The organism is Luteimonas panaciterrae (assembly GCF_020511115.1).
GTDB lineage: Bacteria > Pseudomonadota > Gammaproteobacteria > Xanthomonadales > Xanthomonadaceae > Luteimonas > Luteimonas panaciterrae.
In genome coordinates this window covers 1-57,671 of record NZ_JAJAVH010000012.1, presented here as the reverse complement: position 1 = coordinate 57,671, position 57,671 = coordinate 1, and the positions used below count along the sequence as shown (strand labels likewise).

General features: G+C 63.7%; 47 protein-coding genes, 1 tRNA gene and 3 pseudogenes. 36 read left to right on the top strand and 15 right to left on the bottom strand.

Annotation, left to right across the window (positions count from 1 at the left end; all coding sequences use genetic code 11):
- The first annotated feature begins 20 nt into the window (after positions 1-20).
- On the top strand, positions 21-653 hold the full coding sequence (locus LG367_RS14490; RefSeq protein ID WP_226469974.1) for a LysE family translocator: 633 nt from the start codon (positions 21-23) through the stop codon (positions 651-653).
- A 66-nt stretch (positions 654-719) separates the two neighbouring features.
- On the opposite strand, the gene pstS is transcribed toward LG367_RS14490, so the two are convergent.
- Entirely contained in the window at positions 720-1,739 is a 1,020-nt protein-coding gene (gene pstS / locus LG367_RS14485; protein ID WP_226469973.1) for a phosphate ABC transporter substrate-binding protein PstS, read from the bottom strand.
- Positions 1,740-1,987: 248 nt separating this feature from the next.
- Here pstS and LG367_RS14480 point away from each other — a divergent pair, with 248 nt between their 5' ends.
- Positions 1,988-3,295, top strand: a complete 1,308-nt coding sequence (locus LG367_RS14480) for a LysM peptidoglycan-binding domain-containing protein (RefSeq protein WP_226469972.1) — start codon at positions 1,988-1,990, stop codon at positions 3,293-3,295.
- 91 nt (positions 3,296-3,386) lie between these two features.
- Here the strand turns inward: LG367_RS14480 and LG367_RS14475 are convergent, their stop codons facing one another.
- The 4 genes from LG367_RS14475 to LG367_RS14460 all read right to left on the bottom strand — a co-directional run bounded on the left by LG367_RS14475 (position 3,387) and on the right by LG367_RS14460 (position 6,693).
- Positions 3,387-4,646: an OprO/OprP family phosphate-selective porin gene (locus LG367_RS14475; RefSeq protein ID WP_226469971.1), complete on the bottom strand. Its 1,260-nt coding sequence runs from the start codon at positions 4,644-4,646 to the stop codon at positions 3,387-3,389.
- 169 nt (positions 4,647-4,815) lie between these two features.
- Complete coding sequence (gene nth, locus LG367_RS14470) at positions 4,816-5,517, bottom strand: endonuclease III (RefSeq protein ID WP_226469970.1); 702 nt, start codon at positions 5,515-5,517, stop codon at positions 4,816-4,818.
- Positions 5,514-5,903, bottom strand: coding sequence for a hypothetical protein (locus LG367_RS14465; protein WP_226469969.1), 390 nt, complete (start codon positions 5,901-5,903; stop codon positions 5,514-5,516). The genes nth and LG367_RS14465 overlap by 4 nt, the downstream gene beginning before the upstream one ends.
- Positions 5,904-5,910: 7 nt before the next feature.
- Complete coding sequence (locus LG367_RS14460; protein WP_226469968.1) at positions 5,911-6,693, bottom strand: enoyl-CoA hydratase/isomerase family protein; 783 nt, start codon at positions 6,691-6,693, stop codon at positions 5,911-5,913.
- 221 nt (positions 6,694-6,914) lie between these two features.
- Between LG367_RS14460 and LG367_RS14455 the strand changes: the two genes are divergently transcribed.
- The 3 genes and pseudogenes from LG367_RS14455 (at position 6,915) to LG367_RS14445 (ending at position 9,679) form a co-directional block, all read left to right on the top strand.
- Entirely contained in the window at positions 6,915-7,625 is a 711-nt protein-coding gene (locus LG367_RS14455; RefSeq protein ID WP_226469967.1) for an FKBP-type peptidyl-prolyl cis-trans isomerase N-terminal domain-containing protein, read from the top strand.
- A gap of 319 nt (positions 7,626-7,944) precedes the next feature.
- Positions 7,945-8,810: pseudogene (locus tag LG367_RS14450) on the top strand (NUDIX hydrolase).
- A complete protein-coding gene (locus LG367_RS14445; RefSeq protein WP_226469966.1) occupies positions 8,807-9,679 on the top strand; it encodes a sulfurtransferase in 873 nt (290 codons plus the stop codon). Before LG367_RS14450 ends, LG367_RS14445 begins: the two are co-directional and overlap by 4 nt.
- Positions 9,680-9,740: 61 nt before the next feature.
- Here LG367_RS14445 and LG367_RS14440 read toward each other — a convergent pair whose 3' ends face one another.
- Positions 9,741-10,514 carry an enoyl-CoA hydratase/isomerase family protein gene (locus LG367_RS14440; protein WP_226469965.1) on the bottom strand — a complete coding sequence of 258 codons (774 nt, stop codon included), beginning with the start codon at positions 10,512-10,514 and terminating at the stop codon, positions 9,741-9,743.
- A 46-nt stretch (positions 10,515-10,560) separates the two neighbouring features.
- Between LG367_RS14440 and LG367_RS14435 the strand changes: the two genes are divergently transcribed.
- Together LG367_RS14435 and LG367_RS14430 are read left to right on the top strand one after the other, a co-directional pair.
- A complete protein-coding gene (locus LG367_RS14435; RefSeq protein ID WP_226469964.1) occupies positions 10,561-11,010 on the top strand; it encodes a copper chaperone PCu(A)C in 450 nt (149 codons plus the stop codon).
- A gap of 158 nt (positions 11,011-11,168) precedes the next feature.
- Entirely contained in the window at positions 11,169-13,343 is a 2,175-nt protein-coding gene (locus tag LG367_RS14430; protein ID WP_226469963.1) for a TIM-barrel domain-containing protein, read from the top strand.
- A gap of 94 nt (positions 13,344-13,437) precedes the next feature.
- Here LG367_RS14430 and LG367_RS14425 read toward each other — a convergent pair whose 3' ends face one another.
- Together LG367_RS14425 and uvrA are read right to left on the bottom strand one after the other, a co-directional pair.
- Positions 13,438-13,851, bottom strand: a complete 414-nt coding sequence (locus tag LG367_RS14425) for an acyl-CoA thioesterase (protein WP_226469962.1) — start codon at positions 13,849-13,851, stop codon at positions 13,438-13,440.
- A gap of 2 nt (positions 13,852-13,853) precedes the next feature.
- A pseudogene (uvrA, locus tag LG367_RS14420) lies at positions 13,854-16,724 on the bottom strand (excinuclease ABC subunit UvrA); the annotation flags it as partial.
- Between the two features lie 287 nt (positions 16,725-17,011).
- Here uvrA and rplU point away from each other — a divergent pair.
- The 3 genes from rplU to cgtA all read left to right on the top strand — a co-directional run bounded on the left by rplU (position 17,012) and on the right by cgtA (position 18,948).
- On the top strand, positions 17,012-17,332 hold the full coding sequence (rplU, locus tag LG367_RS14415) for a 50S ribosomal protein L21 (protein WP_226469961.1): 321 nt from the start codon (positions 17,012-17,014) through the stop codon (positions 17,330-17,332).
- A 12-nt stretch (positions 17,333-17,344) separates the two neighbouring features.
- Positions 17,345-17,602 (top strand): 50S ribosomal protein L27, encoded by a 258-nt coding sequence (gene rpmA, locus LG367_RS14410; RefSeq protein ID WP_226469960.1) that lies wholly within the window; start codon positions 17,345-17,347, stop codon positions 17,600-17,602.
- Positions 17,603-17,841: 239 nt separating this feature from the next.
- Complete coding sequence (cgtA, locus tag LG367_RS14405) at positions 17,842-18,948, top strand: Obg family GTPase CgtA (RefSeq protein ID WP_226469959.1); 1,107 nt, start codon at positions 17,842-17,844, stop codon at positions 18,946-18,948.
- A gap of 88 nt (positions 18,949-19,036) precedes the next feature.
- Here cgtA and rpsT read toward each other — a convergent pair whose 3' ends face one another.
- Positions 19,037-19,303, bottom strand: a complete 267-nt coding sequence (rpsT, locus tag LG367_RS14400; RefSeq protein WP_226469958.1) for a 30S ribosomal protein S20 — start codon at positions 19,301-19,303, stop codon at positions 19,037-19,039.
- Positions 19,304-19,449: 146 nt separating this feature from the next.
- Here rpsT and murJ point away from each other — a divergent pair, with 146 nt between their 5' ends.
- From murJ to LG367_RS14365, 7 genes and pseudogenes are all read left to right on the top strand, one after another.
- Positions 19,450-21,108 (top strand): murein biosynthesis integral membrane protein MurJ, encoded by a 1,659-nt coding sequence (gene murJ, locus LG367_RS14395; protein WP_226469957.1) that lies wholly within the window; start codon positions 19,450-19,452, stop codon positions 21,106-21,108.
- A gap of 131 nt (positions 21,109-21,239) precedes the next feature.
- Positions 21,240-22,172 (top strand): annotated as a pseudogene (locus tag LG367_RS14390) (bifunctional riboflavin kinase/FAD synthetase); the annotation flags it as partial.
- A gap of 86 nt (positions 22,173-22,258) precedes the next feature.
- Entirely contained in the window at positions 22,259-25,054 is a 2,796-nt protein-coding gene (ileS, locus tag LG367_RS14385) for an isoleucine--tRNA ligase (RefSeq protein WP_226470046.1), read from the top strand.
- Between the two features lie 38 nt (positions 25,055-25,092).
- A complete protein-coding gene (gene lspA, locus LG367_RS14380; protein WP_226469955.1) occupies positions 25,093-25,611 on the top strand; it encodes a signal peptidase II in 519 nt (172 codons plus the stop codon).
- Positions 25,612-25,621: 10 nt separating this feature from the next.
- The gene (ispH, locus tag LG367_RS14375) at positions 25,622-26,572 is read left to right on the top strand and encodes a 4-hydroxy-3-methylbut-2-enyl diphosphate reductase (protein WP_226469954.1); all 951 of its coding nucleotides are present in this window, start codon (positions 25,622-25,624) and stop codon (positions 26,570-26,572) included.
- A gap of 82 nt (positions 26,573-26,654) precedes the next feature.
- Positions 26,655-26,730 (top strand) — tRNA-Thr (locus tag LG367_RS14370).
- 586 nt (positions 26,731-27,316) lie between these two features.
- Positions 27,317-30,949, top strand: coding sequence for a bifunctional diguanylate cyclase/phosphodiesterase (locus tag LG367_RS14365; RefSeq protein ID WP_226469953.1), 3,633 nt, complete (start codon positions 27,317-27,319; stop codon positions 30,947-30,949).
- A gap of 35 nt (positions 30,950-30,984) precedes the next feature.
- On the opposite strand, the gene LG367_RS14360 is transcribed toward LG367_RS14365, so the two are convergent.
- Positions 30,985-31,317, bottom strand: a complete 333-nt coding sequence (locus LG367_RS14360) for a hypothetical protein (protein ID WP_226469952.1) — start codon at positions 31,315-31,317, stop codon at positions 30,985-30,987.
- Positions 31,318-31,631: 314 nt separating this feature from the next.
- On the opposite strand from LG367_RS14360, the gene LG367_RS14355 reads away from it, so the two are divergent.
- The 18 genes from LG367_RS14355 (at position 31,632) to LG367_RS14265 (ending at position 54,612) form a co-directional block, all read left to right on the top strand.
- A complete protein-coding gene (locus LG367_RS14355) occupies positions 31,632-32,048 on the top strand; it encodes a low molecular weight protein-tyrosine-phosphatase (protein WP_226470045.1) in 417 nt (138 codons plus the stop codon).
- Between the two features lie 53 nt (positions 32,049-32,101).
- Entirely contained in the window at positions 32,102-34,306 is a 2,205-nt protein-coding gene (locus LG367_RS14350) for a polysaccharide biosynthesis tyrosine autokinase (protein ID WP_226469951.1), read from the top strand.
- Between the two features lie 341 nt (positions 34,307-34,647).
- Positions 34,648-36,903, top strand: coding sequence for a non-hydrolyzing UDP-N-acetylglucosamine 2-epimerase (gene wecB, locus LG367_RS18655; protein WP_319004029.1), 2,256 nt, complete (start codon positions 34,648-34,650; stop codon positions 36,901-36,903).
- 91 nt (positions 36,904-36,994) lie between these two features.
- A complete protein-coding gene (wecC, locus tag LG367_RS14335) occupies positions 36,995-38,254 on the top strand; it encodes a UDP-N-acetyl-D-mannosamine dehydrogenase (RefSeq protein ID WP_226469950.1) in 1,260 nt (419 codons plus the stop codon).
- Positions 38,255-38,333: 79 nt separating this feature from the next.
- Positions 38,334-39,617, top strand: coding sequence for an oligosaccharide flippase family protein (locus LG367_RS14330; RefSeq protein ID WP_264179936.1), 1,284 nt, complete (start codon positions 38,334-38,336; stop codon positions 39,615-39,617).
- 32 nt (positions 39,618-39,649) lie between these two features.
- Positions 39,650-40,126, top strand: coding sequence for an acyltransferase (locus tag LG367_RS14325; protein ID WP_264179935.1), 477 nt, complete (start codon positions 39,650-39,652; stop codon positions 40,124-40,126).
- A 10-nt stretch (positions 40,127-40,136) separates the two neighbouring features.
- Positions 40,137-40,673 (top strand): acyltransferase, encoded by a 537-nt coding sequence (locus LG367_RS14320; protein WP_226469949.1) that lies wholly within the window; start codon positions 40,137-40,139, stop codon positions 40,671-40,673.
- Between the two features lie 21 nt (positions 40,674-40,694).
- Positions 40,695-42,032 (top strand): oligosaccharide repeat unit polymerase, encoded by a 1,338-nt coding sequence (locus tag LG367_RS14315; protein WP_226469948.1) that lies wholly within the window; start codon positions 40,695-40,697, stop codon positions 42,030-42,032.
- Positions 42,029-43,198 carry a glycosyltransferase family protein gene (locus LG367_RS14310; protein WP_226469947.1) on the top strand — a complete coding sequence of 390 codons (1,170 nt, stop codon included), beginning with the start codon at positions 42,029-42,031 and terminating at the stop codon, positions 43,196-43,198. The genes LG367_RS14315 and LG367_RS14310 overlap by 4 nt, the downstream gene beginning before the upstream one ends.
- Before the next feature lie 2 nt (positions 43,199-43,200).
- Positions 43,201-45,342 carry a bi-domain-containing oxidoreductase gene (locus LG367_RS14305; RefSeq protein WP_226469946.1) on the top strand — a complete coding sequence of 714 codons (2,142 nt, stop codon included), beginning with the start codon at positions 43,201-43,203 and terminating at the stop codon, positions 45,340-45,342.
- Between the two features lie 7 nt (positions 45,343-45,349).
- On the top strand, positions 45,350-46,999 hold the full coding sequence (locus LG367_RS14300) for a heparinase II/III family protein (protein WP_226469945.1): 1,650 nt from the start codon (positions 45,350-45,352) through the stop codon (positions 46,997-46,999).
- A 4-nt stretch (positions 47,000-47,003) separates the two neighbouring features.
- Positions 47,004-48,251 (top strand): glycosyltransferase family 4 protein, encoded by a 1,248-nt coding sequence (locus LG367_RS14295; RefSeq protein WP_226469944.1) that lies wholly within the window; start codon positions 47,004-47,006, stop codon positions 48,249-48,251.
- Between the two features lie 16 nt (positions 48,252-48,267).
- Positions 48,268-49,032, top strand: coding sequence for a YdcF family protein (locus LG367_RS14290; protein ID WP_226469943.1), 765 nt, complete (start codon positions 48,268-48,270; stop codon positions 49,030-49,032).
- Between the two features lie 237 nt (positions 49,033-49,269).
- Complete coding sequence (locus LG367_RS14285; protein WP_226469942.1) at positions 49,270-49,596, top strand: hypothetical protein; 327 nt, start codon at positions 49,270-49,272, stop codon at positions 49,594-49,596.
- A 112-nt stretch (positions 49,597-49,708) separates the two neighbouring features.
- Entirely contained in the window at positions 49,709-50,815 is a 1,107-nt protein-coding gene (locus LG367_RS14280; protein WP_226469941.1) for a polysaccharide biosynthesis/export family protein, read from the top strand.
- Between the two features lie 61 nt (positions 50,816-50,876).
- Positions 50,877-51,551, top strand: coding sequence for a YjbF family lipoprotein (locus LG367_RS14275; protein WP_226469940.1), 675 nt, complete (start codon positions 50,877-50,879; stop codon positions 51,549-51,551).
- Positions 51,548-52,357: a capsule biosynthesis GfcC family protein gene (locus tag LG367_RS14270; RefSeq protein WP_226469939.1), complete on the top strand. Its 810-nt coding sequence runs from the start codon at positions 51,548-51,550 to the stop codon at positions 52,355-52,357. Before LG367_RS14275 ends, LG367_RS14270 begins: the two co-directional genes overlap by 4 nt.
- A gap of 11 nt (positions 52,358-52,368) precedes the next feature.
- On the top strand, positions 52,369-54,612 hold the full coding sequence (locus LG367_RS14265) for a YjbH domain-containing protein (RefSeq protein WP_226469938.1): 2,244 nt from the start codon (positions 52,369-52,371) through the stop codon (positions 54,610-54,612).
- A gap of 14 nt (positions 54,613-54,626) precedes the next feature.
- On the opposite strand, the gene LG367_RS14260 is transcribed toward LG367_RS14265, so the two are convergent.
- Positions 54,627-55,235, bottom strand: coding sequence for an FMN-dependent NADH-azoreductase (locus LG367_RS14260; protein WP_226469937.1), 609 nt, complete (start codon positions 55,233-55,235; stop codon positions 54,627-54,629).
- A gap of 83 nt (positions 55,236-55,318) precedes the next feature.
- Here LG367_RS14260 and LG367_RS14255 point away from each other — a divergent pair, with 83 nt between their 5' ends.
- Positions 55,319-55,744 carry a winged helix-turn-helix transcriptional regulator gene (locus LG367_RS14255; RefSeq protein WP_226469936.1) on the top strand — a complete coding sequence of 142 codons (426 nt, stop codon included), beginning with the start codon at positions 55,319-55,321 and terminating at the stop codon, positions 55,742-55,744.
- 16 nt (positions 55,745-55,760) lie between these two features.
- Here LG367_RS14255 and LG367_RS14250 read toward each other — a convergent pair whose 3' ends face one another.
- From LG367_RS14250 to LG367_RS14235, 4 genes are all read right to left on the bottom strand, one after another.
- Complete coding sequence (locus tag LG367_RS14250; protein ID WP_226469935.1) at positions 55,761-56,255, bottom strand: iron chaperone; 495 nt, start codon at positions 56,253-56,255, stop codon at positions 55,761-55,763.
- 25 nt (positions 56,256-56,280) lie between these two features.
- Positions 56,281-56,724, bottom strand: coding sequence for a VOC family protein (locus tag LG367_RS14245; RefSeq protein WP_226469934.1), 444 nt, complete (start codon positions 56,722-56,724; stop codon positions 56,281-56,283).
- Positions 56,721-57,170, bottom strand: coding sequence for a helix-turn-helix transcriptional regulator (locus tag LG367_RS14240; RefSeq protein WP_226469933.1), 450 nt, complete (start codon positions 57,168-57,170; stop codon positions 56,721-56,723). Before LG367_RS14240 ends, LG367_RS14245 begins: the two co-directional genes overlap by 4 nt.
- Positions 57,171-57,235: 65 nt before the next feature.
- A partial coding sequence (locus tag LG367_RS14235) for an SIS domain-containing protein (RefSeq protein ID WP_226469932.1) occupies positions 57,236-57,671 on the bottom strand: 436 nt, incomplete at its 5' end.

Sequence of the window (57,671 nt, the reverse complement as noted above, 5' to 3'; positions counted from 1 at the left end):
CCCCCATCCAGGGACGCCTCATGCCGTTGTTCGATGCCCATACCCTGATCGCCTATCTGGCCGCCGCGGTCGTACTGGTGCTGATGCCGGGGCCTGGCACCGCCTGGATCGCGGCCAACGCCGCCGGCGGCGGCATGCGCCGCGGCGTGCATGCCGGGCTCGGACTGGAGACGGCGACCCTGCTGCATGCCGTTGCCGCCGGCCTCGGCCTGTCGGCGCTACTGGCGACCTCGGCGCTGGCGTTCGAGGTGATCAAGTATTGCGGCGCGGCCTATCTGATCTGGCTCGGCATCAAGGCCTGGCGCAGCGGTGGCGATGTTTCCGGCACGGAAGAAGAGGCGGTACCGGTCTCGGCGCGCAGCGTTTATCTGCGTTCGGTGCTGACTGGTCTGCTCAACCCCAAGGTGGCGCTGTTCTTCCTGGCGTTCCTGCCGCAGTTCGTGCGTCCGGAGCGCGGGATGGTGTGGCTGCAGTTCCTGATTCTCGGCGCGCTGCTGGCGATAGTCGGATTCGCCAACGATCTGTTCCTGAGCTTCGCGGTCGGTCGTTTCGGAAGCCGTTTCCGCGGTGGTGCCGGACGCTGGCGTCAGCGCCTGACCGGCACGGTGTTCATCGCGCTCGGCCTGCGGCTCGCGGCGCAGCAGCGCGGCTGACTCCCCGCAAAAAAAAGCGGGCCCGAAGGCCCGCATGGTCATGGAGAGGACCCACAGGAGAGAGCATCAGTAAGACATGTTCTGCGACCAGTACGCTTCGATCTGCTGCACCAGGCTGTCGGGCAGCGGCACGTAATCGAGCGCCTTGGCCTGGGCGTCGCCGTTGGCGTACACCCACTTGAAGAATTCCTTCGCGTCCTTGGCACTAGCCGCGTTCTTCGGCTGCTTGTACATGAGGATGAAGTTGGTGGCGGTGATCGGCCAGGAGTTCTCGCCAGCGGCGTTGGTCATCACCAGGTAGAAGTCCTTGGCGTTGGCCCAGTCGGCGCCCGCGGCGGCGGCCTGGAAGGTATCGTCGCGTGGCTGCACGAAGTTGCCGGCGGCGTTCTTCATGCGCGTGAAGGTGAGCTTGTTCTGCAGCGCGTAGGAGAACTCGACGTAGCCGATGCCGCCCTTGATCTGCTTCACGTAGGCCGCGACGCCCTCGTTGCCCTTGCCGCCGATGCCGATCGGCCATTTCACCGAAGTGCCTTCGCCGACCTTGCTCTTCCAGTCCGCGTTGACCTTGGACAGGTAGTTGGTGAAGTTGAAGCTGGTGCCCGAGCCGTCGGAGCGATGCACGATCGTGATCTTGCTGTCGGGCAGCGTCACGCCGCCGTTGAGGGCGACGATGGCCGGATCGTTCCACTTGGTGATCTTGCCGAGGAAGATGTTGCCGAGGGTCTCGCCGTCGAGCTTCAGCGCGCCCGAGGCGATGCCCGGCACGTTGATCACCGGCACCACGCCGCCGATCACCGACGGGAACTGGGCGAGGCCGGACTTGGCCAGGTCATCGGGCTTCAGCGGCGCGTCGGAGGAACCGAAATCGACCGTGCCGGCCTTGATCTGGGCGATACCGCCGCCGGAGCCGATCGACTGGTAATTCACCTGCTTGCCGGTCGCCTTGGAGTAATCGGACGACCACTTGCTCATCACCGGATAGATGAACGAGGCGCCCGCGCCGGTGACGTCGGCGGCATGGGCGTTGACGGTAAAGGCCGCCGCCAGCGCGAGCGTGGCGATGCGGACGTTGATCTTGCTGAACATGAACGTGTCCCCCGGATGGGATGCAGGAAAGAGGCGGGCGTCGCCCGGCTGTGCACATTCCATAACGGTTTCGTGACAATTTGATGGCAAGGGTGGCCACGCCGACGGTTTGCCCTCTCGAAAGGGCTGCGATCCGATCCGTGACCCAGTTCGTACTGGATTCGTGCTCGCCTAGGGTCGCCCCCAGATGCCATCCGCACCGCGCGGCGTTAGCGTGTGGGAGCCTTCATTTCCGCGGGTTTCCCAGCATGGCAAACGGTGACATTTCCTATGCGGGTCCGAAGTTCAACGACTCGGCCCTGGTCACGATCGACGAAGTGAAATCGGGCGAGGTCAAGCCGCCGGATGGCACGACGCCGTACACGGTCCAGCCCGGCGACAACCTGAGCCAGATCGCCGCCGAGAACGGCTACGGCAATCCGCCGAACATGCAGGCCTTCTACAAGGACAATCCGCAGTACGCCGAACGCAATCCCGACCTGATCTATCCGGGCGAGACGGTGTTCGTGCGTGGCAAGGAGGGTTCGCCCGAGAAGACCGATGCCGCCGCGCGCGATCTGAGCGATACCAAGTCGCAGCCGGCCAGCACCGATTCCCAGGTCACCGGCAAGGAAAGCGCCACGGCCGATGCCGAGGCCAACCTCGATGCCGCCGTCCGTCAGGAGATCGCCGCTGGCGGCGATCCCAACGACATCAAGTCGCGCCTGAAGTCGCAGGATCTTCCCAATGTCAGCGATGCCGACATCGACCGGATCGTGGACGCCGCCTCCAAGCCGGCGAGCGCTTCCAATCCCCTCGGCGGTTCGCGCGAAGGCGCGCCGCTGACGCCGGCCGCCGACGCCAACGCCGCCGCCAAGGCCTACGACGAGGCGCGTGGTCTGCATGTCAGCACCGACAGCCAGAGCACCAACAAACAGAATCAGCTGACCAAGGCGCAGGACGATTTCAAGGGCGCGGTCACCGAGGAATTGGCGCAGGGCACCAGCGCCGATGAGATCAAGGCGCGCTACGGCAACGATCCCGATCTCAACAAACTGGTTGATCAGGTTCTGTCCACCGGGCGCGCGGCGCATCAGGTGTCGGAGGCGCAATCCAGGAGCGCCAGCACCGACAGCCAGGTCACCGGTAAGGAGAACGCGATCGCCGCGGCGAAGATCGATCTGGAGCAGTCGATCCGGAGCGAGCTGGCCAGCGGTTCCAGCCCGGATGCCATCAAGGCGCGCCTGAAGGCCGACGAGCATGTGAAGCTGGATGACGCCACCATCGACAAGATCGTCGATGCCGCCGGCAAGCCGGCGAGCGCGACTAACCCGATCGGTGGCGAAGCCACGCAGAGCGCGCCGCTGTCGTCGGCGTATGACACCAATGCGGCTGCCAAGAGCGTCGCCGATGCTCATGGCAAGAGCGATACCAATGCCATCAGCACCGCCGACACGGCATTCGTGAATGCCGCGAAGCAGGAGCTTGGCGAAGGCGTGAGTGTGCAGGAACTGAAGGAGCGCTACGGCAACGACGCGACCTTGAACAAGCTCATCGATCAGGCGGCCGCGAAGTAAGCGAAGTCATTCCGGCACGCAAACAAAAAAAGAGCACGGCCAGTGGCCGTGCTCTTTCTTTTTGCGGTGCTATCCGGATTGCCGGCAGCGATTACCAATAGAACTGGATGCGGCCTTCGACGATGTTCGGATCGTCGCTGATGCCCTTGCGCTCGCTGCTCACCTTGACGTAGTTCAGGGCGAACTTGAAGTTCGAGCGCCAGTACCAGTTGACGCCGGCGGTCCAGATCTTCTGCTCGCCGCCCTTCACGACACCGTCGTCCAGGTTGATGGTGTCGTAGCGCAGGCCCAGCTGCCACATACCGGCGCTCGGATCTTCCGGCAGGTTGGTGACCGGCACGCCGGCCTTGTAGCCCCAGGTCTCGCCGGAGATGTTCCACACGCCGCTGATGTAGCCGCCATCGGTCTTGTAGTCGTCGAAGCCGTTCTTGCGCTTCAGATTGGCGTTGTAGTACTCGCCCTGCACCTTGAACGGGCCGCTGACCCACAGACCTTCCACGCTCCAGATGCCGATGTCGTCGGCGAAGAGCAGATTGCCGCTGTCGACCAGGCGCACCGGCGCCAGGTCGGCGTTCGGACGCGCGCGTAGACGGAACGTGCTGATACCGTTGACGTCCTGGGCATCGTAGGTCACGTAGGCCGCGCCGAAGTGCAGGATATTGCCGGTCTCGTTGATCGGTGCCCAGGTGCCGCGCAGGCCATAGCCAGAGCCTTCACCCAGATTGCGCGTCAGTTCGCGTCCGAACACGCTGCCGGTCAGGCTCCAGTTGTTGTCGCCGTAGCTGTAGGCGATACCGGTGCGGCGGGCAACCGCATACGTGTTGGTGACCGCGGCCTTGGAGATGAAGTCGTTGAAGCGGGTGCTGGACAGCTCTTCCATGCTGTTGGGCTGCTTGTACTGGCCCACCTGCAGGTAATGGTTGGCGTTGCCACCAATCTTGTACTTGATGTTGACGTCCAGCCACTTGCCGCTGCTGACGACGTCGGAGCCGACCTTGGTCGTGTCGTCGTTGGACGGATTGGTCACGTTCGCCGTCTTGTTGCTGCTGGCGTCGTAGCCGAGGGTCCACTCGAAATTGCCGGGGCCTTTGCCCTTGAGGATGATCTCGGCACGGCGGATGCCGAACTCGCTGTTCTTGCCGTTGGAGCCGGCGCTGGCGGCGCCGCCGCTGGAACCGCCGCTGTTGAGATCGAGAACATCGTTGTCGTACCAGTTGCCTTCGGCCTGGACCAGGCCTTCGAAGCTGACTTCGGAGCCGCCGATGACGTCGAGAGTGATTTCAGCGTGCGCCGCGGGCGCGGCGACGGCTGCCAGCAAGGCAACCGCGAGGGTGGAGCGGGAGAGTTTCATGGCAGGGCCCTGGGGCGTGGAGAGACGCCGCGCAGGTTATGGCGTGAATATTTCGTTGAGATGACAGCCGGCACGGGACGCAACACACGCCATCCTCAAGACTCTCGTGTCGAGTTTGCGTTTCGATGACCAAGTGATGACGAGGCCGAACCCGGCGGGCCGGCAATCGTCAGAAGGGGCCCGTCTTCACCCGCTCACCGGGAGTCTTGTCGGGGAACCGGCACAGATCCCGGATCACGCACTGCGGGCAATCCGGCTTGCGTGCCTTGCATACGTAACGGCCGTGCAGGATCAGCCAGTGGTGAGCGTCCTGCCGATATTCGGCCGGCACCACTTTCAGGAGTTTGTCCTCGACCGCGCGCACGTCCTTGCCCGGCGCCAGCCCGGTGCGGTTGGAGACGCGGAAGATGTGGGTGTCCACGGCGATAGTCGGCTCACCAAAGGCCGTGTTGAGCACCACGTTCGCGGTCTTGCGGCCGACGCCGGGCAAGGCTTCCAATGCCTCGCGCGTGCGCGGCACTTCGCCGCCGTGCTGCTCCAGCAATTGCCGCGACATCGCGATCACGTTCGCGGCCTTGCCGTTGAACAGGCCGATGGTGGCGATGTAGCGCTTCAGACCTTCCTCGCCGAGCGCGATCATCTTCGCCGGTGTGTTGGCGACCGGGAACAGATGCCGCGTGGCCTTGTTGACGCCAACGTCGGTTGCTTGCGCCGACAGGATTACCGCGACTAGAAGTTCGTACGGCGTGGAGTAAACGAGTTCGGTAGTTGGTTTTGGATTGAGTTCCGCCAGCCGCGAGAACAGTTCGCGGACTTCGTCGGGTTTCAACGTTTTGCTGCGACGATTTGCTGCGGTCTTGGATGCGGTCATGGCTTGCTTGCCGCCTTCGCCTTGGCGCGTGCCAGCGCCGCCGCTGCCGCGGGTGGTAGCGAGGGTGTTCGTGGATCAGCATGAGCGCGCGCGGGCGCGCGCCGCGCCGCGCGTTCGGCTTCGCGGCGTTGCAGACGTGCATTGCGTGCGTGATAGCGGTCGCGCGCTGCCCAGGCGTCGGTCAGTCGCCGTTGCGTCGCACGAATGCGCGCGGAATCCAGCGCGGCTTGCGCATCGTTGGAATCGCAAGCGGGGCAGGGCACGTACTGCATCAAGCCGGCATCGATAGCGGCATCCACGTCGTCGGTATCCAGCAACCGGATCAGCCGCGCGCGCAGTTCGCTATCGCAGCCGTCAACGTGATCCGGTTCGGCGGGAGCGGACATCGAAGTTTCAGCGCCCGTGGAATTCCGGCTTCCGCCGTTCGAGGAACGCGGAAGTGCCTTCGCGCATGTCGTCGGTGGAGAAGATCAGGCCGAACTGCGCGGTCTCGTATTCCAAGCCTTCCTCGAGTCCGGTCTCGCCGCCGTGGATGATGCAGTCGAGGATGCCGCGCAACGCCAGCGGTGCCGCCGTCGCCAATTGCGTGGCGAGCTTCATCGTCTCCGCGTCCAGTTCCGCCGCCGGCACCACGCGATTGACGATGCCGAGCTGATGCGCGCGCGCGGCATCGATCGGTGCGCCGGCAAGACACAGTTCGAGTGCCGCGGCGCGGCCGGCCAGCCGCAGCAGGCGCTGCGTGCCGCCGAATCCCGGGATCAGTCCGAGATTGATCTCCGGCTGCCCGACCTTGGCGCTGTCGGCGGCGATGCGCAGATGGCAGCACATCGCCAGCTCCAGGCCGCCGCCCAGCGCGAAGCCGTTGATCATCGCGATCACCGGTTTGGGCATGCGCTCCACGCGCCGCATCATGCGCTGACCGCGCTGCGAGAAATCGCGCCCCTGTACCGGCGTCAGGCCGGCCATCTCGGCGATGTCTGCGCCGGCCACGAAAGCCTTCGGGCCCGCGCCGGTGAGCACCACGACCCGCACGGCCGCGTCCTCGGCGGCGGCGTCGAAGGCGGTGTGCAGGGCGTCCAAGGTGGCCGCGTTCAACGCATTCAGTTTTTCCGGACGGTGCACGGTGATGACGCGGACGCCGTCACGGTCGGAGATCAGCAGGGGCGAATCGGACATAAGAGCCTGTATTTGGGTGGAAAATCCGCACGGAACGCGCGGGCTCGGAATTTTCGACGAACCCGCCATTCCAAGGAACTTGTCGGGCCGGCGAGGGTCGTAAGGGCAGTCGTCAGTGGCGATTCAGCCCGGCGGCAGGTATCCTACCCCGTCCAAATGGGGCGGTTCGACCGCCCCAAGTCTTGTTGGCCCATCCACGGAATTCCTGGAGACTCATCAGCATGAAGTTGCGTTTGCTTGCCGCTGCCCTCGCGGCTCTGACCCTGACGGCCGGCGTTGCCTCGGCCCAGGACACCACCTCCGAGAAAGGCAAGCTGAGCTATGCGATCGGCTATGACATGGGCAGCAACGTTGCCGATCTGGTCGAGAATGGCGAAGCCGTCGATATCAACACCGTGATCAAGGCATTGCAGGACGCCTACGGCAAGAAGCAGCCGGCGGTTCCGGTCGATCAGCTGCGCACCGTGGTCAAGAGCATGCAGGACCGCCAGCTGGCCAAGGCCAAGGCCGCGTTCGAGAAGGTTTCGGCCGAGAACAAGACCAAGAGCGATGCCTTCCTGGCCCAGAACAAGGCCAAGCCCGGCGTGAAGACGCTGCCGAGCGGCGTGCAGTACCGCGAGATCAAGGCCGGCAGCGGCGCCAAGCCGACCCAGGCCAGCGAAGTGACGCTGCAGTACAAGGGTTCGCTGTCGGACGGACAGACCTTCGTCGACACCGCCAACCCGCCGCAAGGCCAGAAGGGTGGTCCGGTGAGCCTGAAGGTCAGCCAGATTCCGCTGACCGGTCTGCGCGAAGCGCTGACGCAGATGACGCCCGGCGCGAACTGGGAAGTGGTGCTGCCGGCCGCGCAGGCCTACGGCAACACGCCGCAGTCGCCTGTGGGTCCGAACCAGGCCGTCGTGTTCAACGTCACGCTGGTCAGCGTGAAGTGACTTGAACGCATAGCGTTCAAGTCATCCCCGCGCAGGCGGGCATTAAATGACTTGCTGCTGATCTATTGCGCCGGCTAATGCCGGCGCAATTTTTTTGGCACTCGTTTGCCGCTGCGAATGTTGGGAAAATCCTCTGCTGCCATCCTTGGCGAGACTGTTCTGCTTCGGAATGTCCGGCCCGGCCATCCCTGGCCGGGCGCGTAAAGCCCTCGCCACGCCGACAGCGTGGCTCGATGTCGCCGCAGTCGATGCCGATAGGGCATCGACTACACGCGGCTCCTCACCCGGCGTAATTTTTTCCCGTATCCTCACTTCTGCAATGACAGCCCTGCCTCTCAATACCCCAATCCGTGCGATTCCGACGCCATGCATCGGAGTATGCACGCTCGACGAGGGCGGGTTCTGTCACGGGTGCCATCGCAGTTCCGCGGAGATCACGCGCTGGCTGCAGATGAGCGACGACGAGCGCCTGCATCTGATGCGCGTCGTGTTGCCACAGCGCGGAGCCACGCGCACATGATGATGACGGACGATTCGCTCATGGAGATTCCGCTGCAGCGCATCGAACGCGCCCTGCATCCATTGCAGACGGCACCGTCCGGCGACGCCTGGAACCGCAGCGAGATGATCGATCTGCTGCTGCCGCTCGAGAGCGACAAGCCCGCCGATGCCGCGGTGCTGGTTCCGCTGATTCCGCGCGACGGTGTCTTGCAGGTATTGCTGACGCGGCGCACCGATGCGCTGCGCCACCATGCGGGGCAGGTCAGCTTCCCGGGTGGTCGCATCGAATCCGCTGATGCCGGTCCGGCCGCCGCCGCCTTGCGCGAAGCGCAGGAGGAAGTCGGCCTCGCGCTGCAGTTGGCGCGGCCGCTCGGGTATCTCGATCTGTTCGACACCATCACCGGATTCCGCGTGCTGCCGGTGGTGGCGCGTATCGATCCGTCCTTCGTCGCCGTGCCGCATCCGGACGAAGTCTCGGATGTGTTCGAAGTGCCGCTCGACTGGTTGATGACGCCGGAGAATCTCGAACTCGTCGAAGTCGAATATCGCGGGCGGAAGCGTCGCGTTCCCGAGTTCCGTCGTCCGCCCAGCGCGCCGACGCAGCGCATCTGGGGTGTGACGGCGGCGATTCTGTACAACTTCCGGCAACGCCTGGAACAAGTCGGCGAGCAGGCGAGCGCATGACCGCGATCTGGACAACATTGGCGCAGGCCGAAGCCCTTGCGGATGCGCTCGGTCGCGACGATCTGGTCGTCTTCGATACCCGCGCCTCGCTGGCCGCGCCCGGTGCGGGTGAAGCCGCGTACCGGCAGTCGCACGTGCCGGGCGCGCTGTATGCGCATCTTGATCGTGATCTGTCGGATTTCAGTTCCCCGCATGTATCTGGCGCGGGCAGACATCCCTGGCCGGACGTCATCGCGTTCACGGCATGGCTGGGCTCGCGAGGCGTGACGCCGTCGCATCAGGTCGTCGCCTACGACGACGGCGATGGCGCCTATGCGGCACGGCTATGGTTTTTGCTGCAAGCATTGGGCCACGAACGCGTCGTTGTGCTCGACGGCGGTTGGTCGCGCTGGAACGCGCAGGGGTTGCCGGTGGATACCGCGATTCCCGAGCCTGTGCCGCGGACATATCGCGCGGCATCAGAGGCTCGATTCGATCGTGATCGGTTGCTCGATGCCGAGGCCGTGCAAGCGCATCTGTCGCAAGGCGGCCTGTTGGTCGATGCGCGCGCGGCCGAGCGCTTTCGTGGTGAAGTCGAGCCGATCGACCGCAAGGCCGGGCACGTGCCGGGCGCGGTGAATCGGCCTTATGCGCGGAATCTTGTCGAAGGCCGTTTCAAATCCCCGGAACAATTGGCCGAAGAGTTCGCGCAATTGTTTGAAGGGCATGCGCCGCGGGATGTCGTGGCGATGTGCGGCTCCGGCGTCACCGCCTGCCATCACCTGCTGGCGATGGCGCATGCGGGACTGACGGGAGCGAAGCTCTACACGGGTTCATGGAGTGGTTGGATCGAAGAGCCTTCGCGTCCGATTGCCACGGGTGAAAAATAAAGCTCGTCATTCCCGCCTTCACAAGAATGACGGACAAAACCCGCGCTTCCTGTTGACCGGCTTACTTCCCCAGCTTCGCCACCAACGCACGCAACCCTGCTTGCGTATCGGGATCACTCCAGGCATCGATGAACATGTCGAGATGGATGCGCTCCGGCTTCAGCGCCTCGATCAAGTCCGCGCGCGCGAACGCGCGCGTCTGCAGCATCGGCGAACGCGGCAGCTGCAATAGCTGTTCGAGCCATGCGCGGGCGCGCAGCGGCACCTGTTCGATTTCGGCCAGTTCGTCCACCAGCCCCAATGCCAATGCCCGCTCGGCGCTGACCATCTCGCCCGCGACCAGCAGGCGTTCGGCGCGATAGGTGCCGACCACACGGCGCATCAGCTGCTGAATGCCTTCGGGAGCCGCCAGACCGACGCGGGTTTCGTTGAGGCCGATCTGAAACGGGCGATCCGGCGAAGGGCTGTTCGCCATCACCCGATAATCGCAGCACAACGCCAGCACACAGCCACCGGCCGGCGCATGACCGGCGATCGCAGCCACGACCGGGATCGGGCTTTCGGTCAGCGAGCGGGCCGCGGTGAAGAAACTTTCCCAGGCCGCTTTCAGCGCCACCTTGTCCTGCAGGCTCAGCAGGTAGGGCACGTCGAGTCCGGCCGAGAACACCTTGGGACCACCGGCGAGCACGAGGCCGCCGACGCCGTCGCTCACCGCGCGCGCGACCGCGTCCGCCAGCGCGGTGCACAACTCGGGATTCAAGGCATTCACCGGCGCGCGCGCCAGACGCAATTCGCGGATCTGGCCGTGGTCAGTGCTCTCGATCAGTGCGGTCATGCGCGGTATCCAGCGTTCGTTGCGGGGAGGGCGTTATCATAGGGGTATGAAGCGCATCCGCCACCTCCTGTTGTCCGCATCCGTCCTCTTCATGTTCGTCTCGGCCCCGGCATTCGCTCGCGACTGTCAGCCGCAGGTGCGTGAGGGCTGGGTGAGGCTCGGTCCCGCCGGCATGCCGATGATGGCCGGCTTCGGGCGCATCGAGAATCGCTGTTCGGTGCCGGTCACGATCACCGGCGCCAGCAGCCCTGCCTTCGGCAGTGTCGAGCTTCACGAGACGCGCCTGGTCGACGGCGTCAACCGCATGCGTCCCGTGCCCGAGCTGCGTATCGCCCCGGACAACTCGGCGGTGCTCAAGCCGGGCGGCATGCATCTGATGCTGATGAAGCCGCATGCGACGCTGCAGGCCGGCAGCAAGGTGGTGGTCGAATTCGAACTGTCCGGCGGCGGCAAGCTGCTCGGTGAATTCGAAGTGCGCAAGCCCAACACGCCTTGACGTTTCCGGGAACGAAAGCAGTTCTCTTTCCGTGCTTGTGATGCGCGGAATATTTCGCGTCATCGGGATGAGCGGCGCGTCCCAAACCGCATGAAACATCTCGCACGTGCGGGATGCTGACGGCATACTCGCCTCCGGCTCGGCCGTCGGGAGGTGTCATGAACGCACTGAAACGAAGTCTGTGGTGCCTGTGCTTTCTGGTCGGCGTGATGTCCACAAACGTTTCCGTAAGTGATCGGGATACGGAGAAGCTCGTGATCGGCAAGCAGGGGTTGCTGGAACCGGGAGTCGCGCTATTCCTCCCGAAAGATGTCACCGATTATCCGGCGACGCTGGCGCTGACGAAGAAGCCCGAGATCAAGCTCGCTTTTCCCGAGGCATGGGACATCATGCCGGTGTTCGAACGCCGCGACGGCAAGACGCGCGTCCGCGTGGCGGTGCCGCCGGATACCGATTTCTACGGCACAGGTGAGGTCACCGGCCCGCTTCGTCGTAACGGCCGCAGCATCAAGCTATGGAATACCGACAACTTCGGCTACGCCGATGATGATGGCCGTCGTCTGTATCAATCGCATCCCTGGGTGCTGGGTGTGCGCAAGAACGGCACCGCGTTCGGCGTGTTGTTCGATACCACGTGGCGTGCCGAGCTGACGACCGGCGATGCGATCGAATTCGTCAGCGACGGTCCACCGTTCCCGGTGATCGTGATCGACGACACCGGACCGCAGGCGGTGATGAAGAAGCTGGCGCACCTGATCGGCACGATGCCGATGCCGCCGCGCTGGGCATTGGGATACCAGCAATCGCGCTGGTCGTATTTCCCGGACAGCGAAGCGCTGCGCATCGCCGACGAATTCCGCAAGCGCAGGATTCCGGCCGATGTGCTGTGGATGGACATCGACTACATGGACGGTTTCCGCGTCTTCACCTTCAGCCCGAAGCATTTCCCGGACCCGAAGCGGTTCAACGCCGATCTGCGAGCGCGCGGCTTCCATAACGTATGGATGATCGATCCCGGCGTGAAGTCGGATCCGGGCTACACGGTCTACGACAGCGGCACCGCGCAGGACGTGTGGGTGAAGGACGCGAAGGGCGGCAACTATCAGGGGGAAGTCTGGCCGGGCATGACCGTGTTCCCCGATTTCACGCGTCCGCGGACGCGTCAATGGTGGTCGGGTCTGTATCGCGACTTCATGGCGCAGGGCATCGATGGCGTCTGGAACGACATGAACGAGCCGGCCGTCTTCAACGTGCCCGATCACACCATGCCCGTCGACAACCAGCATCGCGGCGGCGGTGAACTGGCGCCGGGGCCACACCTGCAATACCACAACGTCTATGGACTGCTGATGGTGCAGGCCACGCGGGAAGGCATCATGGCGGCCAATCCCGATCGGCGTCCGTTCGTGCTCACACGCTCGAATTTTCTCGGTGGGCAGCGTTATGCGGCCACCTGGACCGGTGACAACACCTCGTCGTGGGAGCATCTGAAGCTGTCGATTCCGATGTCGATCAATCTCGGTTTGTCGGGACAGCCATTCAGCGGTCCGGATGTCGGCGGCTTCGGAGGCGAGGCCGAGGCGGATTTGTGGGCGCACTGGATCGCGGTGGGCGCGTTCTATCCGTTCTCGCGCGGTCACGCGATCAAGGATGGGCCGCGCAAGGAGCCGTGGGCGTTCGGGCCGAAGGTCGAGAAAACCGCGCGGATCGCGATCGAGCGCCGTTATCGTCTGCTGCCGTATCTCTACACGCTGTTCCATGAGGCGTCGCTCACCGGCGTGCCGGTGATGCAGCCCGTCTTCTTCGCCGATCCTCGCGATCTTGCCTTGCGCGGGGAGGAGCAGGCATTCCTGCTGGGAAGCGATCTGCTGATCGTGCCGCGCTGGGCGCGGAAGCCGAAACTGCCTTCCGGCACCTGGAGAAAATTCTCGCTGGTGGATGGCGATGCCAGTGATCCGTATCAGGCGGAGCTGAAGCTGCGTGGCGGCGCGATCCTGCCGCTGGGCAGGATCGTGCAGCACACCGGCGAGGAATCGCTGGATCCGCTCACGCTGCTGGTCAACCTCGACGACAAGGGTGTCGCGGAAGGCCAGCTCTATGAAGACGCGGGCGAGGGATACGGCTACCAGAAAGGCGATTACCGCCTCACCACTTATCGCGCTGAAGTCAGGGATGGCGCGGCGCACGTGACGATCGCGCGTGGCGAAGGCGCACGCGCGCGGCCAAAGCGCGACGTGGTGGTGCAGGTGCTGACCGATGCGGGGATGTTCAGCGCCAAAGGCGAGGAGACGAGCGGCATCGTGGTGCCGCTGTCGGGAGCCGCGAAGAAATAATGCATCGCCCCGGGGAGCGAAAGCAGCTCATGCGCCGATGGCTGCTTTCATCCCTGTCCGCCCGTCATGACGGGCTCCGGCGTTCGCGAGAACCTCAACGCTCCGCGGCCGCGCGCACGATCTCGGGCAACGGCGTCGGCCGTCCGCTGCGACGATCGATCCACACCATCACCACGTGGCCGTCCGCGTACAGCGTGCTGCCGTCCTCGCTGACGATGGTATGGCTGATGGTCAGGCTGCTGTTGCCCACGCGCTCCGCGTAAAGCTCCACCGCGACGCTCGCCGGGTAGGGAATCGGCACGCGGTAGTTCATCTGCACGGCGGCCAGCAGCGGCGCGGTCTCGTCCACCGACCAGTTGTCGTAGAACGAGTCGAACCAGCGGATCCGCGCCTCCTCCAGGTACGTCATGAAGTTGGAGTTGTTGACGTGGTTGAACGCATCTAGATCGCGCCAGCGCAGCTCGATCGGCAGGCGGAACAGCGTCTTGCGGTTGTCGAGGCTCATCATGCGGCGGCGGCTTTCTTGCGCGAAGGTTTCTTGTTGTTGTTCTCCACGCCGAGCATCTTGGCGAGGAACTGTCCGGTGTAGGAGCGCGGCTCGCGTGCGAGATCTTCCGGTGTGCCCTCGGCGAGAATCTGGCCGCCGCGATGGCCGCCCTCCGGGCCGAGATCGACCACCCAGTCGGCGGTCTTGATCACGTCGAGGTTGTGCTCGATCACCACGATCGTATTGCCGTCGTCGCGCAGCTTGTGCAGCACGGTGAGCAGGTGCTCGATGTCGTGGAAGTGCAGGCCGGTGGTCGGCTCGTCGAGGATGTAGAGCGTGCGGCCGGTGTCGCGGCGCGAGAGTTCCTTCGACAGCTTGACGCGCTGCGCCTCGCCGCCGGAAAGCGTGGTGGCAGGCTGGCCGAGCTTGATGTAGCTCAAGCCCACGTCCATCAGCGTCTCGAGCTTGCGGGCGAGCGCGGGCACCGGCTCGAACAGCCTCAGTGCGTCCTCGACCGTCATCTCGAGTACGTCGTGGATGCTGTGGCCCTTGTAGAGGATTTCCAGCGTCTCACGGTTGTAGCGCTTGCCGTGGCAGACATCGCAGGGCACGTACACGTCGGGCAGGAAGTGCATCTCGACCTTGATCAGGCCGTCGCCCTGGCAAGCCTCGCAACGGCCGCCGCGCACGTTGAAGCTGAAACGGCCCGGCGAGTAGCCGCGCGCGCGCGATTCCGGCACTGCCGCGAACAGTTCGCGCAGCGGCGTGAACAGGCCGGTGTAGGTGGCGGGGTTGCTGCGCGGCGTGCGCCCGATCGGCGACTGGTCGATGTCGACGACCTTGTCGAACAGATCGAGACCCTTCACTTCACGATACGGCGCCGGCTTGTGCGAAGCGCCGTTGATCTCGTTGGCGGCCAGCGCGTACAGGGTGTCGTTGATCAGCGTCGACTTGCCGGAGCCCGACACGCCGGTGATGGCGGTGAACAGGCCGGCGGAAATCGTGAGATCGACGTCCTTCAGATTGTTGCCGGAGGCGCCGAGCAGCTTGAGCTGCATTTTCGGCTGCGCCTTGTGGCGCAGAGCCGGCACCTCGATGCGGCGCTTGCCGCTGAGGAATTGTCCGGTGACCGAACGCGGCGCTTTCAATACTTGCGCGTAGCTGCCTTCGGCGACGACTTCGCCACCATGCACGCCGGCACCGGGGCCGATGTCGACGATATGGTCGGCCAGGCGGATCGCGTCCTCGTCGTGCTCGACCACGATCACGGTGTTGCCGAGGTCGCGCAGGCGCGTCAGCGTGCCGAGCAGGCGCTCGTTGTCGCGCTGGTGCAGGCCGATGGACGGCTCATCGAGCACGTACATCACGCCGACCAGTCCGGCGCCGATCTGCGAGGCGAGACGGATGCGCTGCGCCTCGCCGCCGGAGAGCGTGTCGGCCTTGCGTTCCAGCGTGAGGTAGTCGAGGCCGACGTCGACGAGGAAGCTCAGGCGCTCGCGGATTTCCTTGACGATCTTGGTCGCGATCTCGCCGCGCCAGCCCGGCAGCTTGAGTTCACCGAAGAAGTTGAGTGCTTCGTCGATCGGCAGCACCACGATCGAGGGCAATGCACGATCGGCGACGAACACGTTGCGCGCGGAACGGTTGAGGCGCGCGCCGCCGCAGTCGGGGCAGGGGCGTTCGCTGATGTATTTCGCCAACTCCTCGCGCACCGCGGCTGATTCGGTCTCGCGGTAGCGGCGTTCGAGGTTCGGCAGGATGCCTTCGAACTTGTGCTTGCGCTGGTATTTGCTGCCGCTGTCGCTGAGATAGGTGAGGTTGATCTGCTCGTTGCCGCTGCCGTACAGCACGATCTGCTGGATCTTCTCCGGCAGTGCCTGCCACGGCGTATCGACGTCGAACTTGTAGTGCTTGGCCAGCGACTGGATCATCGAGAAGTAGTAGGCGTTGCGGCGGTCCCAGCCGCGCATCGCGCCCGCGGCCAGCGACAGTTCCGGGTGCGCGGCCACGCGGCCCGGATCGAAGAACTGGCTCACGCCGAGGCCATCACAGGTCGGGCAGGCGCCGACCGGCGAGTTGAAGGAGAACAGGCGCGGTTCCAGCTCCGGCAGCGAATAGTCGCAGACCGGGCAGCTGTATTTGGAGGAGAACAGCAGCGGATCCGCTTTCTCGTCGTCGAGCGAATGCACCGCCGCCATGCCGTCGCCGAGCTTGAGCGCGGTCTCGAAGGATTCGGCCAGGCGCTGCTTGATGTCCTCGCGCACCTTGAAGCGGTCGATGACGGCCTCGATGGTGTGCTTCTGGCGCAGGGCCAGCGGCGGCACGGCGTCGATTTCGTGCAGCTGGCCGTCCACGCGCACGCGCACGTAGCCCTGCGCGCGCAGCTGCTCGAGCACCTGCGCGTGCTCGCCCTTGCGCTCGCGGATGACCGGCGCCAGCAGCATGTAGCGTTTTTCAGGATCGAGAGCCAGGACCTGATCGACCATCTGGCTGACCGTCTGCGCCTCCAGCGGATAGCCGTGGTCGGGGCAGCGCGGCAGGCCGACGCGGGCGTAGAGCAGGCGCAGGTAGTCGTAGATCTCGGTGATGGTGCCGACGGTGGAGCGGGGGTTGTGCGAGGTCGACTTCTGCTCGATCGAGATCGCCGGGGACAGGCCCTCGATATGGTCGACGTCCGGCTTCTCCATCACGCTCAGGAACTGGCGCGCGTAGGCCGACAGCGACTCGACGTAGCGGCGCTGGCCCTCGGCATAGATGGTGTCGAAGGCCAGCGACGACTTGCCCGAGCCGGACAGGCCGGTGATCACGATCAGCTTGTCTCGCGGCAGGTCGAGATCGAGGTTCTTCAGATTGTGGGTACGGGCTCCGCGGATGCGGATGGTGTCCATCGCCATCGGGTGGGGGATCCGGTTGGGCTGTGCCCGGGGCGGCCGGGCGGGAAGGGCGGCAGGAAGCAATCGATCAGCCTACCGAGCCGATGATTTGGGGGCAAATCAAAAGATTGCCAGTCTCGGAATGGGGCGTCTCACTGGCTGAGACCCGGCCGTCCGGGCCCCTGCCGGACGGGGCGGGAGAGGGGGCGGGCCGGGTTGACCGTAACTCGCTGAATCCCATACAATTCCGCTTCTGTTCGCCCTCGATGGCGGGCAGCGACCACAATAACTACAGAGGAAGCTTGGTCATGTACGCAGTTCTAGTCACTGGCGGTAAGCAATACCGCGTGATGAAGGGCGAGACGATTCGCGTCGAGAAGCTCGACGCCGAAGCGGGCAAGGAGATCACGTTCGACAACGTGCTCATGCTCGGCGACGGCGAGGGTGTCACCCTCGGCGACGCGCTGAAGGGCGCGACCGTCACCGCCACCATCAAGTCCCACGGCCGCGCCGACAAGGTGCGCATCGTGAAGTTCCGCCGCCGCAAGCACCATCGCAAGCAGATGGGCCACCGGCAGCACTACACCGAAATCGAGATCACCGGTATTGCCGGTTCCGGTAACAAGTAAGGAGTCGCAGTCATGGCACATAAAAAGGGCGTAGGTTCCTCGCGCAACGGCCGCGATTCCAACCCGAAATACCTCGGCGTGAAGATCTATGGCGGCCAGGTGATCGAGGCCGGCAACATCATCGTGCGTCAGCGCGGCACCCAGTTCCATCCGGGCATGGGCGTCGGTCTCGGCCGCGACCACACGCTGTTCGCGCTGGTCGACGGCAAGGTCGAGTTCTCGACCAAGGGTCCGAAGAAGCGCCGCACCGTCAGCATCGTTTCGGCGTAAGGATCGTTGCTGTTGCGCAAAGAACCCCGCTGCGGCGGGGTTCTTTGTTTTTGTTCGCCATTCCCGCGAAGGCGGGAATCCATGTCGATCAGCTCAGATGAGATGTCATGCTCAGGACAGAATCCGAGCATGGATTCCCGCCTTCGCGGGAATGACGAACAAGGGCGAAAGCGATTAGCCTTTCCAGTTCCGATTCCTCACTTCTCCGCCACTTCACCGAACACTGCGACAATCTCCCCATGAAACTCGTCGACGAAGCTGAAATCACCGTGACCGCTGGCAACGGCGGCAACGGCTGCGTCGGTTTCCGTCGCGAGAAGTTCATTCCGCTCGGCGGCCCCGATGGCGGCGACGGCGGTGATGGCGGCAGTGTCTGGCTCGAGGCGTCGGAGAACCTCAATACGCTGGTCGATTTCCGCCACCAGAAGCAGTTCCGCGCCCAGCGCGGCGAGAACGGCATGGGACAGCAGAAATACGGCAAGGGTGGCGAGGACATCACCATCGTCGTGCCGATCGGCACCGTGGTGACGAACGTCGAGACCGACGAGGTGATCGGCGACCTCACCCGTCATGGCGAGCGCCTGCTCGTGGCCAAGGGCGGCAAGGGTGGCCTCGGCAACATGCATTTCAAGAGCTCAGTGAACCGCGCGCCGCGCAAGGCGCTGCCGGGATTGCCGGGCGAGGAGCGCACGCTCAAGCTGGAACTGAAGCTGCTGGCCGACGTTGGTCTGCTCGGCTTCCCCAACGCCGGCAAGAGCACCTTCATTCGCGCGGTGTCGGCGGCGACGCCGAAGGTGGCGGACTATCCGTTCACCACGCTGTACCCGAATCTCGGCGTGGTGAGCGTGGAGCCGCATCGCAGCTTCGTGATCGCCGACATTCCCGGGCTGATCGAGGGCGCCGCCGATGGCGCCGGACTCGGCAGCCTGTTCCTGCGTCACGTGCAGCGCACGCGGCTGCTGCTGCACCTGGTCGACATCGCACCGATGGAAGGCGTGGTCGACGCCGATCCGGTCGAGCAGGTGCGCGCGATCGAGCGCGAGCTGCGCAAGTACGATCCGGCGATGCTGGAGAAGCCGCGCTGGCTGATCCTCAACAAGGCCGATCTGATGTTCGAGGACGAGGCGCGGGCGCTCGCGCAGGAGATCGTGACCGCGCTCGGCTGGGATCAGCCCTGGTACCTGGTCTCGGCGATCGGGCGCGAGGGCACCTGGCCGATCATGCTGGACGTGCAGGCCTTCTTCGATCGTTTGCGCGAGGAAGCGCGCGAAACGGAGCAAGCCGCTGAAGGCGACGTCGGCGAAAGCGGAGCCGACAAAAGCGGAGCCGCCCCTGATGCGGTCTGAGCCGCGGGCAACAAAAAACCCGGCCGAAGCCGGGTTTTTCGCAGCGACCCCAAGGAAGGACTCAAGCGTCCTGCGGGGTGCGGGCTTTTTAAGCGGCGATCGCCTTGATGCGCGCGGTGAGGCGGCTCTTGTGGCGGGCGGCCTTGTTCTTGTGGATCAGGCCACGGGAGCTGAAACGGTCGAGGATCGGCTGAGCGATCTTGAAGGCTTCGTTGGCACCGGCGGCGTCGCCCGCTTCGATGGCCTTGAGCACTTTCTTCACGGCGGTGCGCAGCTGCGAACGTTGGCTGTTGTTGCGCAGGTTGCGCACGACGGCCTGCTTGGCGCGCTTCTTGGCGGACTTGATGTTGGCCACGATGGGATCCTGAAAACTGGTGTAGAGATGGGGTCTGAGAAAAACGAACCGGGCATGCCCGGGAAAAGCAAGCCAACTATTCTGGTGGATTCAGGGACTTGCGTCAAGAACAAGTTTAGGGCAGACGCCCGGGCGGGAGGCTGGCGATGAGCGCCCCCGAACCCTCCGCCGCCGTCCCCGCCCCCCAGCCGCGCAAGTCCGGCCTGTTGCGCTCCACGGCCGTATTCAGCTCCATGACCTTCCTGTCCCGGGTGTCCGGGCTGGTGCGGGACCAGGTCTACGCCGGCAGTTTCGGGGCCAGCCCGGCGATGGACGCCTTCTTCGTCGCTTTCCGCATCCCCAATTTCATGCGCCGGCTGTCGGCCGAGGGCTCGTTCTCGATGGCCTTCGTGCCGGTGCTGGCCGAGTACAAGGCCAAGCACGATCACGCGGCGGTCAAGGAACTGGTCGATCGCGTCACCGGCACCCTGCTGGCGGCCCTGCTGGTGCTGACGGCGGCGGTGGTGCTGGCCGCGCATTGGGTGATGCCGCTGTTCGCGCCGGGATTCGGTGTCGATACGGAGCAGGGGGAGCTCGCGATCCAGATGCTGCGCATCACCTTCCCGTATGCGTTGTTCATTTCGCTGGCCTCGCTGGCCGGCGGCATCCTGAACAGCTATCAGCGTTTCGCGATTCCCGCCCTGTCGCCGGTGCTGCTCAATGTGGCGATGATCGCGGCGGCGCTGGGCGTGGCACCGTTCTTCGATCATTCGGTGCTGGTGCTGGCCTGGGGCGTGTTCGTCGCCGGCATCCTGCAGTTGGTGTTCCAGCTGCCGTCGCTGGCGAAACTGGGCGTGCTGCCGCGTCCGCGCTGGGGCGGGCGGCATCCCGGCGTGCGCAGGGTGATGAAATTGATGGTGCCGACGCTGTTCGGTTCCTCGGTGGCGCAGGTGAATCTGCTGCTCAACACGATGGTGGCTTCGCTGCTGATCGGCGGGAGCGTGACCTGGCTGTACTACACCGACCGGCTGCTGGAATTCCCGCTCGGCATGTTCGGCGTGGCGATCGGCACCGTGATCCTGCCGCATCTGTCCGGGCGCCATGCCGCGACCGATCCGCACGGCTTTTCGAAGGCCCTGGATTGGGGCCTGCGCCTGTGCCTGCTGATCGGCGTGCCGGCCTGCCTCGGGTTGATCCTGTGCGCCGAAGCCCTGACCGCGACGCTGTTCCAGCACGGCAAATTCTCGGTGGAAGACACCGCGATGACCCGCCTCAGCCTGATGGCGCAGTCGACGGCGGTGCCGGCGTTCCTGCTGGTCAAGGTGCTGGCGCCGGCGTTCTATTCGCGGCAGGACACCAAGACGCCGGTGAAGGCGGCGGTGGTGGCGGTGATCGCCAACGTGGTCGCCACACTGCTGTTCCTGGCGGGGGCGCTGTGGTTGACCGACGCGGGTCGTGCGGCGCTGCAGGCGGCGGGCGGGCGGCCGTTCGAGGCGCTGGGCCTGCTGCCGGGCGCGCATGCCTGCCTGGCGCTGGCGATCGCCTTGGCGGGCTGGCTCAACGCGGTGCAACTGTGGTGGTACCTGCGCAGGGCCGCCGTGTACGAGCAGCAGGCCGGCTGGGGACGTTTCCTGCGTCAGCTGACGGTGGCGGCGATCGGCATGACCGCCGTCGTGCTGGGTCTGCTGGCGGTCTGGCAGGACTGGACGGCATGGCCGTGGTGGGAGCGGGTGTGGAAGCTGGCGGTCGTGGTCGGCGGCGGTGCCGTGATCTACGGCGGGCTGCTGTGGCTGCAAGGCATTCGGCCTCGCGACTTGAGGCATTGAGCGGTCGGTAGAGCGTTGACCAAAGCTCCTTCGGGGTTGTTCCCAGAAACTTGGTTGGATCGGCGGCTAGAACTGCCTCCCACGCTATACTTGAAAGTTGCGGTTCGGCCGCAAAATCTTGTCAGGAGTTCATGAGCAGGCTGTTCCGCGACGTCGATGGCGGTCCTTTGTGTCCGCAGGGGAGCGTGGTCTGCATCGGCGCCTTCGACGGCCTTCATTTGGGCCATCGCGCGCTGGTGCGCCACGCCGCTGCGCGCGCGCGCGCGCGTGGCGTGCCGCTGGTGGCGCTGAGTTTCGAGCCGCTGCCGCGCGAATTCTTCGCCACCGCGGGCCATGCGCCACGGCCGCCACGGTTGAGCCTGGCGCGTGCGAAATTCGAGGGACTGAGCGCGCTCGGCGCCGATCTGGTCGGCCTGCTGCGGTTCGATGCGCATCTGGCTTCGATGAGCGCGGAAGCGTTCGTGCGGGAAGTGCTGGCGCGGCGCCTGCAAGCACGTGAGGTGCATGTCGGGCCGGAATTCAGCTTCGGCCATCGCCGCGCGGGTGATCTCGACACCTTGCGGCGCGAAGGCGCGGCGCACGGATTCACCGCCGAGGCGATCGCGCCGGTATCGGTCGACGACGAGCGTGTTTCCAGCACGCGCATCCGGGCGACGCTGCAGGCCGGCGAGTTCGCGACCGCGGCGCGGCTGCTCGGCAAGCCGTACACGATCGGCGGGCGCGTAGTGCGCGGTGAGCGGCTGGGGCGCACGCTCGGGTTTCCCACCGCCAACCTGCGCTTCGGCAACAAGACGCCGGCGCTGTCCGGCATCTACGCCACGCGCGTGCATGGCGTGGGCGAACTGCCGATGACGTCGGTGTCGAGTTTCGGCACGCGGCCGACGGTCGGCGGTGTCGAACCGCTGCTGGAAGCACACTTGTTCGATTTCGACGGCGACCTGTATGGCAAGCACATCGAAGTCGAATTCGTCGCCAAGCTTCGCGACGAAGAAAAATTCCCCGATCTGCCGGCGCTGGTCGCGCAGATGAACCGCGATGCCGCCAGGGCGCGGGAAATACTCTCAGAGGTCACATTCGCGTGAGCGCAGATTCCGCCGACGACACCCAACGCTACAAGGCCACGATCCACCTGCCGGCCACCGATTTCCCGATGCGCGGCGATCTGCCCAAGCGCGAGCCGGAAACGCTGGCGCGCTGGGAGGCGGAGGATCTGTACGCGCGCATCCGTGAGGAAGTGGCCGGACGCGAGAAGAAGTTCGTGCTGCACGACGGTCCGCCATACGCCAACGGCGTGATCCACATCGGCCACGCCGTCAACAAGGTGCTGAAGGACGTGATCGTGAAGTCGAAGCTGCTTTCGGGCTTCGATGCACCCTACGTGCCGGGCTGGGATTGCCACGGCCTGCCGATCGAGCATGCGGTGGAAAAGAAGTTTGGACGCGTCGGCGACAAGCTCGATGCCGCCGCGTTCCGCGTCAAATGCCGCGAATACGCCGCCGAACAGATCGACGGCCAGCGTCGCGATTTCAAGCGCCTGGGCGTGATCGGCGATTGGAACAACCCATACCGCACCATGGATTTCCGCTACGAGGCGGACATCGTGCGTTCGCTGGCGAAGATCGTCGAGCGCGGTCACGTCGTGCGCGGCTTCAAGCCCGTGCATTGGTGCTTCGATTGCCAGTCGGCGCTGGCCGAGGCCGAGATCGAATACGCGGACAAGCAATCGCCGGCGGTCGATATCGCTTATGTGGCGAAGCAGCCGCAGGAGTTGGCCGCGACGTTCGGCGCAGTGCTGCCTGAGGATGTCGAAGTCGCGGTTCCGATCTGGACCACGACGCCGTGGACGCTGCCGGCGAGCATCGCGGTGACGCTCGGCGCTGAACTCGACTACGTGCTGGTCGAAGGCCCCGCGCATGCCGGGCGCCGGCGCTGGCTGGTGCTGGCGGAAGCACTCGTGCAGAAGGCACTGTCGCGTTATGGCGTGGACGAAGTCGTCGTGCACGGTCGTAGCAAAGGCGCGGGACTTGAAGGGAAGTTGTTGCGGCATCCGTTCTACGCCGAACGTGATGTGCCGCTGCTGCTGGGCGAGCATGTCTCGGCCGAGGAGGGTACCGGTGCCGTGCATACCGCGCCCGGCCACGGTCAGGAAGATTTTGTCGTGGGTCAGCGCTACGGTCTGATCGACAAATACACGGCGGCGCAATTGAATCCCGTTGATGGACGCGGCCTGTATCTGCCGTCGACACCGCCGGCCGGCGATGTCGTGCTGGCTGGCCTGCACATCTGGAAAGCCAACGATGTGCTGATCGCGGTGCTGAAGGAGAGTGGCGCGCTGTTGGCGCATTCGGTCATCACCCACAGCTATCCGCACTGCTGGCGCCACAAGACGCCGGTGATCTTCCGCGCCACGCCACAGTGGTTCATTTCGATGGAGCAGGCCAACCTGCGCCGCGACGCGCTCACCGCGATCGACAACGTGGACTGGGTGCCGGACTGGGGCCAGGCGCGCATCCGCGGCATGATCGAATCGCGTCCGGACTGGACGATCTCGCGCCAACGCTTCTGGGGCGTGCCGATCGCCTTGTTCTACGACCGCGAGACCGGCGACATGCATCCGCGTTCGGCGGAACTGATGCGCCAGGTGGCCGATCGCGTCGAGCGCGAGGGCGCCGATGCCTGGTATGCGCTCGATGCCGCGGAGCTGCTGGGCGCCGATGCTGAGCGCTACGAAAAAGTCACCGACATCCTCGATGTCTGGTTCGACTCGGGCGTCAGCCACGCCTGCGTGCTCGAACAACGTCCGCAGGACGGGCTGCACAAGCCGGCCGAACTCTATCTCGAAGGTTCCGATCAGCATCGCGGCTGGTTCCACAGCGCGTTGCTGACCGGCGTGGCGATGGACGGTGTCGCGCCGTACCGGCAGGTGCTCACGCACGGGTTCACCGTCGATGCCGACGGCCGCAAGATGTCGAAGTCGCTGGGCAACATCATCGAGCCGCAGAAGGTGATCGGCGCGATGGGCGCCGACGTGCTGCGTTTGTGGATTCTCGCCACCGACTACCGCAACGAGATGTCGGTGTCGGACGAGATCCTCAAGCGCAGCGGCGACGTCTACCGGCGCCTGCGCAACACCGCGCGCTTCCTGCTCGGCAACTTGAATGGATTCGATCCGGCGGCGCATCTGCGTCCGCTCGACGACATGGTCGCGCTGGATCGCTGGATCGTGCATCGCACCTGGGAGGTGCAGCAGAAGATCGTCGACGCCTACGAGCGTTACGACTTCGCCGAGATCGTGCAGGCATTGTCGAATTTCTGCAGCGTCGATCTCGGCTCACTGTACTTGGACGTTACCAAGGACCGCCTCTACACGATGCCGGAAGATTCGCGTGGCCGGCGCAGCGCGCAGAGCGCGATGTTCCGCATCGCCGAGGCGTTCGTGCGCTGGATCGCGCCGATCCTTTCGTTCACCGCGGACGAGATGTGGCGTCACCTGCCCGGCGCGCGCAAGGACAATGTCCTGTTCGAGACCTGGTACGCAGGCGTCGAGCCGCTGCCCGAGACCGCCGCGCTGTCCGCCAAGGATTTCGACGCGCTGCTCGCGCTGCGCGAGCAGATGACGAAGGTGTTGGAGCCGATGCGTGCCTCCGAGGAGATCGGTGCCGCGTTGCAGGCGGAAATCGCGCTACGTTGTGGCGTTTCCGATCAGAACTGGCTGTCGCCGCTGGTCGATGAACTCCGCTTCTTCTTCATCAGCGGCGATGTCTCGATCGATGCCGACAGCGATGCGCACGGCATCGCCATTGCCGCGACGCCGACCACGAAACCGAAATGCGTGCGTTGCTGGCAGCATCGCGCCGACGTCGGCAGCGTGGCCGCGCATCCGGGATTGTGCGGGCGCTGCGTGTCCAATGTCGAAGGGCCGGGCGAAGACAGGAAATGGTTCTGATGCGTTCTCTTGTCCGAGCAGGGAGGGGCTGAAGCGAAATGTCCAACCGCCCTCATCCCAATGCACTCATCTGGCTGCTGGTCTCGGTGGCGATCATCGCGCTCGACCAGTGGAGCAAGGCCTGGGTGCTGTCCAGCCTGCCCGAGTATCAGCCCATTCCGGTGATCGAAGGCTTCTGGAATTGGTACCGCACCTACAACACCGGTGCCGCCTTCAGCTTCCTTTCGGATGCCGGCGGCTGGCAGAAATATCTGTTCACCGCGCTCGCGGTGGTGATCAGTGGCGTGATCGCGTACTGGCTGGCACGCACGCCACGCCGCGACTGGCGGACGGCCTTGCCGTTCTCGCTGGTCGTGGGTGGCGCGCTCGGCAACGTCGTCGACCGACTGATTCACGGCCACGTCATCGATTTCATCCAGTGGTACTGGCGCGATTTCTACTGGCCGGCCTTCAACATCGCCGACTCGGCCATCGTCGGCGGCGCTGCGGCCATCATTCTGTTCGGACTGTTCCAACGCAAGCCTGCGAGTGACGTCCGTACAGGGGCAGGGGAGTAGACTAGGCGCCATGGACATCGTCCTTGCCAATCCCCGCGGTTTCTGCGCCGGCGTCGACCGCGCGATCGAGATCGTCAAGCGCGCCATCGAAACGCTCGGCGCGCCGATCTACGTACGGCACGAGGTCGTGCACAACCGCTACGTGGTCGACGACCTCAAGCGGCGCGGCGCGATCTTCGTGGAAGAACTCGGCGAAGTGCCCGACGGCGCCACGGTGATCTTCAGCGCGCACGGCGTTTCGCAGGCGGTGCGCGGCGAGGCGGCGCGGCGTGAACTCAAGGTGTTCGACGCGACCTGTCCGCTGGTGACCAAGGTGCACTTCGAGGTGGCGCGCCATTGCCGCGCCGGCCGCGACGTGGTGCTGATCGGCCATGCCGGTCATCCCGAGGTCGAAGGCACGATGGGGCAGTGGGATCGCGAAGGCGGTGCAGGCCGCATCTATCTCGTCGAGGACACCGACGATGTGGCCGCGCTCGTGGTCGGTCAGCCGGAGAATCTGGCCTACACGACGCAGACGACGCTGTCGGTGGACGATACCCGCGGCGTCATCCAGGCCCTGCAGAACAAGTTCCCGGCGATCCAGGGGCCGAAGAACGACGACATCTGCTATGCCACCCAGAATCGCCAGGACGCCGTGCGCGAACTCGCCCAGCAGTGCGATCTGGTGCTGGTGGTCGGCTCGCCCAACAGCTCCAACTCCAACCGCCTGCGCGAGCTGGCCGAGCGCGAGGGTGTGGAGGCCTACCTGATCGACGGGGCCGAGCAGATCGACCCGCGCTGGGTGGAAGGCCGGCGCCACATCGGCGTCACCGCCGGCGCTTCGGCCCCGGAAGTGCTGGTACAGGGCGTGATCGATCGCCTGCGCACGCTCGGAGCAGCTGGGGTGCGGGAGCTGTCCGGAGAGCCGGAAAGCATGGTGTTCGCCCTGCCCAAGGAATTGCGCGTCCAGCTGGTCGATTGACCGGCGGGGCCGTGAAACCTAAAATCCCGCTTTCTCGTGGCCCCGTCCGCGACGCCCGGCTCAGTCGCCGTGGCACATTTCCGCCGGAATAGCTCAGTTGGTAGAGCGGCGCATTCGTAATGCGTAGGTCGTAGGTTCGAATCCTATTTCCGGCACCATCCCATGAACGTCCTCGAAGCGCAGCGCTTCGGATGCTTGCAGAAACCCCGCCAGGTGCGGGGTTTTTGCCGTCTGGAATCCCTCATTGCTCCGACACGAGACACTCGCTACTCGCTAGTCGGGACATTCGTTAATTCATTCAATACACGGCATGGCGGTGGTGGTGATGTGAAACATCAAAGCCGTCACTGAACACCAAGGCGCTGCATGAATGAAAGGGGTGTTATCGAAAACACTCCGTTCAAGGCATGTCCGGTTCGTTGGTGCGCATGCCGAAATTTATCGGGAAAAGGCGTTTGCCGGACAAAAATATTGTAGTAGGGTTGATCGTACCAACGAACAGCTGTGGCATGCATGTCGATGATTCCCCGTTCGATTTCATCTCATTCGTTGCAGTTCAGGCATGAGATGTGGAGATGGTTGTCATTCGCAGGCTTCGCGAATGAGGTGTGTCGATCGAGGCTTGCGGCGGCGCCGCGACTGGGGGCCAGGTAGTCCGGATTTGGGATGCGCTGCGGATTCCCGTATGCGGGGCTGTGGTAACTGGCACTTCATGCGGCAACTGCTTGCTCCCAGGGCAAGACCATGAAAACACCCGCCGGAGAAGATGCCCAAGGTGGCTCGGCAGCGCTTCGCGAGCCGGGGGATTTTCTGTGCCGCATCATCGATCAAGCAGCGATCGGCATGGTGCTTCTCGGGCAGGACGGACGTTGGCGCTACGCGAATCCGGCGTTTCAATCCCTGACGCAATACGGCTGGGAAGAATGCGTGGGCTGGGCGGTCGATGATCTGCTTCATCCCGAGGAACGGGAAACGGTTCGCGATCGATTCGCCGCGCTGCAATCCGATGGGGCGAATGCCTATCGCGCCGAGCATCGCTGCATCCGCAAGGACGGCAGCACGCTGCGTGGACTGCTCACGCTTTCCGCTCTGCAAGATGTGGCTGCGGATTCTCCGTTCCGTTATCTCCTGCAGATCATCGACATCGGCGTGCAGCAGCAGGTCGATGCCGATCTGAAAGAAGCGGAATGGCGCTGGAATCAGGCGCTGCAGGGTTCCCAGCAGGTCGTGTGGGATTTCTACGTTCCCTCGAGCATGGTCTGGGTCTCGCCGCAATGGAAGGAGATGCTCGACCTGCCGACCGACGAGCGGGTGCATCACATCGCCGACTGGCTCGGCAAGATGCATCCCGACGATCGCGAACGCCTGGCGGAAGCGACCGAGCGGGTTCGCGTCAGCGGCAATCCCGATTTCGATTCGACCTATCGTCTCCGGCACTCGGACGGACATTGGATCTGGGTGCTGAGCCGTGGCCGCGTGGTCGAATACGCATCCGATGGTTCCATCCGGCGGATGATCGGAACGATCGTCGACATCAGCCGCCAGAAGGAGATGGAATCGCAGATCACCACCGTGAATGAGCGATTGCAGGTCGCGCTGGAAGCCTCCGGCGCCGGCATCTTCGATGTCAACCTGGTGACGGGGCTGTGCGTGTGGGACGAACGGATGCACGCGCTCTACAACGTTCCAGTGGGCAAGTTCGATGGAACGCGCGAGATGTGGCTCGGCTTTATTCATCCGGATGATCTGTCACGGGTGTTGCGCGAGTACGAGACGAAGGAATCCAGCGCCGCCTTGACGGTCGAGATCGATTTCAGGATCCGGCCCGCCGGAACGACTTCGATCCGGCATGTTCGTTCCTTGACCAAAGTCTTCCGGGATGTCCAAGGCACGCCGGTTCGACTCGTGGGAAAACACTGGGACGTAACCGAGCAGGTCGAACAGACCAAGCAATGGCGCGACACGCTGATCCTGCTGGAAGCCGTGATGAGCGGGACGCCCGATCTGATCTTCGCCAAGGATCATGACGGTCGATATCTGCTCGCCAACAGGTCCGTTGAGAAACTCATGGGGCGGTCGGGGGCGGAGATTGTTGGCAGACACGACACCGAGATATTTCCCCCCGAGATATCGAAGCCGCTGATTGAAAACGATCGCCGAGTCATGCAAAGCGGCGAGCCATACACGATCGAGGAAGTCGCGGTCATGGATGGCGTGTTGCGCATTTATTCTTCGACCAAGGCACCGCGCAGGAACGAGCGTGGTGAGATCATCGGTACGATTGGAATTTCGCGCGATGTGACCGACGTGAAGGCGGCACAAGCGGCGCTGCGTCAAAGCGAATTGCGCTGGCAGTTCGCGCTCGACGGCTCCGGTGACGGCATCTGGGACTGGGACACGCGGACCGGATACGTGTTCTATTCCCGTCAATGGAAGGCGATGCTGGGCTACGAAGAGGACGAGATCGGTTCGACCGTGAGCGAATGGTCCGAACGCGTGCATCCGGACGATCTTCCACGCTGCTGGACGATCATCAATGATCACTTCGATCGCGGCACTCCCGATTTCACCCTGGAACATCGCATGCGCGCGAAGGACGGCACATGGCGCTGGATCTACGACCGCGGCAAGGCGATCGAGCGTGCGGAGGATGGCCGGCCGTTGCGCGTCATCGGAACGCATACCGACATCACGGCCCTGAAGGAAGGCGAGAGCGCGATCTTCGAGGAAAAAGAGCGGTTGCGGATCACGCTGCACTCGATCGGCGACAGCGTGATCACCACGGATGCCCAGGCACGGATCACCTTCATGAACCCGGTCGCCGAGCGGATGACGGGCTGGTCGGCGTCCGAAGTCATCGGACGGCCGTTGCCCGAGGTGTTCCGCCTGGTCGACGACGCGGGGAACACCATTCCGGATCCGGTCGAAACCTGCTTGCGGCAAATGCGTCCGTTCCATCTCGACAGCGACGCCATCCTGCTCGGCCGCACCGGAGAGCGGCGTCACGTGCGCGATTCGGCGGCGCCGGTGCGCACGGCCGCAGGCGAGATCGTCGGCGCCGTGCTCGTGTTCCAGGACGTGACCAAGGCGCGGACCTTGCAGCAGGCGCTCGAGCACTCCGCCAGCCATGACAGCCTCACGGGGCTGCCCAATCGCGCCGCGTTCGAACGCGAACTACGCGAGGCGAACCGGCAACCAGGACGTGAACACACGCTTTGCTTCATCGATCTCGACCGCTTCAAGATCGTCAACGACGATGCCGGGCATGCCGCCGGTGACGCATTGCTGCGCGAGGTCGCCAACCTGCTGCGCAGAGGCTGCCGCTCCCAGGATCTGGCCGCCCGCCTCGGTGGCGACGAGTTCGCGCTGCTGTTGCGCGACTGCGCGATCGGCGATGGAGAAAGGATCGCCACGCAGCTATTGCGCGACATCGGTCGTTTGCAATTCGCATGGAACGAGGTGTCCTATCGTATCGGCGCCAGCATCGGACTGACGATCGTCGGCCGTGAGGCGCTGCGACCGGATGAGCTGATGGATCAGGCCGATATCGCCTGCTATCGAGCCAAAGCCGCTGGCCGCAATCAGATCGCGATCTATGGAGACGACGACGCGCTGACGCAGCAGCATCGCGAAACCCGGATCGCGACCAGCATCCGGAATGCCATCGAGGCTGGACGTTTCCAGCTTTTCGCCCAGCAGGCCCTGGACTTGAGGGCAGGGAAGCGAGCCCGTCACTTCGAAATCCTGCTGCGCATGTTGGACGACGAGGGCGGGATCGTGGAGCCGGCCGTCTTCATTCCCGCGTCGGAGCGCTACGATCTGATGGGGACCCTGGACCGCTGGGTGGTTCGCACGACACTCCGGAACTATGGGCCTCGTTTGTGCGCGATCGAGGATCTGTCGATCGCGATCAATCTCTCGGGCAATTCGATCAGCGATCCGTTTTTCTGGCCGTTCCTGCAAGAGGAACTTGCCGCTTCCGGGCTGGCGCCGGAACGACTGCATCTCGAGATCGCCGATGCCACGATCATCAACAATCTTTCGGCGGCGCGGCGCTTCGTGCCCAGCGTGCGCGCGGCCGGATGCCGCGTCATTCTCGATGATTTCGGCACAGGGACCAGCCCCTTCACCTATCTGCGGCAGTTTCGAGTCGACGGCTTGAAGATCGACGGCAGGCTCATCAGCGAAATGACGGGCAGCGAGATCGATCGCGCGATCGTCGAATCGATCAATACGATCGGGCATCGTCTCGGCGCGATCACCATCGCCGAGCAAGTCGAGGATGAAGCGACTCTGGCGCTGGTTCGCGCGATGGGGATCGATCAGGCGCAGGGGTTTGCCATCGCTCGTCCGGAGCGGCTTGACAATTTGCTCTGATATGTGGGCCGATTGTCGCTAGTCGTAAGTGCTCGCTAAGACGAGATATTCATGTAAAAGTTTCGTTGGAAACCTGTCCTGGTGATGCGATCAATCGGACTGGCTTTGTCATGTGGTCGTCCGATAGCGGTCATCGAATGACGTGTCAACAGCTCAAGGTCGATTGCAAAAAAGCGAGCGTGCCGACCTTGAATCACGATCGCGTTTCCCTGAATAACAGTTCTATCACGAATATAAACGATAGTGTCGTTGTGCTCATTGTCAGGCTTCAGGACGAGTGCATGTGTGATGCGCGAGAGTAGAAAAAGCGCAGCAGTTGCAGTGAAATCGAACGCTGCATGTAATTTTTTTCGATCTCTTCCTTTCATTTTTGATCTTCATTCTTGCGCGTGACCGATGCGTGGATACATCGGGATCGTGTACAAACTTCTAGGCAGTTTCACTTCGCGTGTGATGCATATCACGGCACTGAACGAAATTCATATCGTTCAAGAAACTGTCTTGACGCTTTCATATCCTCACTTTTACATTTCGTGCTGCGATCAAGGTGGGTGATCGCAGTCTGATCGCTTCATGCGGTCCAAGCGCGCTCACCAGGATGGGTGTGTCGCATGTCTTCACCCATCGGAGCCTTCCGAAGAAACTGGAAAGCGAAGAGGCTCGCGTGTTCACCAAGATCCTTATGGTTTGTGTCGGCAACATATGCCGCAGTCCCACTGCGGAAGTTCTCTTGCGCCACCGCGTTGGCAGCAAGGTCATTCGCGTCGAATCCGCCGGTCTGGCCGCGTTGAGCGGCAGACCGATCGATCCGGTCGCCCGTGAAATCCTCGAAAGCCAGGGGTTGTCGGCGAACGGGCATGTCGCCCGGCAGCTCGACGCCTCGCTGATCGATGCCTCCGATCTGGTGCTGGCGATGGAAGGCCGCCATGTGCGTGCCATCCATCGCATCGCGCCGCATGCGCGAGGCAAGACCTTCCTGCTCGGCAAATGGCAGGACGATGCGCCGATTCCGGATCCGTATCAGCAGGACCGTGCTGTGTTCGAGCATACCTACCGCATGATCGATACCGCGGTGGAAAGCTGGCGCACCTATCTTTGAAACTCAGGGGATACCGGATGCAATACCGGATGAAACAGGGCTCGTAGATGCCGATGAAACCATCGCTGCCAGGCAGGCAGGACGCCAGCGAAGAGATCGATCTCGCTTCATTGCTGGGCACGTTGATCGACCACAAATGGTTGATCGCGACCGTCACGGGGATCTGCTTCGTCCTCAGCTTGGCCTATGCATTGTTGAGCTCGCCGGTCTATCAGGCGACCGCGATGATCCAGGTCGAGCCGAAGACACCGACGCTTCCGGGCCTGGATGATGTCTCGCAGATGCTCACCGAGTCCGCGCCGCAGGCGGTGACCGAGATCGCGTTGTTGACCTCGCGTTCCGTGATCGGCGAGGCCGTTGACGAATTGAATCTGGACATCGACGTGCATCCGCGCCGGTTTCCGCTGATCGGCGGCTTCATCGCGCGGCATGCCGCCGGCGGAGCAGGGCCGGCACCGGCATGGCTGGGCATGAACAGCTATGGATGGGGGGGCGAGCGGTTGATCATCGACACGCTGGAAGTGCCTGGCGCCCTGGTCGGAACGCCGCTGCGTTTCGAGGCCGGGGAATCCGGTGCGTACCAGCTTTACGACGATGACGACAATCTGCTGGCGAAGGGCCACGTCGGCGAGACCATCCGCAACGGTGCGGTGAAGATCCACGTCACGAAGATGCAGGCGAACCCGGGCACCGAGTTCGACGTCGTGCGGCAACGGCAGCTGGCGACCATCGCCGCCGTGCAGAACAACATCACCGCCAGCGAGAACGCCAAGGACTCGGGCATCATTCTATTGAGCTATGAGCTGCGCGATCCGGACATGGCCACCGCCACGCTCGCCACGATCAGCAAGCAGTACATCCGCCAGAACATCGAACGCAATTCGGCCGAGGCCGCGAACAGCCTGCGCTTCGTCAAGGAGCAGCTGCCCAAGGTGCGCGCCGAGCTGGAGAAGGCCGAGGGTGCGCTCAACGCGTACCAGAGCAAGGCGCACTCCGTCGACATCGGCCTGGAGACCAAGGCGATCCTGGATCAGATCGTGGCCATCGATACGACCCTGTCGCAGCTCAGGATGCAGCAGGCCGAGGTCGAACGCCGCTACACGTCGCAGCATCCGGCCTATCGCGCGCTGATGAAGCAGATCGGCGGGCTCGAAGCCAAGCGGCAAACGCTGACCGACAAGACCAGCGATCTGCCGCAGACCCAGCAGGAACTGCTGCGCCTTACCCGCGACGTCCAGGTCAGCACCCAGACCTATACCGGGCTGCTCAATCAGGAGCAGCAGCTGGACATCGCGCGCGCCGGCACGGTCGGCAATGCCTACATCATCGATCCGGCGGTCGTCGACGTGACGCAGCCCGTGCGGCCGAACAAGCTGAGGATCATCGTGATCGGCACCTTCCTCGGCGCGTTCCTGGTCGTCGCCTGGGTGTTCCTGAAGCAGATGCTCAACCGTGGCGTCGAGGACGTGCAGGCGATCGAGCAGTCCGGTCTGCCGGTTTACGCCTCTATTCCGATGAGCCCCTACCAGCGTGACCATGAAAGCGTCAGCCGGCAGCGCATGGGCAACGGCAAGCCGTATCTGTTGGCCATCGATGCGCCCAACGATCTCGCCATCGAAGCGCTGCGCAGCCTGCGCACCAGCCTGCACTTCGCCATGCTCGAGGCCAAGAACAATGTGCTGATGATCTGCGGCGCGAGCCCGGGCGCCGGCAAGACGTTCGTGTCCACCAACCTCGCGGTGATCATCGCCCAGACCGGCCAGCGCGTGTTGCTGATCGACGGCGATCTGCGCCGCGGCATGCTGCATCGGATCATGGGCCACGACAATGCGCATGGTCTGTCGGAGCTGCTGGTCGGGAAGGTCGAGCTCGACAAGGCCATTCATCGTTGGCCGTCGCTGGAAGGTGTGCATTTCATCTCGCGCGGACCGGCGCCGCCGAACCCTTCCGAGCTGCTGATGCACCAGAACTTCAAGGCACTGATGAAGACCGTCTCGGAGCAGTACGACCTCGTGATCATCGACACACCGCCAATCCTGGCGGTGACCGACGCCGCGATCATCGGGCATCAGGCCGGGACCAGCCTGCTGGTGGCGAGGTTCGGCGTGAACAGGTTGAAGGAGCTCGCGCTCGCCAAGCAGCGTCTCGTACAGAACGGTGTCGAGTTGAAGGGTGCGATCTTCAATGCAGTGGAGCGGCGTTCTGATAGCTATTACGCATATGGATATGAATATGCGTCGAGCAAGGCGGATGCCTAGCAAAATGCGCGCCTTTCATTCGCGCGTGATGTTGATGTGAAAGAGGAGGCTTCGATATGAATCGACTAGAGAACGCTCACAAATTTTTATGCACTTATCTCCAGATTCGAAACGTGTGTATTGCGTAGACATGCACCTGTAATTTGAACTGATCATCGTACGTTCGCGTGGCCTGTTTCGACAGGTTGCGAAGTGCGCTTATCCGGTCGGCCACAGGGGGAGACCGGTCACCACATCGTTTCATTTATCCAAGGCTGTTCCCCCACATGGCCAGGTCCGACATACAACTCGCGATCGCGATGGCGATTGCTCTCGCTGCAACGTCTCTAGCAATCTGGAAGATGCATCCGTTGGCGGCCCGGCTCGGGCTCGTCGACAAGCCGAATGCCAGGAAACGCCATCACGGCCATGTGCCCGTGATCGGCGGGCTGTGCTTCTTCGCCGGCATGATCGCCGGGCTCCTCTATCTCGGCATACCGGATCGCTTCACGGTCTGCCTGCTCGCCAGCACCGGATTGATCGTGCTGGTCGGTGCGATCGACGACGCGCGGGACCTGAGCGCGCGCTCCCGCCTGGTGGTGCAGGTGGCGGCGGCCGCGATCATGATCGTGGGCAGCGGTGTCTACGTGCGCGATCTCGGCGACCTGTTCGGGACCGGCAACATCCATCTGGGTCTCCTCGGCATTCCGTTCACGCTGTTCCTGGCCGTGGGCTTCATCAACGCCTTCAACATGCTCGACGGCATCGATGGTCTGGCCGGCAGTCTTGGGCTCGCCGCCATCCTCGGGTTGCTCATGTTCACGCAGGGGCCGTCGACCGATGTCTCCGCGCTGCTGGTCGTGCTGTCGATGGCGCTGCTGCCGTTCCTCTTCGTGAACCTCGGCGGCTGGCGTTCCCGGAAGATCTTCATGGGCGATGCGGGCAGCATGCTGATCGGGCATGTGCTGGCCTGGAGCCTGGTCTATTTCAGCCAGTCGCCGATCGCGCAGATCCGGCCAGTGGAAGCGCTGTGGTGCGTCGCGCTGCCGGTGCTCGATTTCCTCGCGGTGGTCTATCGGCGCCTGCGCAGGCGGCAATCGATCCTCAAACCGGATCGGCAGCACGTGCATCACATCCTGATCGACGCCGGCCGCACGCCGCGCGAATCGTTGGCGATCATCGTGGCGGCCGCGCTGGTGATCACGGCCTTCGGCTATTCGCTGCGAGGCCTGCCGGTGGTGGTGAATCTGCTGGCGTTCGTCGGATTGCTGCTGCTGTACTCGATGGTGTCCTGGCGCGCCTGGGTGCGCGTCGCGCCGGCTGTCGCCGATGCCGTCGTTCGTCCGGCGGGGCAGGTGCTGTCCGTCGCATCGCCGCTACAGCTGCGTGAGCAGGACGGTCGCGTCACGCCGGTACCGCTGACCGATCGTGCATCGTCTCATGCGCGCAGCAGCGTGCCGAGCGCACGCACGGTCAAGACGCTGTGCGTGTTCGGCACGCGGCCGGAGGCGATCAAGATGGCGCCACTCGCGCTGCAGCTCGCGAACGATCCGCGTTTCGATGCGCGCGTCTGCGTCACGGGCCAACATCGCCAGATGCTGGATCAGGTGCTCGAGCTGTTCGGTGTGCGTCCGGAGTACGACCTGGACATCATGAAGCAGGGGCAGGACCTGACCGACATCACCACGGCGATCCTGAGCGGCATGCGCCGCGTGCTCAAGGAGTTCAAGCCGGACGTGGTGCTGGTGCACGGCGACACGTCCACCACGCTGGCCGCGACGCTGGCGGCCTACTATCAGCAGATCCCGGTGGCGCATGTCGAGGCCGGTTTGCGCACTGGTAATCTCTATTCGCCGTGGCCGGAGGAGGCGAACCGCAAGCTGACGGGCGCGCTCGCGGCATTGCATTTCGCGCCGACGCGGCAGTCGGGTGCGAACCTGATCGCCGAGGGCATTCCGGAGGAACGCATCGCGGTGACCGGCAACACGGTCATCGATGCGCTGCAGCAGGTCGTTGCCCGCATCGACAACGATCCGGCATTGCGGGAATCGCTTGCGGCGCATTTCCCGTACCTGTCGCGGGATAGACGGATTGTCCTGGTGACGGGGCATCGCCGCGAGAGCTTCGGTGGCGGCTTCGAACGCATCTGCCATGCGCTGCGTGAGACCGCGCAACGCCATCCCGATGTCGACATCGTCTATCCGGTGCATCTGAACCCACAAGTGCGCGAGCCGGTGAACCGCATCCTGCACGGCATCTCGAACATCTATCTGGTCGAGCCGCTGGAATACCTCTCGTTCGTCTATCTGATGAACGAGTCCTACCTGATCCTCACCGATTCGGGCGGAATCCAGGAGGAGGCGCCTTCGCTGGGCAAGCCGGTGCTGGTCATGCGCGACACCACCGAGCGCCCGGAGGCGGTGGAGGCCGGCTCCGTGCGGCTCGTGGGCACCGATCAGACGTCGATCAGTTCGGGCATCAGCCTGCTGCTCGACGATCGCAGTGCGTACGACGCGATGAGCTTCGCGCACAACCCTTACGGAGACGGCATGGCCTGCGAACGCATTGTCGATGCCCTGGCAGCGTTGCACTCGCGCGAATCGCTGCTCGCCGCCTGAGCGAATCCCACAAATGCGGGCTCCAAAAAAAGGAGCCCAACAATTCAGAACCACATTTCCTCCGACAAGAGAGGAACCAAGGAGTATTGCAATGAGCTTCAACACCGTCTCCGTGATCGGCCTGGGATACATCGGCCTGCCGACCGCAGCCGCTTTCGCGTCGGCGCGGGTCCAGGTGATCGGCGTGGACATCAACCAGCACGCGGTCGACACCATCAATCGCGGCGAGATCCATATCGTCGAACCCGATCTCGACGTGTCCGTGCGCGCGGCGGTCACCGGCGGCTATCTGAAGGCGTCGACCTCGCCGCAACCGGCGGATGCCTTCCTGATCGCGGTGCCGACGCCGTTCAAGGGCGATCACGTGCCGGATTTGAGTTACATCGAAGCAGCTGCCAAGGCGATCGCGCCGGTCCTGAAGAAGGGCGACCTGGTCGTACTCGAATCGACTTCTCCTGTGGGTGCGACGGAGCAGTTGGCTGGTTGGCTGGCGCAGGCGCGGCCCGATCTGCGCTTTCCGCTGCCGGGTCACGGCGATGAGATCGACGTGAACATGGCCTACTGCCCCGAGCGCGTGTTGCCGGGCCATGTGATGCGCGAGCTGGTGGAGAACGACCGTGTCATCGGTGGCCTGACGCCCGCTTGCTCGGCGCGTGCCTGCGCGCTCTACAAGATTTTCGTGCGCGGCGAGTGCATCGTCACCAATGCCGGCACGGCCGAGATGTGCAAGCTTACCGAGAACGCGTTCCGCGACGTCAACATCGCCTTCGCGAACGAACTGTCGGTGATCTGCGACAAGCTCAAGATCAATGTGTGGGAACTGATCCGGCTGGCGAACCGCCATCCGCGCGTCAACATCCTGCAGCCTGGCCCCGGCGTTGGCGGGCACTGCATCGCGGTCGATCCCTGGTTCATCGTCGACAGCGCGCCGGAAGAGGCGCGACTGATCCGCACGGCGCGCGAGGTCAACAACGACAAGCCGGGCTGGGTGATGAGCAAGGTCGACGAAGCCATCGCGCAGGTACAGGCGGACGGCAAGCCCGGCGAGGATCTGACGATCGCGGTGTTCGGCCTGTCCTTCAAGCCGGACATCGACGATCTGCGCGAGAGTCCCGCGCTCGAGATCGCCACCGAACTCGCCGAGCGGCATCCGGGCCGCGTGCTCGCGGTCGAGCCGCACATCAGCGAACTGCCGGCCCGACTCAATTCGGGCAAGGCAATCCTGGTGGATGCGCCGACCGCCAGCGCTCGCGCGGATGTCGCGGTGCTGCTGGTCGATCACAAGGTATTCCGCGAGCAGCCAATGCCCGCGCGCGCAAAAATCGTAGACACAAAGGGAATCTGGAACTGAGTCCTGCGCCAGTGCTAGCAAGGAGAACGCCGTCGTGATGCGACGGCTGATCACTACTGCCGGGTTCTCGGCGGTAGGCATGGCTGCGTCCAGAGGAGCGGCGTTCCTCGGGATCTTGGCGATCGCCCATTTCCTGGGGCCGGCCGCGTTCGGCCAGTTTTCGCTGATCCAGACCACGGCGCTGCTGTTCACGACGTTCTGCGCGCTCAGCCTCGGGCAGATGGCGACCAAGATCACCGCGGAAGCATTGGTGACGGAAGACCCGACGCGGCTCGGCACCGCGCTGACCGTGTCGTATGGCTCGGCGCTGGTGGCATCGCTCGTGTTCATGGTGCCGCTGCTGGCGTTGTCGCCTTTGCTGGCGTCGAAGGTCGGCGGAGCCGAAGGATTGTCAGGCTCGTATGCCGCATCGTCGTTGCTGGTGCTCACCGGATTCCTGACCTCGGTGCAGAACGGCGTCACGCTGGCGTTGCACCGGGTCAGGCAGCAGGCGCTGGCGAATCTGGTGGTGGCGCCGGTGGTGTTCCTGATGATGCTCGCGGCGGCTTCGCAGCGCGGCGTCGGTTGGGCGCTCGCCGGTTATATCGCCGCGCAGTCGCTCATCTTCCTGAGCCAGGAACGCGTGGTGCGCCGTTATCGCAAGGAACATCAGGTGCCTTGGAAGTGGCGCACGACCGGGCGCGAGGATTGGGCCGTGCTCTGGCGGCTTGGCCTGCCTTCCTCGCTGGCGGGATTGCTCACCTTGCCCAGTGTCTGGCTGTCGATGGTGATGCTCTCGCACAGCATTGGCGGCACCGCCGCGGTCGGCAACTTCTCGCTGGGCAATCAGGCGCGCTCGATGCTGCTGTTCGGGGCCGGCGTGATCGCGAACGCGGCGTTGCCGATGTTGTCGGCGGCGGTCAGCCGCAACGATCACGGTGGCGTCACCACCGCGATGCGTCGCTCCATTCTGCTGGTGACGGGAACGACAGCCGTCATCGTCGTTGTCGTCGCGGTGCTCGCGCCGTTCGTGATCCAGCGTTTCGCGCCGGCCTATGCCGGTTCGGTGGTGCCGCTGCAATGGCTGCTGCTGTCCGCGGTCGTCACCGCGCCCACCGCGATCATGATGCGGAAGGCCACCGCAGACGGGCGGCCTGGCGTTCTGCTCGCCGGCAACGCGGTCTTCGCCGTGGTGTTGCTCGCCGCCGCATCGGTGGCTATGCGGCTGCATGCGGGCGCGACCGGACTCGCCATCGCTTATTTCATCGCTTCGTCCATCCAGTTGTTGGCGTTTACCTTCCTGACACGAAAGAGCCTCCGTCAGCCCGCTCCGAGCGCGCATAGCGCTTCATCAAGGTCGGCCTCATCAAAATCGGCATCATGAACATCATTCGTCTTCTGAAGAAAAGCATCATCTTGACCACCATCCGGGTCGGTTGGCTGATCAAGCCCGGCCTGGTCACGCGCTTGTATGCGTGGTACCTGCGCTCGGAAGGCGCGTGCGTTGAGGGCACGCCGAACTATCTGTCGGCGAAGATCTGGTTCGACGGCACCGACTATTCGCTGATCACCCTGGGCGATGGCTGCACCATCTCGAGCAACGTCCGCGTGCTGACCCACGATGCCGCGGTTAACACGGCGGCCAAGGAACTCGGCATCCGCTTCAACCCGCCGAAGATCCGCACCGGAGCGGTGAAGATCGGGCGCCATGCCTTCGTCGGCACCGGCTCGATCATCATGCCCGGTGCCGATATCGGCGCCGGGTCGATCGTCGGCGCGGGCAGCGTCGTGCGCGGAATGATCCCGCCCCTGAGCATCGTGGTCGGCAATCCAGGCAAGGTGATCGGGTCCGTCAGCGAATACCTCGACAAGCTGTCGGCACGGGGCGAGTAGGGCGAACGCGATGACGCGGCTTTCGAAGATCTGCTACGTCCTGGTCAGAACGCTTTCGGTGTTCGGGTTGCCTGGCCTACGCACGTTCCGGGGGCGTGTCTATCGCTGGCACTTCGCGGCGCCGCGGATGAGCGTTTCGGATCGCGTCATGGTGGTGGCCGCGCACAAGAGTCCAACCGCCTCGATTTCCTTTTCGGAAGGCGTCGAGCTGGGAGCCGACAGTTACATCGACTATTCCGGCGGCGTCCGCGTCGGCGCGCACGTCGCGATTTCCGAAGGAGCGAAGATCTTCACCCACAACCACGTCGTCCGTTTCGGATATTCGAACTGGCATCGCAACCCCATCCAGTTCAGCCCGCTCGAGATCGAGGACGAGGCCTGGGTCGGCGCGGGCGTGATCGTGCTGCCGAGAGTGAAGCGGATCGGACGCGGTGCGATCGTTGGCGCCGGCGCGGTGCTGAGCGAGGACGTGCCCGATTACGCGGTCTACGCCGGAAACCCTGCGCGCGAGGTCTACAAGCGCGATGTCTCCGGATCGAAGCCATAGAGCATAGAACGGAAGACCGACATGTCCATGCTCTATTTCATCTTCTTCGTACTGCTCGGGCTGCTGGCGTTCGCCAGGATTGGCAGCCGGATGGATCGCATGTATCGCAGCCCGATCTATGCCTTCATCCTCGCCATGGCATTCATCTACGGATTCATGCCGTGGGTGAAGGAAATCTTCGATATCCAGACCTATCCGTTCCCATATTCCTTCGATGCCAAGTTCAGCGCGCTGGTCAACTCGTTGATCTATACCCTTATGGGAATCGTCGGCTACTGCGCCTGCGGCGGTCTGCATCACCGCGATTTGCCGGAAGTCCACAGCATGACGGGACGCGAGCATCTTCGCGCATTGCTGATCCTCGGGATTCCTTCCTTCTTCGCGGTGCTGTACTTGGCGAAGACGATCAGCGGATACGACCTCGCGTCCTACATGAAGGACCGTATCGTGCTCCGGCGCGGCCTGGGGCCGGCGGTCATCCTCGCCTTCACCGCGATCTGCTACGGCGCCGTGGTGGTGACGAACTATTTCACGGAAAAGAAAGAAGGGCGGGCACCATCGCGCCTGCGCCTGTTGGTGATCCTGGGTGCGGTCTTCGCCCTGGCGGTGGCTTTCGTGGCGATGGGCAATCGCAACTTCGTCTTCATCCTGATCGCGATCGTGCTGCTCGCGCTGTTGTCGATCTACGCGGGGCGGATGGGCCGGATCGTGTTGTTGTTCCCCGCGTTGCTGGGAATCGCGATCGGCCTGTCGCTATGGGCCAAGGTGAGGACGACACTGGATACCTCCTCCGCGGGCACGGTGACCGAGGTCGCCAGTGAAGGCGCGCTGCCGCTATTGGTCTATGGTTTCAATGGCGCGTTCGGAAATGCCGAGAATCTGGTCTGGCTGGCTTCGAACGACCGCAGTTGGGATCTGCTTTACGGCAAGACCATCTATGCGGCCTTGGTGAATCCGATCCCACGTTCGCTGTGGCCCGACAAGCCGTTCGGTGGCGGCCCCGAGTTGCGCAACATGATCTATCCGGGCTCGTACACGCTCGATGGCGAGAACTTGACCTCATACACCACGGGATTGCCCACCGAGGGCTACATGAACTTCGGTCTGCTGGGGCTCTTCCTGTTCGGCGCATTCAACGGCGCCTGTCTGGCGTGGGCACGCAACATCTACGCGCGTCAATCCTCGGTGACGCCGCTTGGCGTGGTCATGTACAGCTACTCGGTCTTCATGTTCGCCTTCGGCTTCCTGTACATGGAATTGCTGGGCGGATGGAGCCGCTATTTCATCACCATGCTGTTGCTGAGCGGTGTCGCATGGCTTGGCGACAAGCGCTTCAGGACGTCGAGGAGTTTGGCATGAAGGCGATCATCCTCGGCCAGGGCAACCCCTATCTGAAGAATCCGTACCTGAGCAAGCTGGCGAAGGTGCTGGAGGCCGCGAATGTTCCGTACGAATTCTGGGTGTGGAGCCGCGATGGCGCGCTGGAGCCGTTGCCGAAGGTGAAGGTGGTGCTCCGGTTCGGTTCCTGGGGGGGCGGTGCGGTCAACGCGCTCGGTTATCTGCTGTGGGTGGCGACGCTGACCTTGCGCGTTCTATTCCGGCCGAAAGCGGGCGTGTATTTCTGCTCGCGCCTGGATGCGGCGGTACCGTGTGCCTTGGCCGCGGCGCTGGCCGGATGCCGCTACGTCTTCCTCGATCGCGACAAGCTCTCGAAGAGCTATGCCTGGCCGAAGCCCGCGCGCTGGGTGATCGAAAGACTCGAATCCTTCGTCGGCAGACGTGCCATGTTGCACGTCGTTCCCGGCGCCTCGCGCGTGACCACGGGAGACGCGGACAACGTCCGCATCGTGCGCAATACACCGCACAGCGACGTCATCGCACAGGCGTGGCGACTGCGCGAGGCGATCCCGCCACGGCAGGGACGCCTGCGTGTGCTCGTGAGCGGCCTGATCTCGCCGGAGCGCGGCGCGACCATGGCGCTGCGCGCGTATGAGGCCTCGGCCGGCCAGGACATCGAGTTCATCGCCGCCGGACGTCTGCTGGGCGCGGATGCGCAGCGTCTTGCCGAAAAGCTGGGGCCTGCCTATCGCGGCATCGTCAGCAACGAAGAAGCGCTGGCGATGCTGTTGTCGTCGGATGTCGTGCTGGCGCTGTATGACCCGGCCTTGGAAATCAATCGGCTCGCCGAACCCAACAAATGGTTCGACTGCGCCGCCTTGCAAGTGCCCTTCATCACCAATCGCGGGCTGGAAACCTCGGCGCCGTTCGAGGAACTCGACGCCTGCTTCCTCTGCGACTACGGCGATGGCCCGGCGCTCGCGGCACTGCTGCGGAAATTGGCGGATCAGCCCGAACTGCTGCAGGACAAGCGTGAAGCGCTGGCGGCGATGCGGTTCGAGGCCTGGGATCAGGCGATGGCGCGGATCGTCGGCGAATGCTTCGGCGAGCAGCGATCGGGCCAGGCCCGGCTTTCCATCCCCGCCGCGACGACGGCAAGAAATTCAACCTCTCCCCATTCGGAATGAACATGCAACAGATCCTGCAAAACCTGCGCGACGGCAGTACCGAGATCGCCGATGTCCCGGCGCCGGCGCTGCGTCGCGGCCATCTGCTGATCCGCAGCGAGGTCACGCTCGTCTCGGCGGGAACCGAGCGCATGCTGGTCGAGTTCGGCAAGGCCAACATGCTGCAGAAGGCGCGTCAGCAGCCCGACAAGGTGCGCATGGTGCTGGAGAAGGTCCGCACCGATGGTCTTGCCGCCACGTTCGATGCGGTGCGCAGCAAGCTCGACCAGCCGTTGCCGCTGGGCTACTGCAATGTCGGGACCGTGATCGGCGTCGGCGCAGGTGTGAGCGGGTTCTCGATCGGCGATCGCGTCGTCTCGAACGGCAAGCATGCCGAAGTGGTGTCGGTGCCGGTCAACCTGTGCGCGAAAGTGCCGGACGAGGTGTCCGAGGATGCCGCCGCCTTCACCGTGCTCAGCGCGATCGCGTTGCAAGGCATCCGACTCGTCAATCCCACGCTTGGCGAGTGCGTCGCCGTGACCGGATTGGGCTTGATCGGTCTGGTGACGGTGCAACTGCTGCGCGCGCACGGTTGCCGCGTGCTGGGCATCGACTTCGATCGCGCCAAGTTGGCGCTCGCGCGAGAATTCGGCGCGGAGACCGTGGATTTGTCCGCCAGCGAGGACCCGGAGGCCGCTGCGGCGGCGTTTTCGCGCGGCCGTGGCATGGATGCGGTGATCATCACCGCGTCGACCAAGAGCAACGAGCCGGTGACGCAGGCGGCGCACATGTGCCGCAAGCGCGGCCGCATCGTGCTCGTGGGCGTAACCGGGCTGGAACTCTCCCGTGCAGATTTTTACGAGAAGGAGCTTTCGTTCCAGGTCTCGTGCTCCTACGGCCCTGGACGCTACGATCCTTCCTACGAAGAGCGCGGCAATGACTATCCGGCGGCCTTCGTGCGCTGGACCGAACAGCGCAACTTCGAGGCGGTACTGGACATGATGGCCGGCGGCAAGGTCGACGTGTCGGGATTGATCAGCCATCGCTTCCGCATCGACCAGGCCGAGAAGGCATATGCATTGCTTGGCGGTGGCGAACCCTCGCTTGGCATCCTGCTCGATTACGAACGGGATGAGGGCAATGCGGAAACATTGCTGCGACGCAGTGTTCCGCTTCCCACTGCTGTTCCCGTCCCGCGAGAGAGCGGCGCGCAGGTGGCGTTCCTGGGAGCGGGCAACTACGCCGGGCGCGTGCTGATCCCGGCCTTCGCCAAGGCCGGCGCGCAATTGCACACAGTGGTGTCGAGCGGCGGCGTGAGCAGTGTGCATTTCGGCCGCAAGTTCGGCTTCCGCAATGCGAGCACCGATACGGCCGCTGCGTTGCGTGATGAAGGGGTCGACGCGATCGTCATCGCCACCCAGCACGGTACTCACGCCGATCTGACCCATGCCGCCCTGCAACAGGACAAGCATGTCTTCGTGGAGAAACCGCTGTGTCTCACGCTCGACGAGCTGCATGCGATCGAGCACACCTATGCCGACCGGGCGCGCCGCGGTGTCGCGCCGGTGCTGACGGTCGGATTCAACCGCCGCTTTTCGCCGCACGTGCAGAAGATAAAATCGCTGCTGGCAGGTGTGAAGGAACCGAAGTCGTTCGTGATGACGGTCAACGCCGGCGCGATTCCTGCCGAGCACTGGACCCAGGACAGCGAGACGGGTGGCGGGCGATTGATCGGAGAGGCCTGCCACTTCGTCGATCTGCTGCGTTATCTCGCCGACGCGCCGATCACGGGACATCAGCTGACGGCGGTCGGCAACATGCCAGGTGTCGGCATTCGCAGCGATCGTGTCAGTTTCACATTGCAGTTCGCCGATGGTTCGTTCGGCACCGTGCATTACCTCGCCAACGGTCACAAGGGATTCCCGAAGGAACGATTGGAGGTGTTCACCGCCGGACGCGTGCTGCAGTTGGACAACTTCCGGCGCATGCGCGGCTACGGCTGGCCGGGTTTCGCCAAGATGAATCTGTGGGGTCAGGACAAAGGGCAGGTCGCGTGCGCGGCGGCTTTCGTGCAGGCGATCCGCGGGCAAGGGCCGGTGCCGATTCCGGTCGAACAGATCTTTGAGGTGGCGCGTGTCACCATTGAACTCGATGCCGCGGTCTGAGCGCGGGATGAACTGGCTGTCGAAGTCCGCGCAGTTCTGGCATACGGTCCGCTACCTGCGGCCGGTGCAGGTGTACGGACGCGCGTGGCATCGGCTGCACCGGCCGCGCATCGACGTACGCGCGGCGTCGCCGCTGACCAGGCGTTCGGGCTACTGGCGCGGCTGTGCGCGCGCCGATTCGATGTCCGGGCCGATGCGATTCCGTTTCCTTAACGAAGAGCATGCGCTGCGCAACGACGAGTGGAACACGGCGGCGCTGCCCAAGCTGTGGCTCTACAACCTGCATTATTTCGACGATTTGAACGCCGATGGCGCCGCGGAGCGGATCGAGTGGCATCGCGCCTTGATTGCGCGCTGGATCGTGGCCAATCCGCCAGGGCAGGGCAACGGTTGGGAACCTTATTGCCTGTCGCTGCGCATCGTGAACTGGGTGAAGTGGCAATGCACCGAGCGGCGTCCGGGCAACGGAACGGCGCAGCGCGTCATGCTCGACAGCCTGGCGACGCAGGTGCGTTACTTGCGCGGGAGGCTTGAGCGGCACCTGCTCGGCAATCATCTGTGGGCGAATCTCAAGGCGTTGATCTTCGCGGGTGTCTTCTTCGAGGGAAACGAGGCCGATCGCTGGCGCGAGGCGGGTCTGCGAGGTTTCCGGCGAGAACTCGATGAGCAGATTCTCGCCGATGGCGGGCATTTTGAACGCAGCCCGATGTATCACGCCATCCTGCTGGAGGATCTGCTCGATCTGATCCAGCTTTCGCAACGCTATCCCAACGCTTTCGGCGATCATGACGTCGGCATCTGGCGCGATCATGCGGTTCGTATGCTGCGCTGGCTCGCGGTGATGACGCATCCGGATGGCGGCATCGCATTCTTCAACGATGCCGCGCACGGCATCGCTCCGACATTAGCGCAGCTTTCGGCATACGCGTCGCGCCTCGGGATCGTGCCGCCGCCGCCATCGACGGCCGCGGTGCAGATGTTGCAGGAGTCGGGCTACGTGCGATTGCAGAATGAGCGCGCTGTGGTCATCGCCGATGTCGGCGAGATCGGGCCGGACTACCTGCCCGGGCACGCCCATGCCGATACGCTCAGCTTCGAACTGTCGGTCGACGGACGCCGTGTTCTCGTCAACGCCGGCACTTCCTGCTACGACACCGGCCCCGAGCGGCTGTGGCAGCGCGGGACCGCCGCGCACAACACGGTCGAGATCGACGGCCAGGATTCGTCGGAAGTATGGAGCAGCTTCCGCGTCGCCCGGCGAGCGCACCCACTCGCCGTCGATGCCGGCGCGTCGGGTGGCGGCGTCTGGTTGACCGCGGCGCACGATGGCTATCGGCGTCTGCGCGGGCGACCGCTGCACAGGCGGCGCTGGGATCTGCGCGCGGATGGCTTGCTGGTGGAGGATATGGTCGAGGGCGATCACGAGAATGCGATCGCGCGTTTCCGCGTCGCGCCGACTTTCGATGTCGGCGAGGACGCGTTGCAGGACGAAGCAGGGCTTCGCATCCAGTGGTCGGCCGAAGGCGGGCGCCGCGTGCAGGTCGTCTCGGGGTTGTACTACCCGGAATTTGGTCTCAGCCGTTCCTGCGCGGTCATCGAGGCCACGCTACTGCGTCCGGGCATGCCGCTGTCCACACTGTTTGCTTGGCAGGACTGAAGCCATGCGGATCCTGTTCCTGTCCGACAACTTTCCGCCCGAAGGCAATGCGCCGGCGACACGCACCTACGAACATGCGATTCGCTGGGTGCGTGCCGGCCACGAAGTCACCGTCATCACCTGCGCTCCGAATTTTCCGGAAGGCAAGCTTTTTTCCGGCTATCGCAATCGTTTGCGATCCGTCGAAAACATGGACGGCATCCGCGTGGTGCGGGTGAAGACCTATATCACCGCCAACGAAGGCTTCGTCAAGCGCACGCTGGACTATCTGAGCTTCATGGTCAGTTCCGTCGTAGCGGGATTGTTCGAGCGGCGCCCCGACGTGGTCGTGGCGACTTCGCCGCAGTTCTTCTGCGCGCTCGGCGGTTGGGTGCTCACACGGTTGCGTGGGCTGCCTTTCGTGTTCGAACTGCGTGATCTCTGGCCGGCTTCGATCACCGCCGTCGGGGCGATGAAGCGCAGCCTGGCGGTGCGCATGCTCGAGAAACTGGAGATGTTCCTCTACCGTGCCGCCGATGCCATCGTGCCGGTGACGCATGCATTCCGCGACGAGCTGATACGGCGCGGCATCGATCCCGCCAAGATCCATGTCGTGTTGAACGGTGTCGATCTGTCCCGTTACATACCCAGCGATCGTAGCGAGATGCTCGCACGGCAATATGATCTTCAGGAGCGCTTCGTCGTTGGTTATCTCGGGACGCATGGCATGGCACATGGCCTGGATTCGGTGATCGAAGCGGCCCAGTTGCTCCGCGGGCGCAGTGACATCGCCTTCTTCTTCGCCGGCAGCGGGGCCGAACGTGCCCGTGTCGAATCGCTGGTCGAAGAACGCGGTCTCGACAATGTCCGCATGATTCCGCGGCAGCCGAAGGAAATGATGCCGCAGCTGTGGAGCCTGTGCGATCTCTCACTGATCCCGCTGCGCGACAACGAAGTGTTCGCGAGCGTCATCCCATCCAAGCTGTTCGAGGGCATGGGAATGGGCATTCCGGCGCTGATGTCGCTTCCGCAAGGGGAAGCGACGCAGATCGTCATCGAAACCGGTTGCGGCCGTTGCGTACCACCCGAGGATGCGCGCGCGATGGCGGATGCGATTGCGGGTCTGGCGGACGATTCCGACGAGCTGGCACGCCTGCGCAGCAACAGCTTGAAGGCCGCACCCGCTTATTCACGTGATCGCCAGGCCGAGCTGATGGCGGACATCCTGGCACGCGTCGCCGAACTGCCGGCATCGCAGCGGCAGGCCGCCTGAGGTCGCGTGTACCGTCATGCTGCAAGCATTGAGTGCATCGCTCGCATCGCTGAGCTATCCGCCATACCTGTCATTGACATTGGCGGTGTTCGCGGCGGTGGCATGGGGGGTGCGCTGGCGTTGGATCGCGAGCGCGTGCCTGGTCGTGGCGGTGCTGTGGACGACGATCTGGTCGTTCCCGATCACAGCCAATGGGCTGATGCGGTCGTTGGAGCGCGAAGGGCTGTCGGTGCCGTCGGACAAGCCGGCGCATGTCGATGCCATCGTCGTGCTCGGTGGCGGCACTGGCGCACCGGAATGGTTCGATGGCGGGGATGTCGATGCGGCGGTGCTTTCGAGCAGCCGCGTCGCGACTGGCGCTCGTCTGTGGCGACAGCATCACGTTCCCGTGATTCTATCGGGCGGTCCAGCGCAGCATGCGACGAGCGAGGCACGCATCATGGCCACGGCGATGGAGCATCTCGGTGTTTCCGATACTTTCTTGATATTGGAAGAGCGCAGTCGCAACACACGCGAGAACGCCAGATTCGTGGCGCGACTGGCGCGCGAGCGTGGCGTTCAGGCAGTGTTCCTCGTCACTTCCTCGATGCATATGCCACGCGCGGCATTGCTGTTCAGACGCCAGGGGCTGGAAGTGGTCCCGGTCGCCGTGAACGAATCCTCGCGCTATCGACACGAGACATGGTTGCCAACACGCAGCGCATTGCGTCGAAGTGGTCGCGCGCTGAAAGAGTGGGCTGGTCTGCTGATTACGAAAATGAATATTCAAAAGCACGAATGAATATTCGAATATCTGAACAAATAACATCTTGTAAACATCTCTCGCTCATTGCGTTTGAGTGTCTGGAGATGCGTGAAAAACAGGAAAAGCGCCCACAATCCGCAAATTGCGTGACGCAATTCGCTTCAATGCTAAACAACGTCCATTCACGCGCTTTTTCTGTCATCTGTGTGCAGGCTATACTCCGAACAGGGGACTGCACTTCTGACGATCATTTATCCGCTAGGAGCTTGTCTCATGAACAAAATTTTCTTCGCGTTGCTGGCAGTTGGATTCGCCGGTCAAGCAGCGGCCCAGGCCGCCAACGAGCAATCACAGCAGCCGCAACAGCAGGCCGCGTCGCAAGCATCGCAACCTGCGACAGCTGCATCGCCCACGCTGCCGGGTGCGCAGGGTGCGGCATCCGCCTCGCAGGGAACTCTGGCGCCGGCGGACACGGGCAATGGCGTCGCGGCAGCGATCGCTGGTGCATCCGGGCAGAACAACCGTGGCAACGATGGCACGGGCGGTACCGGCGGCACGGGTGGCACCGGCGGTACGGGCGGCAGCACCGGCACGCGCTAAGCGCGGATTCGATAAGCACGGGTTCGACAAGCACGCGCCCGATTGAATGTGGGAAGGTGCCGGAGGCTTCCGGCACCTTCGCTTCGCCTGTCATCAGGAATCATCATTTCACATGAGAATGCTAAACGGCCTCGTGGCCGTCGCTGTCGTCTCCGCCCTGAGCGGCTGCATCTGGGCGCCCGGCCAGCACATGGCGACAAATCAGTTCGTGCGCGACGGCTCCGTCGAGGAAGGTCATATCGTCCTCGTGCCCATCACGCCGAAGCTGATCGCGATGGATCGCGCGGTCGCGCCGCAGAACGAGTTGCCCACGGAACTTCGCGACTATCGGCCGGAACCGTACCGCATCGGCGCCGGCGACACGCTGTACGCAACCGTCTGGGATCACCCGGAAATCACCATGGCCGCGGGCACGCAACAGCAGCCACAGGCCAATGGGCGTCTCGTGCGTCCTGATGGCACCTTATTCTTCCCCTATGTCGGCAATGTGAAAGCAGCGGGACTGACGCTGGAAGAGCTGCGCGCCCAAATCACGCGCGAGCTGTCGCAATACGTCGCATCGCCGCAGGTGGACATCGGCGTCATCGAATACGGCAGCCAGATGGTCACGGTGCAGGGCGCTTTCGTGAAGACGGAACGCCAGCCGATCACCTCGACGCCGCTCACGCTCTCGCAGCTGATCGGCAACGCCACCGTCAATACCGAGCAAGCCGATTTGTCCGGGCTCGTGCTCACGCGCGACGGACGCGACTATCCTCTCGATCTCGATGCGCTCAACCGTGATGGGAAAACTGCTTCCGACATCTATCTGAAGGGCGGTGATCGCGTCTTCCTGCCTTACAACGATCGCAAGGAGGCTTACGTGATCGGCGAGGTGGTGCGGCCGATGGCGATCAACTTCAAGACCACCGATCTGAGCCTCACACAGGCGCTGGGACGGGCAGGTGGCCTCAACCAGACCACGGCCAAGGGCAAGTCCGTCTACGTGATCCGTGGCGTGGAGGACATGCAGAACGAACCGGCCACGGTGTATCAGCTCGATGCCGCTTCACCGGCGGCTTTCGCGATCGGCTCGCAGTTCCGCGTCAAGGCGGGTGATGTGGTGTACGTCGGTCCTGCGGGCGTGACGCGCTGGAACCGCTTCCTGGCGCAGCTGCTGCCGCTGTCGGGCATCATCAGCAACGCAGCGCGTGCGCAGAACGATCTCGGCAGTAATTAGACCGGGACTCCCTCATTTGCGCACGCCGGTCCGCTACCGACTGCCTGACAGGGGGCGCCGGATGAAGCACGGCGCTGCGCGCCTGCTCGTTCATCTGGCGTGGTTGTTCATCGTCGTCACGCTGGCGGGATGCACGACGTTGTCGTTGTCCAATCTCGACAGCCTCAAGCAAGCGGTTCGGCATCGACCAACGCTCACGCCCACAGCCGCGGAGGTTGCGGCACGGCCTTACTACCAGTTGCTGGCATCGACGCCGGAAGGCGATGCGCTGCTGGTGCTCGGCAACATCGATGGCGGGCGCGAGGCATGGTACGGCGCGAACGGCGTGATCGTGTTCATCGAGCATGGGCGCATCGTCAAGACCGCGGGCCTGAAGCAGAACCTAGACAATACGATGTCATCTGCGGATGATCCGTTCGTGGCCGGCCTGCATCGGCTGACGACACCGACGCAATACGTGCGCGTCGAAGACTGGACACCTGGATATCGCTTCGGCGTGCAAGTGCAGGCGCATCTGGCTTCCACTGGGCAAGACACCATCGAGATTCTCGGTGCCGCGCATCAGGTGATGCGAGTCGAAGAGCGTGTCGAGGCCGCGGCAGCGGGATTCAGCGCACGCAATCGCTACTGGGTCGATCCGCGCGATGGCTTCATCTGGAAGAGCGAACAGACGGTGGCGCCCGGACAGTCGATCACGCTGGTGCAATTGCGCCCTTATCGTCCGGTGAGGCAATGAAGCGGGAGAGTCGCGCACGCTTCAATCTTCGGAAGGCGGCCTGGGGCGTCGCCATGCTGGCGATCGTGTCCGCGGGAAGTGCGATTGCTCAAACCCGCGTCCAGGTCGAGGGTGAGGTCGATGCTCCTGGCATCGTCACGCTCGAGGGCAAGGCAAGGCTCGACGACGCGGCATTGGCCGCGAAAGTACGGTCGCATGCCTACGTGGCCGCCGCCGCGTGGCTTCGGCCTTCGCTGGTACCGCAGCAGACACGGCTCAAGGCGGGATTGTTGTTCGATCTCGACTTGCTGAAGACGTTGGCCGGACAGCACGGAGACACGAGCGCGGGCGATCTGGCGACGCGCATGGCGGACCAGTTGCGTGCGCTGCCGGTGACCGGCAGGCAGCCCGCATTGCTCGATGGCCGCGTCCTCGAGGTGGATGCGGCGTCGAACCTGCTCGTGTCCGAAGGCGATCGTCTCGTCTACCCCGCGCGGCCGGAGACTGTGCGCATCGTCGGTGCGGTCGAACACGATTGCGTTGTGCCGCATGTTCCATTGCAGGATGCGCGTCTCTATCTGCCGGGCTGTGTGGCCACGGTCGATGCGGATCAGGACACGATCCAGGTGATCCAGCCCGACGGACGCGTCTTCGAGCAGGGCATCGCGCTGTGGAATCGTGGCGCGCCGATCCCGCTCGCGCCGGGCGCTGTGTTGTACGTGCCACTGCGCAGGAGCCTGATCGATTCGATCGATCCCGCGTTCAACCGCGAAGTGGCCGAATTCCTCGCGACGCAGCCGTTGTCGGCCGCGAATTCCGGGCCGTGAGGAAGGGTCGCGTGAAGCGGAACGCCTGGCAGCGGAAACGGCGCACAAAGCACAGAAAAGGTGTTTCATCGCCGCGCGCTCATGGCGGCATCGAGAAACCTTCGGCGGACAAGGTCCGCAGTTTTCTCCTGGTCGGCACCGGATGGCTCGTCGTCGGTGCCGCATACGCGGGCGAGGCGCCCACGCAAGGCGATTTCGGCGGCGCGGGTCTCTGGCAGACGCCTTCGGCGCGCATGGCGGAGGAGGGCGAGTTGACGTTCACCGCCAACCGCACGGAGCCCTACACCCGCTACAACGTGACCCTGCAGCCGTTCGAGTGGCTGGAGACGAGCTTCCGCTACATCGCCGTCACCAACCGACCATACAGCTTGTCGCCATCGCTCAGCGGCGATCAGTCATACAAGGACAAATCGATCGACGCCAAGCTGCGCCTGATGAAGGAAAGCAGGTATTGGCCAGAAATCGCGATCGGCGGCCGTGATATCGGCGGTACCGGCCATTTCGGCAGCGAATTCGTCGTCGCCAGCAAGCGCTTCGGCGATTTCGATACCAGCCTTGGGCTCGCCTGGGGTTACATCGGAAATCGGGGTGATTTCAGCAATCCGTTCGGGATCATCGACGACAAATTCAAGACGCGTCCAGGACGCGACGATCTGTCGGGGACCGGCGGTGAATTCAACACGGTCCGATACTTCAGGGGGCGGCCGTCGCTGTTTGGCGGAGTTGTGTACCAGCGCCAGGGCAGTCCCTGGGTCATCAAACTGGAATACGAAGGCAACGATTACAAGCACGAGCCCAGGCCGAACAGCCGGCGGAACGAGCCTCAGTTCAGCACGCTGGAACAACGTTCGCCGTTCAACGTGGGCGTGGTCTACCGGGTCAATCGCAATCTCGATCTGAGCGTGGCCTACGAGCGCGGCACGACGACGATGTTCGGCCTGACACTTCATACGAACATCGGCAACACGCGTGGTCCGACCAAGGCGCTGGATCCGCCGCCACCCGAGCGTGTCGCCGAGACGGACGCGGAGAAGCGTTCCGCCGAGCAGGTGGACTGGTCGGCGGTCAGTCGCCAGTTGCACGCCAATGCGGGCATCCGCGTTTCGAAGATCGCCTTGCGTGGGCGCGAGTTGCTGGTGACCGGGGAGCAGGACCGTTATTTCTATCCGGCCAAGGGACTCGGTCGCGCTGCTCGCGTCCTCGACAAGCATCTCGATGCGGACGCGGACTGGTTCACCGTGGTGTCGACCCGCGAAGGGCTGCCGGTGGTCGAAAGCAGCGTCGACCGGAATCGCTTCAACGCATTCCTCGATCACGACATCGATCTGAAAACATTGCGTCTTTCGGTCGAGCAGAACGCGCCGTTGGCCGCGCCGGAGAAGGTGCTGTATCGGCCGGAGCCGGATCGCTACACCGGTGGTTTTTCGGTCAGCTACAGCCAGAACATCGGCGGCCCGGACGCTTTCGTTCTCTATCAGCTGGGTGCGAATTACGATGCGGAATTCCGCTTCACCCCCAATCTCTGGTTCAACGGAACGCTGCACGGCAATGCGGTCAACAACTACGACCGCTTCAAGTACACCGCGCCGAGCCGGCTGCCGCGCGTGCGCACGCATATCCGCGAGTACCTGACCACGCGTCGCATCACCATGCCGATCTTCCAGCTGACCGCCACGCGCCGGCTCGGTGTCGATTGGTATGGAATGGCCTATGCCGGCATGCTGGAAAGCATGTACGGCGGCGCCGGTGGTGAAGTGCTGTATCGGCCGTTTGGCGAACGCTGGGCGATCGGCGCGGACGTCAACTGGGTCAAGCAGCGCAGTTTCGAGCAGGATTTCAGCTTCCGGAACTACAACGTCGTGACCGGGCACGTCACGGGTTATTTCGACCTCGGCTACAAGGGCAAGGACATCACGCTCGCGGTCAGCGCCGGACGTTATCTGGCACGTGATTGGGGTGTGACCTTCGATGTTTCACGCTCGTTCCGTAACGGTGTGCGCATGGGTGCCTATGCCACCTTCACCAATGTCTCCTCCGCGGAGTTTGGTGAAGGCAGCTTCGACAAGGGCATCTACGTGTCCATTCCCTTCGATTTGATGCAGGGACGCTCCACGCCGAACCGCGCACGCTTCACCTGGGCACCGCTGATTCGCGACGGTGGTGCCAAGCTGGCAAAACAGTATTCGCTGTACACACTGACCGAGGATCGCGACAGCGATCTGTTCAACGACAATATCGACAAGATCGGCGAGTAGAGGGGAGCGGGAATTCAGGCGGCTTGCAGTTGCGCTGCTTGCTGCAGGCCGCTCTGCAGGGATTTTTCCGCCTGCTCCGGACTGACTCTGACCCCTTCGGCGCGGACGACATCGATCTGCGTCACGCCCAGGAAACCGAAGAGGCTGCGCAAATGGCTTTCCTGATGTTCCCACGTTGCCGTGGGACTGCCGGGTTCGTAGATGCCGCCGCGCGAGGAAGCGATGATGACGCGCTTTTCTCCGAGCAGGCCTTGGGCGCCGGCCTGGCTATAGCTGAATGTCTTTCCGGGCATCGTGATCGCGTCCAGCCACGATTTGAGCTGGCTGGGAATGCCGAAGTTGTACATCGGCGTGCCGATCACGATGACATCGGCGGCCAGGACTTCCTCCAGTACCGAGGACAATACTTTCGCATCGCGCTGGAATTCAGGCGTCTGCTGTCCTTGGAAAATGCCCGCGGCGATGTTTCCTGAGAATTGTGGGACGGGATTGGCCGCCACATCCCGATAGGTCACCAGCGCTTGAGGGGCGAGCTCGCGCAGGCGCGCGACGGCAGCGGCGGAAAGTGTGCGGCTGAACGACTGTTCGCCATTGATGCTGGAATCGATATGGAGGATTTTCATGTGCCTTGGGAATATTGCCTTGGGCACACGAAACTATTGGCGTACAGTGTTTCCTTCAAGAAGGATTATTTTTCTGACCTAGTATGGAAAACCATACCGACCAAGATATTTGCACCGGTTCGCAGGAAAGCGTGTTCGCCTTTCACGACGAAGTGCGCAAGGCGATCCAGTCAATCGGTGGAAAGTGGAAGCTGGAAATCCTCTGGCTTTTGAGCCGGCGCACGTATCGCTTCAACGAATTGCGGCGCGCCATTCCGGGTGTGACGCAACATATGTTGACGGCGCAGTTGCGGGAACTGGAAGCCGACGGTCTCGTTCGCAGAACGGTGTATCCCGAGATTCCACCGCGCGTGGAATACGAAGTCACCGAGGAAGTGAAGCAATTGCGCCCCGTGTTCGAGGCGGTTTTCACTTGGGCGGCCGCACGGCGGCCAAATCGCGAAACCAGGAAAACGGCCGCGCCGAAAAATAATCCGGCGCGTGTCCTTCCAAACCTGAGTCAAGGATAGAGAGGGCGGCGAGCCGTCAACTCGTTGCTTTCTTCACGAGTTCGGCGATCCTCGCCTCCTCGGCGGCGGTCAACTTCTTGAGCCCGAAGGCGACCGGCCATAGGGCGCCATCGTCGAGATTTGCCGTGTCGCTGAAACCGAGGGTCGCGTATCTCGAGTTGAATTTCTGCGCGCTTTGGAAGAAGCAAACGACTTTTCCGTCCTTGGCATACGCGGGCATCCCGTACCAGGTCTTGGGCGACAGCGTGGGTGCGTTGGCCTTGACGATCGCGTGGATCCGGGTCGCCAGGGCGCGATCCGACTCGGACATCTCGGCGATCTTCGCGAGCACGTCGCTTTCACCATCCGCCTTGGCTTTCTTTCCACGTGCGTTGCGGCTTGCTTCCGCTTTCAGCTCCTGAGCGCGCTCCTTCATGGCCGCGCGTTCTTCGTCGGTGAATTTTTCAGGCTTCTTCTTGCTGGCCGCAACGGTGCTCTTGGTGGACTTCGACGTGTCTTTCTTCGGGCTCATGGAAACCTCCTCGTGCGGATTCGAATCAGCGCAGTTGTTGGATACGGATCATGTTGCCCGCGGGATCGCGGACGGCGCAGTCGCGGGAACCCCAATCCTGTTCGATCGGCTCCTGCATGATCTCGGCGCCCTTGCTCTGAAGCCGCGCGAAGACGCCATCGAGATCGGGTGTGGCCAGCATGAGCGAGGCGTACGTGCCCTTGGCCATCATTTCGGCGATCGTGCGGCGCTCGTCGTCGGTGATGCCGGGCGTGGCCTCCGGCGGATACAGGACGATGGAGGTCCCGGGCTGGCCGGGAGGGCCGACCGTGATCCAGCGCATCCCCTGGTACCCGACGTCCTTGCGCACCTCGAAGCCGAGGGTGTCGCGGTAGAACGTCAGGGCGGCATCCGGATCGTTGTGCGGAAGGAAGGAGGAATGAATGCTGATGTCCATGGCGGGCGTGCTCGGTGTGGATGAGGCCGTCATGCTAGATCGGGTTCGGGAGTCGGCGCTTCTCGATTCCTGATCGGTCTGGTCACTTGTTTCGCGATGCATGGCGGCATCCCGGCCGTCGCGCGGGCCGCATCGCGCCGATAAACGCTGGGCGGCACGCCGACCAGTTCGGTGAAGCGGGTGCTGAAGGTGCCCAGCGACGAGCAGCCGACGGTGAAGCAGACGTCGGTGACGCTGAGGTCGCCGCGACGCAGCAACGCCATCGCGCGTTCGATGCGCCGTGTCATCAGATAGCTGTACGGCGACTCGCCGTAGGCGAGCCGGAACTGACGGCTGAGATGGCCAGCCGACATGTGCACGCCGCGTGCCAGTGCCTCGACATCCAGCGGCTGCGTGTATTCGCGATCGATGCGATCGCGAACACGGCGCAGCCGGGCAAGGTCGCGCAGATGTTGCGCTGCGGAAGGGCTGCTGGTCATCCGTGCGATCGTGCCATGTCGCGCTGGCGCATACCAAGGGCGCGTGCAAGACACTTGGCCAAACGCTATTCCACCGTCACGCTCTTGGCGAGATTACGCGGCTTGTCCACATCGGTGCCGCGGGCCAGGGCGGTGTGATAGGCCAACAGCTGCACTGGGATCGTGTGCACGATCGGGCTCAGCACGCCCACATGCCGCGGCGTGCGGATCACATGCACTCCCTCCGACTCACCGAAGTTGCTGTCCTGGTCCGTGAACACGAACAGCACCCCGCCTCTGGCGCGAACTTCCTGCATGTTCGACTTCACCTTCTCCAGCAGGCTGTCCTTCGGGGCGATCACCACCACCGGCATTTCCGCATCCACCAGCGCCAGCGGGCCATGCTTCAGCTCGCCCGCCGGATACGCCTCGGCGTGGATGTAGGAGATCTCCTTCAGCTTCAGCGCTCCCTCCAGCGCGATCGGGTAGTGCACGCCCCGGCCCAGGAACAGCGCATGCTGC

Excerpts from the sequence above, each read along its gene's own strand:
- LG367_RS14490 (WP_226469974.1), top strand. The coding sequence starts at position 21 with ATGCCGTTGTTCGATGCCCATACCCTGATCGCCTATCTGGCCGCCGCG.
- pstS (WP_226469973.1), bottom strand. The coding sequence starts at position 1,739 with ATGTTCAGCAAGATCAACGTCCGCATCGCCACGCTCGCGCTGGCGGCG.
- LG367_RS14480 (WP_226469972.1), top strand. The coding sequence starts at position 1,988 with ATGGCAAACGGTGACATTTCCTATGCGGGTCCGAAGTTCAACGACTCG.
- LG367_RS14475 (WP_226469971.1), bottom strand. The coding sequence starts at position 4,646 with ATGAAACTCTCCCGCTCCACCCTCGCGGTTGCCTTGCTGGCAGCCGTC.
- nth (WP_226469970.1), bottom strand. The coding sequence starts at position 5,517 with ATGACCGCATCCAAGACCGCAGCAAATCGTCGCAGCAAAACGTTGAAA.
- LG367_RS14465 (WP_226469969.1), bottom strand. The coding sequence starts at position 5,903 with ATGTCCGCTCCCGCCGAACCGGATCACGTTGACGGCTGCGATAGCGAA.
- LG367_RS14460 (WP_226469968.1), bottom strand. The coding sequence starts at position 6,693 with ATGTCCGATTCGCCCCTGCTGATCTCCGACCGTGACGGCGTCCGCGTC.
- LG367_RS14455 (WP_226469967.1), top strand. The coding sequence starts at position 6,915 with ATGAAGTTGCGTTTGCTTGCCGCTGCCCTCGCGGCTCTGACCCTGACG.
- LG367_RS14445 (WP_226469966.1), top strand. The coding sequence starts at position 8,807 with ATGACCGCGATCTGGACAACATTGGCGCAGGCCGAAGCCCTTGCGGAT.
- LG367_RS14440 (WP_226469965.1), bottom strand. The coding sequence starts at position 10,514 with ATGACCGCACTGATCGAGAGCACTGACCACGGCCAGATCCGCGAATTG.
- LG367_RS14435 (WP_226469964.1), top strand. The coding sequence starts at position 10,561 with ATGAAGCGCATCCGCCACCTCCTGTTGTCCGCATCCGTCCTCTTCATG.
- LG367_RS14430 (WP_226469963.1), top strand. The coding sequence starts at position 11,169 with ATGAACGCACTGAAACGAAGTCTGTGGTGCCTGTGCTTTCTGGTCGGC.
- LG367_RS14425 (WP_226469962.1), bottom strand. The coding sequence starts at position 13,851 with ATGATGAGCCTCGACAACCGCAAGACGCTGTTCCGCCTGCCGATCGAG.
- rplU (WP_226469961.1), top strand. The coding sequence starts at position 17,012 with ATGTACGCAGTTCTAGTCACTGGCGGTAAGCAATACCGCGTGATGAAG.
- rpmA (WP_226469960.1), top strand. The coding sequence starts at position 17,345 with ATGGCACATAAAAAGGGCGTAGGTTCCTCGCGCAACGGCCGCGATTCC.
- cgtA (WP_226469959.1), top strand. The coding sequence starts at position 17,842 with ATGAAACTCGTCGACGAAGCTGAAATCACCGTGACCGCTGGCAACGGC.
- murJ (WP_226469957.1), top strand. The coding sequence starts at position 19,450 with ATGAGCGCCCCCGAACCCTCCGCCGCCGTCCCCGCCCCCCAGCCGCGC.
- ileS (WP_226470046.1), top strand. The coding sequence starts at position 22,259 with ATGCGCGGCGATCTGCCCAAGCGCGAGCCGGAAACGCTGGCGCGCTGG.
- lspA (WP_226469955.1), top strand. The coding sequence starts at position 25,093 with ATGTCCAACCGCCCTCATCCCAATGCACTCATCTGGCTGCTGGTCTCG.
- ispH (WP_226469954.1), top strand. The coding sequence starts at position 25,622 with ATGGACATCGTCCTTGCCAATCCCCGCGGTTTCTGCGCCGGCGTCGAC.
- LG367_RS14365 (WP_226469953.1), top strand. The coding sequence starts at position 27,317 with ATGAAAACACCCGCCGGAGAAGATGCCCAAGGTGGCTCGGCAGCGCTT.
- LG367_RS14360 (WP_226469952.1), bottom strand. The coding sequence starts at position 31,317 with ATGAAAGGAAGAGATCGAAAAAAATTACATGCAGCGTTCGATTTCACT.
- LG367_RS14355 (WP_226470045.1), top strand. The coding sequence starts at position 31,632 with ATGGTTTGTGTCGGCAACATATGCCGCAGTCCCACTGCGGAAGTTCTC.
- LG367_RS14350 (WP_226469951.1), top strand. The coding sequence starts at position 32,102 with ATGAAACCATCGCTGCCAGGCAGGCAGGACGCCAGCGAAGAGATCGAT.
- wecB (WP_319004029.1), top strand. The coding sequence starts at position 34,648 with ATGCATCCGTTGGCGGCCCGGCTCGGGCTCGTCGACAAGCCGAATGCC.
- wecC (WP_226469950.1), top strand. The coding sequence starts at position 36,995 with ATGAGCTTCAACACCGTCTCCGTGATCGGCCTGGGATACATCGGCCTG.
- LG367_RS14330 (WP_264179936.1), top strand. The coding sequence starts at position 38,334 with ATGGCTGCGTCCAGAGGAGCGGCGTTCCTCGGGATCTTGGCGATCGCC.
- LG367_RS14320 (WP_226469949.1), top strand. The coding sequence starts at position 40,137 with ATGACGCGGCTTTCGAAGATCTGCTACGTCCTGGTCAGAACGCTTTCG.
- LG367_RS14315 (WP_226469948.1), top strand. The coding sequence starts at position 40,695 with ATGTCCATGCTCTATTTCATCTTCTTCGTACTGCTCGGGCTGCTGGCG.
- LG367_RS14310 (WP_226469947.1), top strand. The coding sequence starts at position 42,029 with ATGAAGGCGATCATCCTCGGCCAGGGCAACCCCTATCTGAAGAATCCG.
- LG367_RS14305 (WP_226469946.1), top strand. The coding sequence starts at position 43,201 with ATGCAACAGATCCTGCAAAACCTGCGCGACGGCAGTACCGAGATCGCC.
- LG367_RS14300 (WP_226469945.1), top strand. The coding sequence starts at position 45,350 with ATGAACTGGCTGTCGAAGTCCGCGCAGTTCTGGCATACGGTCCGCTAC.
- LG367_RS14295 (WP_226469944.1), top strand. The coding sequence starts at position 47,004 with ATGCGGATCCTGTTCCTGTCCGACAACTTTCCGCCCGAAGGCAATGCG.
- LG367_RS14290 (WP_226469943.1), top strand. The coding sequence starts at position 48,268 with ATGCTGCAAGCATTGAGTGCATCGCTCGCATCGCTGAGCTATCCGCCA.
- LG367_RS14285 (WP_226469942.1), top strand. The coding sequence starts at position 49,270 with ATGAACAAAATTTTCTTCGCGTTGCTGGCAGTTGGATTCGCCGGTCAA.
- LG367_RS14280 (WP_226469941.1), top strand. The coding sequence starts at position 49,709 with ATGAGAATGCTAAACGGCCTCGTGGCCGTCGCTGTCGTCTCCGCCCTG.
- LG367_RS14275 (WP_226469940.1), top strand. The coding sequence starts at position 50,877 with ATGAAGCACGGCGCTGCGCGCCTGCTCGTTCATCTGGCGTGGTTGTTC.
- LG367_RS14270 (WP_226469939.1), top strand. The coding sequence starts at position 51,548 with ATGAAGCGGGAGAGTCGCGCACGCTTCAATCTTCGGAAGGCGGCCTGG.
- LG367_RS14260 (WP_226469937.1), bottom strand. The coding sequence starts at position 55,235 with ATGAAAATCCTCCATATCGATTCCAGCATCAATGGCGAACAGTCGTTC.
- LG367_RS14255 (WP_226469936.1), top strand. The coding sequence starts at position 55,319 with ATGGAAAACCATACCGACCAAGATATTTGCACCGGTTCGCAGGAAAGC.
- LG367_RS14250 (WP_226469935.1), bottom strand. The coding sequence starts at position 56,255 with ATGAGCCCGAAGAAAGACACGTCGAAGTCCACCAAGAGCACCGTTGCG.
- LG367_RS14245 (WP_226469934.1), bottom strand. The coding sequence starts at position 56,724 with ATGACGGCCTCATCCACACCGAGCACGCCCGCCATGGACATCAGCATT.
- LG367_RS14240 (WP_226469933.1), bottom strand. The coding sequence starts at position 57,170 with ATGACCAGCAGCCCTTCCGCAGCGCAACATCTGCGCGACCTTGCCCGG.